General features: G+C 61.0%; 50 protein-coding genes and 1 pseudogene (1 of these 51 only partly in view). 32 read left to right on the plus strand and 19 right to left on the minus strand.

Translation table 11 applies throughout. From position 1 onward, the window contains the following. Nucleotides 1–280: 280 nt before the first annotated feature. A complete protein-coding gene (locus tag AC07XZ_RS14195; protein ID WP_011331978.1) occupies nt 281–760 on the plus strand; it encodes a glycine zipper domain-containing protein in 480 nt (159 codons plus the stop codon). A gap of 65 nt (nt 761–825) precedes the next feature. Here AC07XZ_RS14195 and AC07XZ_RS14200 read toward each other — a convergent pair whose 3' ends face one another. The 4 genes from AC07XZ_RS14200 to AC07XZ_RS14215 all read right to left on the minus strand — a co-directional run bounded on the left by AC07XZ_RS14200 (nt 826) and on the right by AC07XZ_RS14215 (nt 5,206). After that, nucleotides 826–1,257 carry an acyl-CoA thioesterase gene (locus AC07XZ_RS14200; protein WP_102687506.1) on the minus strand — a complete coding sequence of 144 codons (432 nt, stop codon included), beginning with the start codon at nt 1,255–1,257 and terminating at the stop codon, nt 826–828. Nucleotides 1,258–1,288: 31 nt separating this feature from the next. After that, nucleotides 1,289–2,512: a 3-hydroxyacyl-CoA dehydrogenase gene (locus AC07XZ_RS14205; protein ID WP_102687505.1), complete on the minus strand. Its 1,224-nt coding sequence runs from the start codon at nt 2,510–2,512 to the stop codon at nt 1,289–1,291. A 109-nt stretch (nt 2,513–2,621) separates the two neighbouring features. Further along, entirely contained in the window at nt 2,622–4,550 is a 1,929-nt protein-coding gene (locus tag AC07XZ_RS14210; protein WP_102687504.1) for a RecQ family ATP-dependent DNA helicase, read from the minus strand. Between the two features lie 152 nt (nt 4,551–4,702). Continuing rightward, nucleotides 4,703–5,206, minus strand: coding sequence for a polysaccharide deacetylase (locus AC07XZ_RS14215; RefSeq protein WP_102687503.1), 504 nt, complete (start codon nt 5,204–5,206; stop codon nt 4,703–4,705). Between the two features lie 304 nt (nt 5,207–5,510). Between AC07XZ_RS14215 and AC07XZ_RS14220 the strand changes: the two genes are divergently transcribed. The 5 genes from AC07XZ_RS14220 to AC07XZ_RS14240 all read left to right on the plus strand — a co-directional run bounded on the left by AC07XZ_RS14220 (nt 5,511) and on the right by AC07XZ_RS14240 (nt 8,542). Beyond that, complete coding sequence (locus AC07XZ_RS14220) at nt 5,511–5,792, plus strand: hypothetical protein (RefSeq protein WP_085746344.1); 282 nt, start codon at nt 5,511–5,513, stop codon at nt 5,790–5,792. Between the two features lie 102 nt (nt 5,793–5,894). Beyond that, nucleotides 5,895–7,022: a hypothetical protein gene (locus AC07XZ_RS14225; RefSeq protein WP_102687502.1), complete on the plus strand. Its 1,128-nt coding sequence runs from the start codon at nt 5,895–5,897 to the stop codon at nt 7,020–7,022. A 347-nt stretch (nt 7,023–7,369) separates the two neighbouring features. Beyond that, nucleotides 7,370–7,669, plus strand: a complete 300-nt coding sequence (locus AC07XZ_RS14230) for a hypothetical protein (protein ID WP_007952679.1) — start codon at nt 7,370–7,372, stop codon at nt 7,667–7,669. Between the two features lie 97 nt (nt 7,670–7,766). Further along, the gene (locus AC07XZ_RS14235) at nt 7,767–8,270 is read left to right on the plus strand and encodes a hypothetical protein (protein WP_347359961.1); all 504 of its coding nucleotides are present in this window, start codon (nt 7,767–7,769) and stop codon (nt 8,268–8,270) included. Continuing rightward, entirely contained in the window at nt 8,270–8,542 is a 273-nt protein-coding gene (locus AC07XZ_RS14240; protein WP_085608617.1) for a type II toxin-antitoxin system RelE/ParE family toxin, read from the plus strand. Before AC07XZ_RS14235 ends, AC07XZ_RS14240 begins: the two co-directional genes overlap by 1 nt. A gap of 173 nt (nt 8,543–8,715) precedes the next feature. Here AC07XZ_RS14240 and AC07XZ_RS14245 read toward each other — a convergent pair whose 3' ends face one another. Together AC07XZ_RS14245 and hslO are read right to left on the minus strand one after the other, a co-directional pair. Further along, nucleotides 8,716–10,257 (minus strand): phosphoenolpyruvate carboxykinase, encoded by a 1,542-nt coding sequence (locus AC07XZ_RS14245; RefSeq protein ID WP_007952682.1) that lies wholly within the window; start codon nt 10,255–10,257, stop codon nt 8,716–8,718. 181 nt (nt 10,258–10,438) lie between these two features. After that, nucleotides 10,439–11,341, minus strand: coding sequence for an Hsp33 family molecular chaperone HslO (hslO, locus tag AC07XZ_RS14250; RefSeq protein ID WP_102687501.1), 903 nt, complete (start codon nt 11,339–11,341; stop codon nt 10,439–10,441). A 104-nt stretch (nt 11,342–11,445) separates the two neighbouring features. Here hslO and AC07XZ_RS14255 point away from each other — a divergent pair, with 104 nt between their 5' ends. Further along, nucleotides 11,446–12,246: a phosphatase PAP2 family protein gene (locus AC07XZ_RS14255; protein ID WP_102687500.1), complete on the plus strand. Its 801-nt coding sequence runs from the start codon at nt 11,446–11,448 to the stop codon at nt 12,244–12,246. 67 nt (nt 12,247–12,313) lie between these two features. On the opposite strand, the gene AC07XZ_RS14260 is transcribed toward AC07XZ_RS14255, so the two are convergent. Further along, nucleotides 12,314–12,721, minus strand: a complete 408-nt coding sequence (locus tag AC07XZ_RS14260; RefSeq protein ID WP_007952687.1) for an RNA-binding S4 domain-containing protein — start codon at nt 12,719–12,721, stop codon at nt 12,314–12,316. Nucleotides 12,722–12,837: 116 nt separating this feature from the next. Between AC07XZ_RS14260 and rimA the strand changes: the two genes are divergently transcribed. The 3 genes from rimA to rimK are packed head-to-tail and all read left to right on the plus strand — an operon-like array spanning nt 12,838 to nt 15,015. After that, nucleotides 12,838–13,617 carry a S6 modification regulatory phosphodiesterase RimA gene (gene rimA / locus AC07XZ_RS14265; protein WP_102687499.1) on the plus strand — a complete coding sequence of 260 codons (780 nt, stop codon included), beginning with the start codon at nt 12,838–12,840 and terminating at the stop codon, nt 13,615–13,617. A gap of 16 nt (nt 13,618–13,633) precedes the next feature. Further along, nucleotides 13,634–14,113 (plus strand): retropepsin-like aspartic endopeptidase RimB, encoded by a 480-nt coding sequence (rimB, locus tag AC07XZ_RS14270; RefSeq protein ID WP_011331964.1) that lies wholly within the window; start codon nt 13,634–13,636, stop codon nt 14,111–14,113. Continuing rightward, nucleotides 14,110–15,015, plus strand: a complete 906-nt coding sequence (gene rimK / locus AC07XZ_RS14275) for a 30S ribosomal protein S6--L-glutamate ligase (RefSeq protein ID WP_007949201.1) — start codon at nt 14,110–14,112, stop codon at nt 15,013–15,015. Before rimB ends, rimK begins: the two co-directional genes overlap by 4 nt. Nucleotides 15,016–15,141: 126 nt before the next feature. On the opposite strand, the gene AC07XZ_RS14280 is transcribed toward rimK, so the two are convergent. Next, entirely contained in the window at nt 15,142–16,455 is a 1,314-nt protein-coding gene (locus tag AC07XZ_RS14280) for an ATP-binding protein (protein ID WP_007952691.1), read from the minus strand. 114 nt (nt 16,456–16,569) lie between these two features. Continuing rightward, the gene (gene ompR / locus AC07XZ_RS14285; protein ID WP_007952694.1) at nt 16,570–17,310 is read right to left on the minus strand and encodes an osmolarity response regulator transcription factor OmpR; all 741 of its coding nucleotides are present in this window, start codon (nt 17,308–17,310) and stop codon (nt 16,570–16,572) included. Between the two features lie 360 nt (nt 17,311–17,670). On the opposite strand from ompR, the gene AC07XZ_RS14290 reads away from it, so the two are divergent. From AC07XZ_RS14290 to tauD, 7 genes are all read left to right on the plus strand, one after another. After that, on the plus strand, nt 17,671–19,995 hold the full coding sequence (locus tag AC07XZ_RS14290) for a Tex family protein (RefSeq protein WP_102687498.1): 2,325 nt from the start codon (nt 17,671–17,673) through the stop codon (nt 19,993–19,995). Further along, on the plus strand, nt 19,995–20,378 hold the full coding sequence (locus AC07XZ_RS14295; RefSeq protein WP_102687497.1) for a PaaI family thioesterase: 384 nt from the start codon (nt 19,995–19,997) through the stop codon (nt 20,376–20,378). Before AC07XZ_RS14290 ends, AC07XZ_RS14295 begins: the two co-directional genes overlap by 1 nt. Nucleotides 20,379–20,592: 214 nt before the next feature. Then, nucleotides 20,593–22,176: a glutamate--cysteine ligase gene (gene gshA, locus AC07XZ_RS14300; RefSeq protein ID WP_102687496.1), complete on the plus strand. Its 1,584-nt coding sequence runs from the start codon at nt 20,593–20,595 to the stop codon at nt 22,174–22,176. Between the two features lie 346 nt (nt 22,177–22,522). Continuing rightward, entirely contained in the window at nt 22,523–23,500 is a 978-nt protein-coding gene (gene tauA, locus AC07XZ_RS14305) for a taurine ABC transporter substrate-binding protein (RefSeq protein WP_007952702.1), read from the plus strand. 16 nt (nt 23,501–23,516) lie between these two features. Continuing rightward, nucleotides 23,517–24,311, plus strand: coding sequence for a taurine ABC transporter ATP-binding subunit (tauB, locus tag AC07XZ_RS14310; RefSeq protein ID WP_011331959.1), 795 nt, complete (start codon nt 23,517–23,519; stop codon nt 24,309–24,311). Further along, nucleotides 24,308–25,147 (plus strand): taurine ABC transporter permease TauC, encoded by an 840-nt coding sequence (gene tauC, locus AC07XZ_RS14315; protein WP_102687495.1) that lies wholly within the window; start codon nt 24,308–24,310, stop codon nt 25,145–25,147. The genes tauB and tauC overlap by 4 nt, the downstream gene beginning before the upstream one ends. 57 nt (nt 25,148–25,204) lie before the next feature. Further along, nucleotides 25,205–26,047, plus strand: a complete 843-nt coding sequence (tauD, locus tag AC07XZ_RS14320; protein WP_074689444.1) for a taurine dioxygenase — start codon at nt 25,205–25,207, stop codon at nt 26,045–26,047. 232 nt (nt 26,048–26,279) lie between these two features. On the opposite strand, the gene mgrA is transcribed toward tauD, so the two are convergent. From mgrA to AC07XZ_RS14335, 3 genes are read right to left on the minus strand one after another with little or no spacing between them, the layout of a single operon-like run. Beyond that, complete coding sequence (gene mgrA, locus AC07XZ_RS14325) at nt 26,280–27,317, minus strand: L-glyceraldehyde 3-phosphate reductase (RefSeq protein ID WP_102687494.1); 1,038 nt, start codon at nt 27,315–27,317, stop codon at nt 26,280–26,282. Between the two features lie 39 nt (nt 27,318–27,356). Continuing rightward, entirely contained in the window at nt 27,357–28,676 is a 1,320-nt protein-coding gene (locus AC07XZ_RS14330) for an LLM class flavin-dependent oxidoreductase (RefSeq protein ID WP_102687493.1), read from the minus strand. Nucleotide 28,677: 1 nt separating this feature from the next. Beyond that, entirely contained in the window at nt 28,678–30,903 is a 2,226-nt protein-coding gene (locus AC07XZ_RS14335; RefSeq protein ID WP_102687492.1) for a TonB-dependent receptor, read from the minus strand. A gap of 206 nt (nt 30,904–31,109) precedes the next feature. On the opposite strand from AC07XZ_RS14335, the gene AC07XZ_RS14340 reads away from it, so the two are divergent. Together AC07XZ_RS14340 and AC07XZ_RS14345 are read left to right on the plus strand one after the other, a co-directional pair. Continuing rightward, on the plus strand, nt 31,110–32,147 hold the full coding sequence (locus AC07XZ_RS14340; RefSeq protein ID WP_102687491.1) for a LacI family DNA-binding transcriptional regulator: 1,038 nt from the start codon (nt 31,110–31,112) through the stop codon (nt 32,145–32,147). Nucleotides 32,148–32,260: 113 nt separating this feature from the next. Continuing rightward, the gene (locus tag AC07XZ_RS14345; protein WP_102687490.1) at nt 32,261–32,521 is read left to right on the plus strand and encodes a hypothetical protein; all 261 of its coding nucleotides are present in this window, start codon (nt 32,261–32,263) and stop codon (nt 32,519–32,521) included. Between the two features lie 24 nt (nt 32,522–32,545). Here AC07XZ_RS14345 and betT read toward each other — a convergent pair whose 3' ends face one another. Both betT and epsC read right to left on the minus strand, forming a co-directional pair. Beyond that, nucleotides 32,546–34,507, minus strand: coding sequence for a choline transporter BetT (betT, locus tag AC07XZ_RS14350; protein WP_162831787.1), 1,962 nt, complete (start codon nt 34,505–34,507; stop codon nt 32,546–32,548). A gap of 584 nt (nt 34,508–35,091) precedes the next feature. Beyond that, the gene (gene epsC / locus AC07XZ_RS14355) at nt 35,092–36,018 is read right to left on the minus strand and encodes a serine O-acetyltransferase EpsC (RefSeq protein ID WP_007952730.1); all 927 of its coding nucleotides are present in this window, start codon (nt 36,016–36,018) and stop codon (nt 35,092–35,094) included. Between the two features lie 190 nt (nt 36,019–36,208). Here epsC and AC07XZ_RS14360 point away from each other — a divergent pair, with 190 nt between their 5' ends. The 12 genes from AC07XZ_RS14360 to AC07XZ_RS14415 all read left to right on the plus strand — a co-directional run bounded on the left by AC07XZ_RS14360 (nt 36,209) and on the right by AC07XZ_RS14415 (nt 48,460). Then, nucleotides 36,209–37,213: a D-cysteine desulfhydrase gene (locus AC07XZ_RS14360; RefSeq protein WP_007952732.1), complete on the plus strand. Its 1,005-nt coding sequence runs from the start codon at nt 36,209–36,211 to the stop codon at nt 37,211–37,213. Between the two features lie 305 nt (nt 37,214–37,518). Next, nucleotides 37,519–38,319, plus strand: a complete 801-nt coding sequence (gene tcyJ / locus AC07XZ_RS14365) for a cystine ABC transporter substrate-binding protein (RefSeq protein WP_102687489.1) — start codon at nt 37,519–37,521, stop codon at nt 38,317–38,319. After that, nucleotides 38,319–38,984: a cystine ABC transporter permease gene (tcyL, locus tag AC07XZ_RS14370; RefSeq protein WP_007952735.1), complete on the plus strand. Its 666-nt coding sequence runs from the start codon at nt 38,319–38,321 to the stop codon at nt 38,982–38,984. The genes tcyJ and tcyL overlap by 1 nt, the downstream gene beginning before the upstream one ends. 4 nt (nt 38,985–38,988) lie before the next feature. Further along, nucleotides 38,989–39,738 (plus strand): L-cystine ABC transporter ATP-binding protein TcyN, encoded by a 750-nt coding sequence (gene tcyN / locus AC07XZ_RS14375; protein WP_064382730.1) that lies wholly within the window; start codon nt 38,989–38,991, stop codon nt 39,736–39,738. 456 nt (nt 39,739–40,194) lie between these two features. Continuing rightward, a complete protein-coding gene (locus AC07XZ_RS14380) occupies nt 40,195–40,959 on the plus strand; it encodes a hypothetical protein (RefSeq protein WP_102687488.1) in 765 nt (254 codons plus the stop codon). A gap of 266 nt (nt 40,960–41,225) precedes the next feature. Beyond that, complete coding sequence (locus AC07XZ_RS14385; protein ID WP_102687487.1) at nt 41,226–42,467, plus strand: SfnB family sulfur acquisition oxidoreductase; 1,242 nt, start codon at nt 41,226–41,228, stop codon at nt 42,465–42,467. A 38-nt stretch (nt 42,468–42,505) separates the two neighbouring features. After that, entirely contained in the window at nt 42,506–43,699 is a 1,194-nt protein-coding gene (locus tag AC07XZ_RS14390; RefSeq protein WP_102687486.1) for an SfnB family sulfur acquisition oxidoreductase, read from the plus strand. Continuing rightward, entirely contained in the window at nt 43,699–45,051 is a 1,353-nt protein-coding gene (locus AC07XZ_RS14395; protein ID WP_102687485.1) for an LLM class flavin-dependent oxidoreductase, read from the plus strand. Before AC07XZ_RS14390 ends, AC07XZ_RS14395 begins: the two co-directional genes overlap by 1 nt. A gap of 163 nt (nt 45,052–45,214) precedes the next feature. Next, complete coding sequence (locus AC07XZ_RS14400) at nt 45,215–46,024, plus strand: MetQ/NlpA family ABC transporter substrate-binding protein (RefSeq protein WP_102687484.1); 810 nt, start codon at nt 45,215–45,217, stop codon at nt 46,022–46,024. 2 nt (nt 46,025–46,026) lie between these two features. Continuing rightward, nucleotides 46,027–47,151, plus strand: coding sequence for a methionine ABC transporter ATP-binding protein (locus AC07XZ_RS14405; RefSeq protein ID WP_102687483.1), 1,125 nt, complete (start codon nt 46,027–46,029; stop codon nt 47,149–47,151). Next, a complete protein-coding gene (locus AC07XZ_RS14410; RefSeq protein ID WP_007952752.1) occupies nt 47,141–47,785 on the plus strand; it encodes a methionine ABC transporter permease in 645 nt (214 codons plus the stop codon). The genes AC07XZ_RS14405 and AC07XZ_RS14410 overlap by 11 nt, the downstream gene beginning before the upstream one ends. Before the next feature lie 48 nt (nt 47,786–47,833). After that, a complete protein-coding gene (locus AC07XZ_RS14415; protein WP_102687482.1) occupies nt 47,834–48,460 on the plus strand; it encodes a class I SAM-dependent methyltransferase in 627 nt (208 codons plus the stop codon). Nucleotides 48,461–48,463: 3 nt separating this feature from the next. Here AC07XZ_RS14415 and AC07XZ_RS14420 read toward each other — a convergent pair. From AC07XZ_RS14420 to AC07XZ_RS14435, 4 genes and pseudogenes are all read right to left on the minus strand, one after another. Next, a pseudogene (locus tag AC07XZ_RS14420) lies at nt 48,464–50,716 on the minus strand (glycoside hydrolase). Nucleotides 50,717–50,806: 90 nt separating this feature from the next. After that, nucleotides 50,807–53,872 carry an efflux RND transporter permease subunit gene (locus AC07XZ_RS14425; protein WP_102687481.1) on the minus strand — a complete coding sequence of 1,022 codons (3,066 nt, stop codon included), beginning with the start codon at nt 53,870–53,872 and terminating at the stop codon, nt 50,807–50,809. After that, entirely contained in the window at nt 53,869–54,933 is a 1,065-nt protein-coding gene (locus AC07XZ_RS14430) for an efflux RND transporter periplasmic adaptor subunit (RefSeq protein ID WP_085746321.1), read from the minus strand. Before AC07XZ_RS14430 ends, AC07XZ_RS14425 begins: the two co-directional genes overlap by 4 nt. Next, a complete protein-coding gene (locus tag AC07XZ_RS14435; protein ID WP_011331936.1) occupies nt 54,930–56,033 on the minus strand; it encodes an efflux RND transporter periplasmic adaptor subunit in 1,104 nt (367 codons plus the stop codon). The genes AC07XZ_RS14430 and AC07XZ_RS14435 overlap by 4 nt, the downstream gene beginning before the upstream one ends. 144 nt (nt 56,034–56,177) lie before the next feature. On the opposite strand from AC07XZ_RS14435, the gene AC07XZ_RS14440 reads away from it, so the two are divergent. After that, entirely contained in the window at nt 56,178–57,338 is a 1,161-nt protein-coding gene (locus AC07XZ_RS14440) for an AAA family ATPase (RefSeq protein WP_102687480.1), read from the plus strand. 245 nt (nt 57,339–57,583) lie between these two features. Here AC07XZ_RS14440 and AC07XZ_RS14445 read toward each other — a convergent pair whose 3' ends face one another. Continuing rightward, on the minus strand, nt 57,584–57,671 hold the 3' end of the coding sequence (locus AC07XZ_RS14445; protein ID WP_007952765.1) for a transporter substrate-binding domain-containing protein. Its footprint extends 791 nt past the window's final position; only the last 88 of its 879 coding nucleotides appear in the window; its start codon lies beyond the right edge, outside the window; it ends in the stop codon at nt 57,584–57,586.

Here is a 57,671-nt window from a genome sequence, read left to right on the forward strand (position 1 = left end):
CCCCCCCCGCTCGGCGGGGGCCCGCAGCCGTGGACGCTCCGCGTCCGAAAGTCAGACTCGATAGATCTCGCAGACACTTTTCAAACGCCCACAAAAAAGGCCGCTTTGTGATCAAAGCGGCCTGTCCGAAGTAGCTAAAGACCGGCGAAAATCGGTTAAGTTCCGCCCAAAAATCAGCAACTTGCAGAATTGTATACAGGTCGTGCTATTCGTCGGATTTTGATTGTCACGCCCATTCCAGAGCCTCAGGATCGCGCCGTCATCCCTTTGAGGCTCCTCTATGAAGTTCTCCTCGATTCTCTTGTTGTCCCTTGGCCTGGTCAGTGGCTTCGCTTCTGCCGGAGGCACCACCGAAGCAGGTGTGGGCGGCGCATTGGGCGGGGTTCTTGGCTCGGTCGTCGGTCAATCGCTAGGCGGCAGTACAGGTTCAACCATTGGCGCAGCCCTGGGCGGCGCGGGTGGTAGTGCGGTGGGCGCCGACAAGCGCAGCCGTGGCGAAGCAGCCATCGGCGGTGCGCTGGGCGCAGCCGGCGGCAACGTGGTCGGCCGCAGCATGGGCGGCACCACCGGCAGCCTGATCGGCGCAGCAGCCGGCGGCGGCGCGGGTGGCGCGCTGGGCAACTACATGGGCAACAAGAGCGATGACGATGATCGTCATTACGATCGTCGCCATGATGATCGTCGCTACTACCGTGACCGTCACCCAGGTCGTGGCCATGCCTATGGCCATCGCAAGCACCACCGCTACTATCGCGACTGAGGCCTGGCCTCGTTAGCTGATACCCCCAGATCGCAGCTCCCCCGGGCTGCGATTTTTTTTGTCCGTCACACCGTCAGGCGTTCCAGCGCTTCGCGCAATCGGGCCGGAATCGACACCGGCTGATTGGACGCCCGGTCGACGAATACATGCACGAAACGTCCGGCGGCACAGGCTTCCACCTCTCCTTCCTTGAACACCGCCAGTTCGTATTGCACCGAACTGTTGCCCAGCTTGCCGACCCGCAGACCAATCTCGATTCGATCCGGAAAAGCGATCGACGCGAAGTAGTCGCAGGACGAACTCACCACAAATCCCACCACCTCGCCGTCATGGATATCCAGCCCTCCGACCTGAATCAGGTACGTGTTCACCGCCGTGTCGAAGAAGCTGTAATAGGTGACGTTGTTGACGTGGCCGTAGGCGTCGTTGTCATGCCAGCGCGTGGTGATCGGCTGGAAGTGCGGGTAATCGCTGCGTTGCGGCATAGGGTTGGACATCAGTGTCGATTCCTGGAGTGATCTGCCCAGTCTAAAGGTAAAAACCTTTGCCTCGCGCCGCCAGCTCGCCGATCAATGGCGCCGGACGCCAGTGATCGCCCTGCCGGGTCTCCAGCGCCAGCAATCGCTTGTGAATGTCGGCCAGACCCTGATCATCCGCCCAGGCCATCGGCCCGCCCCGCTCCGCCGGGAAGCCGTAGCCATTCAGATAAACCTGATCGATGTCATGCGCCGACTCGGCAATCCCTTCCTGCAGGATCTTCGCGCCCTCATTGACCAACGCCAGCAGGCACCGCTCAAGGATCTCCTCCGAGCCGATATCCCGCCGATGAAATCCCAAGCCTTCGCTGACGCTCAACACCAGCGCATCGACCTCAGGATCATGCTCGGCCTGACGACTGCCCGGCTCGTAGTGGTAATAACCGTTGCCGGCCTTCTGACCGAAGCGACCCTGTTCGCACAAGCGGTTATCCACCTGAACCTCGGGCGCGTCCTGCCCCTTGCCGGCGAGCTCGCGGGCACGCCACTCGAGATCGATGCCGACCACGTCGTACATGCGAAACGGCCCCATGGCGAAACCGAAACTCTGCAACGCCGCATCGACCTGATGCGGATACGCCCCTTCGAGCAACATCTTGCGCGCTTCGAGCACATACGGATGGAGCATGCGGTTGCCGATAAAACCGTGGCAGTTACCCGACACCACACTGACCTTGCCCATGCGCTTGCCCAGCTCAAGCGCAGCCTCAAGCACAGCCGGTGATGTCTGCGCGCCACGGACTATTTCCAGCAACTTCATGATGTGCGCCGGGCTGAAGAAATGCAGGCCCAGCACTTGAGTCGGACGCCGTGTCGCGGCGGCAATGGCGTCGATGTCCAGCGCCGAGGTATTGCTCGCCAGCAGCGCTTCGGGCTTCAGCACGCCATCGAGCTCGCGGAAGATCTTCTGCTTGAGCTCAAGATTCTCGTACACCGCTTCGATCACCAGGTCGACATTGCGGATCGCCACATAGTCTGGCGCCGCACTGATACGGGCAATCCGCGCATCGGCCTCGGCCTGGTCGATCCGTCCCTGTCGCACGTTGTGCGCGTAGGTATCGGCCACGGTGGACAGCGCCTGCTCAAGCATCTGTGGATTGTTATCGACCCACTGCACTGACACGCCGGCGTTGGCCAGGCACATGACGATGCCGCGGCCCATGGTGCCGGCGCCGATCACGGCGGCCTGCTGAATAGCGAAGGATGTCTGGCTCATGTTGTTCTCTTGTTGGCGATCCGAAGACAGCCATCACCATAGTCAGCCACCGGGCATTTTTGAAGTTCATTGCCGTGATGATCGACATTCAGCAGATGGATTCGAGACCTCAAAGATGCGCCTGAGCCCAGGCCCGAACCTCGGCGTAGGGATATTCCTCCAGCGCCGCAAACCCTGGAATGGCCCGCGCCTTGAGCCTGGTAAACAACGGCACGCTGATTCCACACAGGAACAGGGTCAGCCGCTCCGCCGACGGAGCACTGCCGGCGTGCTGCTGATGCCTGTGGATAAAATCGCCACACAACGCCGCAAAATTTTTATCCACAAGCGCCGGCAGTTCCGGAGGGGCCGGCAGCCGGGCGACTTGTCCGTGACACACCGAGCAATGTCCGCACCGCTGCGGCGCATTGTGATCGCCAAAATATTCGGCCAGCCGATATCCGAGGCATCGCTCGGTGGCGAACAGCTCGAGCATGGCGTGGATTCGCGCCACTTCGGTTTGCTCATGACGGGTGAAATAGTCATGCAGTTCAGCGCTCAGGGCCTGGCTGTCGAAATCGCCGCGCAGGACGTTGTAGACCTCGGTCATCTGCTTGCTCTCAAGCTCGACCCAGCCCTTTTCCTGAAAGTAATCCAGCGCCTTCACCACCCGATTGCGCTCGGCGGAATACTGCTCGTACATCGCCTCGAAATTCACCGTGGCCCAGGTGCGCGCGCGGCTTGAGGTCTGGATGATCGCGGCGACGAAATCCTTTCGCTCGCCCTCGAAACGCTCAAGCAACGCCTCGGGCTCCAGCAAGTATTTGAATCGGTATTCGGCGTAGTACGCGTAGCGCGGGGCAATCAGTCCTCGCAGCTCAAGCTGCACCAGCAACGTCTTCAGAGGCAACGAACGAATGTTGCTCTGGTCCGCCAACGGCCCGAGCAGAAACTCCCATTGGCCTTCGGGCGCGGCGGCCTGCAACTCGTCGAGCACGTGACGAATGCCATCTTGCTCCGGCGTGTCTCCATACACGAAGTTTTCCAGCACGTTGAGGCTGTCGCGGTTGGCCAGCACCAGGCAGTCGGACGGCTGCCCGTCACGTCCGGCGCGACCGATTTCCTGGCTGTAGTTTTCGATGGATTTGGGCAGGTCGAAATGCACCACGTTGCGGATGTCGCTCTTGTCGATGCCCATGCCGAACGCAATGGTGGCGACGATGCAATTGGACTGCCCGCCCATGAAGCGCTTCTGGATCCCGTCCCGTTGTTCATGGGGCAAACCGGCGTGATAAGCCTCGGCCTGAATGCCATTGCGCTCAAGATGTTCGGCAATCTGCTCGGCGGTTTTCTGCAGGGTGACGTAGACGATGCTCGGCTGGCCCGCGCGCTCGCTCATCCACTCCACCAGCCGTCGACGCTTGTCCTGCCCACGTACCGGCTCGACCAGCAGATTGAGGTTGGGCCGATAGAAACCGGTGGTCACCACATCTTCTGCCGCGATGGCGAATTTCGCCTGCATATCGGCGATGACTTTCGGTGTCGCCGTGGCGGTCAGCAACAGGGTCTGCGGGATGTTGAACTGGCGCTGGTAGTCCGGCAGCTTGAGGTAGTCGGGACGGAAGTTGTGGCCCCATTCGGAAATGCAGTGCGCCTCATCCACCACCAGCAGCGAGATCGGCACCTGCTGCAAAAAATTGCGAAAGCGCTCGTTCTTCAAGCGCTCCACGGAAATCATCAGGATCTTCAGTTCGCCGGAACGGGCACGTGCCATCACATCATTGGCATCTTCGCGGCTCTGCGCCGAATCGATGCTGCCTGCCGAAATCCCGTGTCGTCGCAAAAACTCCAGCTGATCCTGCATCAGCGCCAGCAGCGGCGAGACCACCAGCGTCAGGTGTGGCAACAAGAGCGCCGGCACCTGGTAACAAAGGGACTTGCCGGAGCCGGTGGGGAAGATCGCCGCCGCCGAGCGCCCGGCGAGTACGGCGCTGATTGCGGTCTCCTGGCCGAGTCGAAACTGTGGATAACCGAAAACCTGTTCCAGGGTGTTGTGCATTCGCTGTCACTCCGTTGACCGCTGTGATGCCAACAGCCTAGCGGGCGATCGCAGCGCGTCGAGAAAAGGTCGGGGTCAAATCGATACGGGATGATACCCGACGACCTCCAGCCTTTGGCCAACGTCGTGACGGCGGGACTGTGACGGCGGGACTACGGCTGCAACACCGCCACTCGCAATTGCTCGTTCAATAGTTGCTCGTGCACGCCCTGGCTTTTGCTGGCCCACAGTGCATGGGCCGGGCTGATATCACCGGTGAATGCCGCCGCCAACTGACGCAGGTCGGCGACACTGCGCACCCGAGGACAGAACGCTTGCTCGTCGCAGTTCTGGCTGGCGTTGCGATAGGTGGTGAGCAAACGATCCCATAGGCCGTCACGCACCTGGCGGATCGACTTGAGCTGCACATGCGGCACGCCCAGACGTTGTTTCAGCCCGGACTCATCCAGGCCTTCGCTGGCCAGCAGTGCCTTGCCGAACATCAGCACTTCGGCGCGGGACGCCATGTCGATGCTGGCCTGGGTCGTGAGTGCGTCCGGCCATTCGGTGCGCTCCACTTGCGTGAGCAACAGTCCATTGCCCGCCTCGGAGGCCAACGCCAAACGACAACCACTGGCCCATAGCAAAACGATCGAGGCCATTCTTAGCCACTGCATACCCAATTCCCTTTAAGTCTGTGTCGGACGTCTGGAAACGCCCCACGGATTCTGGCGCGCACCATACAGATGTTTAACGGGAATCGCCCGACAAACACGTAGGAAATTTCGCCCATCAGGGTTTGGCTGTGAAAAAGCCGCAAAAACGCGTAGGGCAAATGCCCGAACCCCGGAAAAACCCCTACGAATTCTGTCCATTGTGGCTGTCTTGTCCCACTCGACGACGCCCTTCTATAGTGGCCGGCGCGACTGAAAACACTGTGTCGGCCCGCCGAAGCGACTTCGTAAAGGACACACCTCAATCATGAACATGTTCACACCGCTGAATACTCGTTTTCGCCCTCTCAAGACCTGCGACGGCGACAACCCGGTAATGGTCATCGACACCGCAGCATCACCGGGTGATTTGCTCAATGCCGCCGATCAACGCCTGCGTGCCGCCAGTGATCTGCTGGAAACTCTTTACTGTTTGTGTTTCAAACAAGCCGACGTGAAAGACATCCCCAACATCGTCAATGCGCTTTATTTGTTGACGCAGGACGGCTGTGACTTGCTGGAAGTTGCCAGACAACGAATAAATAGTTAAAGCCAGCTGACCAACTTACAAAGCTCGCAACAACCCATCACTTCCATTACAACAAAGATCGGAACTAGCCTGTTTGCTCTTACATCAACCAAGAGCAACAACATGACTACGCTGACTATTTTCTTTTGCGGTACAGGTTCGACAAAGTTTGATAACGCCCACGAAAACTATTGGGACGGTGAATTGGTCTCCACACTTGCCTCTCATCACGTCGGTCGCGAGTTCGCCGAATGGATCGTGGTCGATGGCCCCGGCACCAGCAACCTGCAAGCTGATGAACTGTTCACCCAATCCAAGGACTACGGCCTCAGCGGGACCTTGTTCGGCAAGGGTTGGGAGGAAAACGTCCTGCACGCGATGAACATCATCAAAGGCAAGTGCGACTGGCAGCGCGAAAAACTGACAGAGGCGGAATACAACCGCCTAAAAGCCGCCGGCATTCCGATTGAAGATGTAAAAGTCGAAGGTTCCTGGCTGTGGCGCAAATATAACTATGGCGATCGCAGCGTCACGCAACAGAAGTTACAGGAACAGATTATTAAAACCTTTCGCAAGGACGGTGTTATTCCAACAAAAGTCAATCTGGTGGGCTGGAGCCGCGGCGGTATCAGTTGCCATATGCTGGCCAATGCCATGTTCAACGACAGTGCACTGAAAAACATTCCAGTGAATATCTTTGCCATCGACCCGGTACCAGGTATTGGCAACTTTCAGGACCAACGGGTAAAGCTCAACAGCAACGTAAAAGAATATGTGGGTTTCTATGCGCGGGATGAGCGCTCCAAGGGCTTCAGTTGCGTCATCCCGCAAACCGCGACCGGCACCAAGACCAGCATCTTCCCCATGCCCGGCCGTCACGCCACCCTGGTCGGCAACGCCTCCGCCGACGGCAACAGTGGCCCAAAAGTGCTGGCCGAACCCGGCCTCATCGTCCGCCACTTTGCCGAGGTCTGCCTGAAACGCTGGGGCACCGCCCTCGACAAAAACCTAAACCTCACCGACGCCGACCTGCGCAACCATGCCGCCACCATCGTCAACGCGGCAGCGAAATACAAGGCCATGGAAAAGTGTTCCTACACCTGGTTCACCGAGCTGGATCAGGGCGAACGGTACGTTTCGCTGGGGAGCAAAGGCGTTACGTTTTCCACGGTGAAAGGCACGATCTACAGCCCGGCGACCGGGCTGACCACGAGTGTGCTGGATGTTGAGGGGTATCGGGCGATTCGTTGAAAACCGTGATTGATCTGTAGGAACGGCCTGCCGGAATCTGCATCCCGTTCCTACACGCAGCGGCGCCTTGTCTTCTATCGGCGCCAGTGGGCTGAAACCTATAGTTGTGACTGTCGCTGCCAATTCAGCGACTCGGGCTTGGTCACCCGAATGGATCATGCATTCGCGTCCGCTGTATGCTGCCGGCACTCAATTGCCAGCAGCGTTATGGTGGCTGTGTTTGGGACGCTTTCGAGCGTGCCGGGTATGTGCATGATCCTCACCGGTTGACCAACCCGAACACAGTCGCCTCCAGTCGCTTGGTCACGATGTGGTGGCTTCATTCGAAGCAATTGAGGATCTAAAAAATGAAATCATGGAACGAGCTCCACTCCGATCGCTACCGCCCACTCGACTCCAACCTCACCGACACCAAGCCCCTCGTCATCGACACCGAAGCCAACCCGCAAGACATCCTCGAATGCGCCGTCCAGCGCCTGCGCGCCTCAAGCGACCTGCTGCAAACCCTCTACTGCCTCTGCTTCAAACACGCCGACGTAGAAGACATCCCGCACATCACGCACGCGCTCTACCTTCTCACCAAAGACGGCTATGACCTGCTCCAGGTCGCCCAGCAACGAATGCTCAACTGGAAAGCGCCGGCCTGACGAATTCCTCGGCAGGCGTGTTCACAGCTAGAACTGTCTGCCCCTATCTCGAACACTGACGCTAACATCTCCGGCGCGAAACTTAAGGATCAGAATTTTGCAAACTATTATTGATTGCGTACGATGGGAGCCATTGTTCAACCAAGGGCTTGCCTTCATGACCACTGAAACCATTGATCACAGCACTCTCACGCGGCTGTTTGAGAACGGTTCGATCAGTAGCGCACATATCGTCGCCAAACCCGGTGGCTGGTCGATTCAGATTCAGCAAGGAAGCAAAGAATACTCATTGACCGCACAACGTAGTGGCCAAGTACGTCTGTTCAAGCGGCTTGAAACACTGGTGACCTACCTGCAAGGAGTGGGCATCAATCACTTCGATGTGGACGCCTCCAGTTACGACCCCCTACAGATAAAAACCTATGCTCGCCCTGATCGCGCCGAAGCGATGAAACAAGCTCATGAAGCAGCTGCGTATGAAGAATGGGTCAAGCAACAGGTACAAATCAGCATTGATGACCCAAGACCCAGCGTCAGCGATGAAGACGCTCGCAGGATATTTGCCGCCAAACGGGATGCCCTTCGTCAGCGAGCACGTTGATGAGGTTGGTCTGGCGCCAAGAAGCGCTGGATGACCGAGACAACATCATGGAGCGTATCAGCCAGGAAAATCCCGTTGCAGCGATTGAACTCGATGAGGCCTTCGAACTGAAAGGAGAAAGCGCTCGCCAGCACCCAGCCCTGTACCGAAAAGGTATCGCGGAAGGTACCCGCGAAATCGTCGTCACTCCAAACTACGTCATCATCTACGCAATCAAAGTTGATGTTGTGGAAGTACTACGAGTGCTGCATACCAGACGGCAATGGCCATGATGGCTGGAGAGAAAATGCTCAGGGGATTCGCGGCTCCTTAAGTAGCATTATTCTGGCTGTTTAACGCGGATTGTGCGGGAATAATGGCAGTTGATCTGACAATGAAATCCAACCCGTCACCCACAAAAAAGCCGCCCTCAAGGGGCGGCTTTTTCATTCACCAGAACTTAGTCTTACAACTTAGGCCCGGCAGCCTTGATCGCGTCGCTCACTTCGAACTTCTTGAAGTTCTCGATGAACAGACCGGCCAGTGCTTTGGCAGCTTCGTCGTACGCAGCCTTGTCAGCCCAGGTGTTGCGTGGGTTGAGCAGGTTGGTTTCGACGCCCGGTACGGCCAGTGGCACGTCCAGGTTGATGGTGTCCAGGTGCTCGGTGGCTGCACCGATCAGCGCGCCGCTCTGGATCGCTGCGATCACTGCACGAGTGGTCGGGATGTTGAAGCGTTTGCCGACGCCGTAGCCACCGCCGGTCCAGCCGGTGTTGACCAGGTAGACCTTGGAGCCGAAGCCGCGGATGCGCTTGATCAGCAGTTCAGCGTATTCGCCGGCCGGACGCGGGAAGAACGGTGCGCCGAAGCAGGTGGAGAAGGTCGACTTGATGCCGCTGCCCGAACCCATTTCAGTCGAGCCCACCAGTGCGGTGTAGCCGGACAGGAAGTGGTAGGCCGCTTGTTCTTCGTTGAGGATCGACACTGGCGGCAGGACGCCGGTCAGGTCGCAGGTCAGGAAGATCACAGCGTTTGGCTCGCCGCCCAGGTTCTTCTCGGAACGCTTGGCAACGTGCTCCAGCGGGTAGGCCGCGCGGCTGTTCTGGGTCAGGCTGACATCGGCGTAGTCGGCGTGCTTGGCGTCGTCGATCACGACGTTTTCCAGTACCGCGCCGTGCTTGATGGCTTTCCAGATGACCGGCTCGTTCTTCTCGGACAAGTCGATGCACTTGGCGTAGCAACCGCCTTCGATGTTGAAGACAACGCCTTCGCCCCAGCCGTGCTCGTCGTCACCGATCAGGTAACGGCTTTCGTCGGCGGACAGGGTCGTCTTGCCGGTGCCCGACAGACCGAAGAACAGGGTCACGTCGCCTTCTTCGCCGATGTTGGCAGCGCAGTGCATTGGCAGCACGTCAGCGGCCGGCAGCAGGAAGTTCTGCACGGAGAACATGGCTTTCTTCATTTCACCGGCGTAACGCATGCCGGCGATCAGCACTTTCTTCTGGGCGAAGTTGATGATCACGCAACCGTCGGAGTTGGTGCCGTCACGCTCAGGCACGCACTCGAAGTTGGCGACGTTCAGCACTTGCCACTCTTCGCGACCGGCCGGGTTGTACTGGGCCGGGTTGATGAACAGGCAACGACCGAACAGGTTCTGCCAGGCAGTCTGGGTGGTCATCTTCACGGCCAGGTAGTGATCTTCGGCCGCGCCTACATGCACGTGGGAAACGAAATGCTCTTGCGCGTTGTTGAATGCTTCAACACGAGCCCACAGCGCGTCGAACTTGTCGGCCGGGAACTTGCGGTTGATCGGGCCCCAGGCAATGGCAGCCTGGGTGGAAGGCTCTTCAACGATGAAACGGTCGACTGGCGAACGGCCGGTGCGGTGACCGGTGCGAACAACCAGAGCGCCGGTATCGGCAAGCTCGCCTTCACCGCGGTTCAGGGCTTCTTTTACCAGATCATCAACACTCAGATCGGTGTACACGGCGTTATTGGCTTGCGTCATGAGGTTCCCCGTCGGCCAGTGGCCGAGTGTGCTCCAAACGTTTTGTAGTAGAAAGTCGTGCACTACTACCGCGAAAAAAGTGGGCCGGATTATGCCAGAAAAGCCCAAAAAGAGTAGGGCCCTCCCGTCGTAACGGCGTAATTCCGTCGTTGAGCAGTGAATTTACCTGCGCTGAACCGTTTTAGTGCCGGGTATCTGACGGCGTCTCGACGCCCGCTCCAGCGAACAATTGAGCGATATCTGCCGCATCGAACAGGTAGCGCTGGTTGCAGAACTGGCAATCGATCTCGACTTTTCCACCTTGCTCGGCCACCAGCGCCTGCGCATCTTCCAGCCCCAGGCTGACCAGTGCATTGCCCGAACGCTCGCGGGAGCAGCTGCAGTGGAAGCGCAGTGTCTGCACATCGAACAGACGAACCTGCTCTTCATGGTAGAGGCGATGCAGAACCGTTTCGTTGTCCAGGCTCAACAGTTCATCAGCGGTCAGGGTGTTGCCCAGCGCGGTGATGTGCTGCCAGCTGGCGGCGCGCTCTTCTTCGTCTTTCAGGCGATCGGCCGGCAGTTGCTGCAGCAGCAGACCACGGGCACGACGGCCATCGGCGCACAGCTTGAAACGAGTGCCGACCTGTTGGGACATGACGAAATAGTTGGTGAAACAGTCGGACAGGGTTTCGCCGTCGAGGTCGACGATGCCCTGGTAACGCTGGCCGGCGATCGGGTCGACGGTCAAGGCCAGGACACCGTTCGGCATTAGATCACCGAGGGTCGCGTCGGCAGGAATCTGCTCGGCGTGATAACGCGCCAGGCCGCGGATTTCGCGCTCGCTGGAGCATTCGATCATCAGCAGCGGAATCGGGCCTTCGGAACGGGCCTGAAGAATCAGCAGGCCATCGAATTTCAGGGTGCCCACCAGCAACGACGCGGCAGCCATCAGTTCGCCCAGCAATTGCGCAACCGGCTCCGGGTACGGGTGCTTGGCGAGCACTTCGGCATAGCTGCGCTCCAGCGACACCAGTTCGCCGCGCGTGTCGCTGTCATCGAAGATGAAGCGTTGGGTGTAATCGGTATCGAGGAAATCGGTCATAGGTCTGGGTATCTGAATGTGATGACAAAATGGTTACAAAGAATGAAAATCCCGCGCTTCTGGCATCCTTTTTGATGCCGATGTTCAGCCACGGGAGGCATTTTATGAACAATCCGGGTTTGTTCCAATCAAGGTGGAACCTCGGCCGGCTGGTTCTGTGCAACATCGTGCCATTGGCACTACTGGCTTTCTGGTTATGGCCTACGGGCCAGATGCTGTGTGTGATTTTCGACGAGTGGCTGTTCCGCTCACTCAATGCACCGCTGGCCAGCAACCCCATATGGCTCCACATCTGGGCAATTGCAAGTCTGCGACCGTTCGACATCGTCGTCGGCCTGATTCTGCTGGCGCTGCTTATCAAGGGCGACTGGGTGTTCAGGGCGATTGACGTGCGTCGCGCCTTTTTCGGATTTTTTTCGATCCTGCTGCTGATGGTGGTGATCCGCGCGCTGTTTTCCAAGTTCGCCGATCACATGGGCTGGCAGCACAGCAGCCCGTCGATGGTGCTCGAAGGTGCCGTGCATATCAGCGATTACTTCCCGCATCTGGAGAAGACCTGGGAACTGAAGGATCGCTCTAGCCAGAGTTTCCCCGGTGACCATGCTTCGGTGCTGCTGATCTGGGCGCTGTTCATGGGCGTGTTCAGCCGTACGGCTGGTCAGTTTCTGGTGATCTGGGGTCTGGCACTGCTGTTCATGTTGCCGCGTCTGGTCGCCGGTGCTCATTGGGGCCAGGACGATTATATCGGCGGCATGCTGCTGGCGGTGTGGGCACTGGGCTGGGGTTACTACACGCCGTTTGCTTATCACGCGGCGAACTTCTGGTTGAAGGTCACGGCGCCGGTTTTCCGGCTGCTGGGCAAACTGCCGATGGTTTCGCGGATGAGTGTGGTGTCCGCGCAGTAATCAACGGTTACTGAAAAAAACGCAGCCGCCGGCGGGTCTTGAACCCAGGCCGGCAGGCTGCGTTTTTTTATTCGCCGCTACTGTTCCCACGAAATTTAAACAGATCCCGGCGCTGCTTCTTGCTCGGTTTGCCGTCGGTGGTCACGCCCAGGGCGCCCGCCTTGCGCATCGCCGCAGCCGCTTCACGTTTGGCAATACTCGCCTCGGTCTCGGCATACAGCGTCTGCGCCTCAGGTGCGCCGCGACGCACAATCGACAGGGCCTGAACCACAACGGTCTTCTCATCGAAGCCCGTGCGAATCTCGAACTCATCGCCAATGCGTGGCTCTTTGCCAGGCTTGCAGCGCTCTCCCCGACAATGCACCTTGCCGCTCTCGATGGCAGCCTTGGCCAAAGCGCGAGTCTTGAAAAAACGCGCGGCCCACAGCCACTTGTCGAGACGGACCTTGTCGTCCTCTTCCTGTTTTTGCGCCATATGAATTCCTCGTTCAGCCAGTAGTCGGAACTGTACTACCGATTCTGTCGGGCGCAAGAATCCGGCCCTCCAGATAAACTGTGATCTTCGCCGGTTCAACGGCATGGAGTGATCGAGTGACCAAATTTCCGTCTTCATTGACCTCGCCCAAATCCGGGTGCCTGGGCTGCCAGCAAAGCGAGCCGCTGGGCTTCGATTTTTCGTTCGCTTATCAGCCCATCGTGGATCTGCGTGACGAGTCGGTGTACGCCTACGAGGCACTGGTTCGTGGTGCGGCTGGTGAAGGCGCTTTAACCGTGTTGGATCAGGTTACAGAAGATAACCGCTACCGTTTCGACCAGCTCTGCCGGACTCGCGCCATCGAAGGCGCAGCCGGGCTTAATATGCAGACACACTTGTCGATCAACTTCATGCCCAACGCCGTCTATCGTCCAGAGTTATGCATTCGCAGCACCCTGGAGGCTGCCAGAAAACACAATTTCCCGATCGACCGGCTGATTTTCGAAACACTGGAAAGCGAGCACGTAGATAACTATCGCCATTTGACCAATATTCTGCGTGAATACCGCGAATTCGGCTTCAAGACGGCCATCGACGATTTCGGTGCCGGCTATTCGGGGCTCAATCTGCTGGCCGATTTCCAACCGGACCTGATCAAGCTCGATATGGCGCTGATCCGCGATATCGACCGTGACCGTGTTCGTCAGGCTATCGTTCGGGGGATTGTCACAATCTGTGCGGAGTTGGACGTTACAGTCATCGCCGAAGGCATAGAGAGTGCGGGTGAACGGGATTTCCTGGCGGACTGCGGAATATTTCTGATGCAGGGTTACTGGTTCGCCAGACCCGCATTCAAAGCGTTAGCCCAGGTGTCCCCTGAAGCGTGGACGCGTTAATCGTTGGTTTTTTCCATTGAAGACATTTGACCATTTGACCGTTATCGGTCTGCGCGAGTGGGTGGCGCTTCCGGATCTGGGAGTCGCCGGCCTTCGGGCAAAAATCGACACCGGCGCCAGCACCTCCAGCCTGCATGCCACCGACATCGAGCCGTTCGAACGTGACGGCGAGAAGTGGGTGCGCTTCACCGCGCACCTGGGCACTGTCGTGCAGTTACGCCATCGGCGATGCGAAGCGCCGCTGGTGGCACGCAAGACTATCAAGAGTTCGAACGGTCAGGCCCAGGTGCGCTACGTGATCAGCACCACCCTGGCCTTGGGTGACCGGGTCTGGCCAATCGAGTTCACCCTCGCCTGCCGCAAGTCCATGCGCTATCGCCTGTTGCTCGGTTCCAAAGCCCTGATCGACGGCCAGCTGGTGGTCAATCCGGGCATCAAATATGTACAAGACAAGCCGGTGTTCCCGGTATCTACCTCCTCCACAGGTGTTGCATGAAGATCGCTGTGCTGTCGCGGAACCCGCGTCTGTATTCCACCCGCCGTCTGGTCGAAGCCGGAACCGAACGCGGGCATGAAATGGTGGTGATCGACACCTTGCGCGCCTATATGAACATTGCCAGCCACAAACCTCAGATCCACTACCGTGGCAAACCGCTGGAGGGTTTCGACGCAGTGATCCCGCGGATCGGTGCGTCGGTGACGTTTTATGGCTGTGCGGTGTTGCGCCAGTTTGAAATGATGGGGGTGTTCCCGCTCAACGAATCGGTGGCCATCGCCCGCTCGCGGGACAAGCTGCGCTCGCTGCAATTGCTGTCGCGCCGGGGCATCGGTTTACCGGTGACCGGGTTCGCCCACTCGCCTGACGACATTCCCGACCTGATCGACATGGTCAACGGTGCGCCGCTGGTGATCAAGGTGCTGGAAGGCACCCAGGGGATCGGCGTGGTGTTGTGTGAAACCGCGACGGCGGCGGAGTCGGTGATCGAGGCGTTCATGGGCCTGAAGCAGAACATCATGGTGCAGGAATACATCAAGGAGGCCGGCGGCGCCGACATCCGCTGCTTCGTGGTCGGCGACAAGGTGATCGCGGCGATGAAGCGTCAGGCCAAGCCCGGCGAGTTCCGCTCCAACCTGCACCGGGGCGGCAGCGCCAGCCTGATCAAGATCACCCCGGAAGAACGCATGACCGCGCTGCGTGCGGCCAAGGTCATGGGCCTGGCGGTGGCGGGTGTGGATATCCTGCGCTCGAACCACGGGCCGCTGGTGATGGAAGTGAACTCGTCACCGGGGCTGGAAGGGATCGAAACCACCACGGGCAAGAACGTGGCGGGGATCATCATCGAGCATCTCGAGAAGAATGGCGGGCCGAACATGACCCGCACAAAAGGCAAGGGATAAAAAACAGCGGCGAGCTACAAGCTGCAAGTGGCGAGTAAAAGCCGCTGTAGCTTGTAGCTTGTAGCTTGTAGCTTGTAGCTTGTAGCTTGTAGCTTGTAGCTTGTAGCTTGTAGCTTGAGACTGCCGTTAAACGGCATCTCTTGGCAGCATCAATCCCAGCGGCAACCGGACCCGTGCTTCCAGCCCGCCACCGGAGCGGTTGCGCAGTTCGACATTGCCGCCGTGCATCGACGCAATCCGCTTGACGATCGCCAAGCCCAGCCCGGTGCCCTTCCCGCCCCGGGCACGATCGCCACGGGTGAACGGGTTGAAGATCGCCTCAAGTTCGGAAGGATCGATCCCCGCCCCACGGTCCATCACGCTCAGCACCACATACGGCGCACTGGTGTCACCGGACACATAGGCCGCGACGTCCACGCTGCCGCCGGCATGATTCAACGCGTTGCCGATCAGGTTGTTCAGCAAGCGCTTCATCGACACCCGACGCAGCGGGAACGGCTGAATCGGTTCCAGGCGCAGGCGCACTTTCTCTTCGGTCTGGTTATAGGGCGCCGCCACTTCACGCACCAGATCGCTGAGATCCACCTCCTCCACCGACTCGTCCCGACCATCACGAATGAAGGCGAGGAACTGGTCGAGGATCGCGTCCATGTCTTCGATGTCGCGCACCATGTCGTCGGTCAGGTCGGTGCGATCGCCCATCAACTCCAGTGACAGCCGCAAACGGGTCAGCGGCGTCCGCAGGTCATGGGATACCCCCGCCAGCATCAGCTCACGCTCGCGACCGGCCTGCTCGACGTCTTCGGCCATCTGGTTGAAGGCGCGATAAACCTCGGCCATTTCGCTGGGGGTGTCGCTGATAGGCAGGCGCACGCTGCGGCCCTGGCCGAGTTGCCGGGCAGCGTAGACCAGACGCTTCAGTGGCTGGTTGAGCTGGCTGACAAAAATCCACGCAGACGCCGTGGACAGCAGGCCGATCGCCAGGAACCAGCCGAGCACGTTCCAGATTTTCTGGCCACGCAACGGGTGTGGATACAGCGGGACTTTCAGCCAGCCATCCCCCAGGCTCGGCGCGCGAACCCACAAGGCCGGCGGCGAGTGCATGCGCAAGCGCACTTCGGTGTCGGCACCCAGTTCCGCCTGCATCTGCCGCTGGTAGATTTCGCTGTACGGCCAGTGCTGTTCGCCTTCCGGCACACCGGCACCGACCACGCGGATCAGGGTCGCGGCATCGGCGATTTTCGCGCGGTTCTCTTCGTCGGCGGCCCAGTAGGCACGCAACGTCAGGGCGACGCCGTGACTGTATTGGCGATCCACCAGCACGTCCTCGTTCATCAACAGATAAACCAGGGTCAATGCCTTGGAAAACAATACGACGATGAGCACCAGCCACAGGGTGCGGGAGAAAAAACTTTGGGGGAACCAGACGGGGGTTTTCATGGATAACCGCTACACACTTGCAGGAGCGAGCAATGCTCGCATATTGCGGATTGCGAGTCTGCGCTGACGGCGTTTCCGACCATTTCCCGCAGACCCGCTCCTACAAATCACCCATCACTTGGTGGAGTTGCCATCCGGCACGAACACGTAGCCGACACCCCAGACGGTCTGGATGTAGCGCGGCTTGGACGGATCGGGTTCGATCATCCGGCGCAGACGGGAAATCTGCACGTCGATGGAACGCTCAAGGGCATCCCACTCACGGCCACGGGCCAGGTTCATCAGCTTGTCGCGGGTCAGCGGCTGACGAGCGTTCATCACCAGGGCCTTGAGTACCGCAAACTCACCGGTGGTGAGCATGTGCACTTCGTCGCCGCGCTTGAGTTCGCGGGTAGCCAGGGACAGCACGTAATCGCCGAACGTGACGTTTTCTTCTTCACTGCCCGGCGCGCCCGGCACCGGCGCGGCCTGACGGCGCAGCACGGCTTTGACGCGAGCCATCAGCTCGTCCGGGTTGAAGGGCTTGGCCAGGTAATCGTCGGCGCCCAGTTCCAGGCCCTTGATACGGCTCAGTTCGTCGCCCTTGGCGGTAAGCATGATGATCGGAATCTGATTGTTCGCGCCCCGCAGGCGGCGGCAAGCGGTCAGGCCGTCTTCGCCCGGCAGCATCAGGTCGAGGACGACCAGGTTGAACACTTCACGCGACAGCAGACGATCCATCTGCTCGGTATTCGGTACGGCGCGGGCACGGTAGCCCTTGCTGACGAAAAAGCGTTCCAGCAGGCTGCTCAGCCCCGGATCGTCGTCAACGATGAGAATTTTTTCGCCTTCAGCAGTTTGTGCAGTGCTGCTCATTGGATGCTCCTTTTAGCTCGGCGCGCATTATGGCGTAGCTGCCGTTATACGCACCGTGTGCATTGTTAGCAGATTTTTCCTTCACTGCCAGAAAACCGGGGCTTGTGCCTACAGACTGCGTCGCCCCCGAATGACAGAACGCTGGTTATAATGCGCGGCCTTTTGTGTCAGGCAACGTCTGAATCGTTACCGCAGGTGGCCGTCCCTTATTTTCATGGGCGCCGCAGTAATTGTTCGATTTCACGGGTCAATGGGATGCCTTTTGACCCAGGCAGCGGCCAGCATCAAGCCGCCCCACCAGACTCCGGGCCTTTATTTACGCGCCTGCGAGACTGCTTTCACAATTTGTCAGGTGGTTTTATGGACAGCATCAACAGCCGCATCGCCGAGGAACTCGGCGTACGCCCACAACAGGTCGAAGCGGCCGTCGCGCTACTCGATGAAGGCTCTACCGTTCCCTTCATCGCCCGTTACCGGAAAGAAGTGACCGGCAGCCTCGATGACACCCAACTGCGTCATCTGGAAGAGCGTCTGCGCTACCTGCGAGAACTCGACGAACGGCGCATCAGCATTCTTTCCAGCATTCAGGAGCAGGGCAAACTCACCCCTGAGCTGGAGCGCGAAATCAAACTCGCCGACACCAAGACCCGCCTCGAAGACTTGTACCTGCCGTACAAGCAGAAGCGCCGCACCAAGGGCCAGATAGCCCTGGAAGCCGGCCTCGGCGAACTGGCCGACGGCCTGTTCAACGACCCGTCGCTGACCCCGGAAACCGAAGCCGCGCGCTTCGTCGACGCCGAAAAAGGCGTGGCCGATGCCAAGGCTGCACTGGAAGGCGCCAAGTACATCCTCATGGAGCGCTTCGCCGAAGACGCCAACCTGCTGGAAAAACTGCGCACCTACCTGAAGCAGGAAGCCACCCTCAGTGCCCGCGTGATCGCCGGCAAGGAAGAGGAAGGCGCGAAATTCCGCGATTACTTCGAACACGACGAACCGCTGAAAAGCATGCCGTCGCACCGCGCGCTGGCGATTTTCCGTGGCCGCAACGAAGGCATTCTCAGCTCCGCGCTGAAAGTCGGCGAAGAGCTGCCGGGCACCCTGCACCCGTGCGAAGGCATGATCGGCCAGCACGTCGGCATCCAGAACCAGAACCGTCCGGCCGACAAATGGCTGAGCGAAGTGGTGCGCTGGACCTGGAAGGTCAAGCTCTACACCCACCTGGAAACCGACTTGCTGGGCGAGCTGCGCGACGGCGCCGAAACCGAAGCGATCAACGTGTTCGCCCACAACCTGCACGACCTGCTGCTGGCCGCCCCGGCCGGTCCGCGCGCGACTCTGGGCCTCGACCCGGGCCTGCGTACCGGTTGCAAGGTTGCGGTGGTCGACTCCACCGGCAAGCTGCTGGATCACGCCACGGTTTACCCGCACGTGCCGCACAACAAATGGGATCAGACCATCGCGATTCTGGCCGCCCTGTGCGCCAAGCATTCGGTCGACCTGATTGCTATCGGCAACGGCACTGCCAGCCGTGAAACCGACAAGCTGGCGATCGAACTGATCAAAAAATACCCGGCGATGAAAATGACCAAGGTCATGGTCTCCGAAGCCGGCGCATCGGTGTATTCGGCATCGGAACTGGCAGCCAAGGAATTCCCGGATCTGGACGTGTCGATCCGTGGCGCGGTATCGATCGCCCGTCGTCTGCAGGATCCGCTGGCCGAACTGGTGAAAATCGATCCGAAATCCATCGGTGTCGGCCAGTACCAGCACGACGTGTCGCAGCTGAAACTGGCGCGCGGTCTGGACGCCGTGGTCGAGGACTGCGTGAACGCCGTGGGCGTGGACGTAAACACTGCCTCCGTGGCGCTGCTGGCGCGGATCTCCGGCCTCAACGCGACCCTGGCGCAAAACATCGTGGCCCACCGTGACGAACACGGCGCGTTCAAGACCCGCGCGGCCTTGAAGAAAGTCGCGCGTCTGGGCGAGAAAACCTTCGAACAGGCCGCCGGCTTCCTGCGTGTGATGAACGGCGACAACCCGCTGGATTCCTCGGCCGTTCACCCGGAAGCCTATCCGCTGGTACAACGCATCGCCGCTGAAACCGACCGCGACATTCGCTCGCTGATCGGTGACGCGGTGTTCCTCAAGCGTCTGGATCCGAAGAAATTCACCGACGAGACTTTCGGTCTGCCAACCGTCACCGACATTCTGCAGGAACTGGAAAAACCGGGCCGCGACCCGCGTCCGGAGTTCAAGACTGCCGAGTTCCAGGAAGGCGTCGAGGACCTGAAGGACCTGCAACTGGGGATGATCCTCGAAGGCGTGGTGACCAACGTGACCGCGTTCGGTGCGTTCGTCGACATCGGCGTGCATCAGGACGGTCTGGTGCACATTTCGGCGCTGTCGGAGAAGTTCATCAAGGATCCGCGCGAAGCGGTGAAGGCCGGTGACGTGGTGAAAGTGAAGGTCATGGAAGTCGACATCCCGCGCAAGCGCGTCGGCCTGTCGATGCGCATGAGCGACACCCCGGGCGAGAAGATCGACGGTGCCCGTGGCTCGCGTCCGGGCTCGGCGCCACGCCAGTCGCAGGGTTCGGCGCCACGCAAGGAAAGCACCCCGGCGGCTCCAGCCAATAACGCGATGGCGTCGTTGTTTGCCAACGCCAAGCAGTTGAAGAAACGCTGATGGATATGCCAGCCGGGCTCGTCGAGAGCGCGTTTTTCAAGCTGTTGGGCTGCCGCCTGCACAGCCTGGAAACCGGGGTGGCGCAAGTCGCCCTGGCGCTGGAACCCGAACTGCGCAATCGCGGCGGCAAGCTGCACGGCGGCGCGCTGTTCAGTCTGGTCGATATCGCCATGGGGCTGGCCTGCTCCAGCACCCACGGCTTTGACCAGCAGAGCGCGACCATCGAGTGCAAGATCAACTACATCCGCGCCGTCTCCGAAGGCGAGGTGATGTGCACGGCGCGGGTGATCCACCCGGGCCGGCGCACGCTGGTGGTCGAAGCCGACGTGATGCAGGGCGACAAACTGGTCGCAAAAGCGCAAGGCACGTTCGCTGTCCTGTAGATGTTGTTCATCATTTTGAGTTAATTTCGGCGCTGTGATCGCAGCGTCGGAGTTTTCCTCGCCCGCGTCTGCCAGATTCAGGGACTGAAGTTGGCGTTTCCAATGGGGCTTTCATGGCCCGAAAACCAGGCGAAAACGCCAGTTTCAACTTCACCCTTGTAGACCGTCCTGCCCACCCCCATATTGGGGCGACTGACGCGTGAAGGAATCCAAATTGAGCGAACTTCTCAACCGCCGCCTGGCTCTGCTCGGCGAGCGCGCTAACCTCTCTCTGCTTGAGCAGTGCCTTCACGGTATCGAACGTGAATGCCTGCGCGTGAACGGCGAAGGCCGCCTGGCCCAAACGCCGCACCCTGAAGCCCTGGGTTCCGCGCTGACCAACGAACAGATCACGACCGACTATTCCGAGTCGCTGCTGGAGTTCATCACGCCTGCCCTGCCAGACCCGGCCGATACCCTGGCGAGCCTGGACAAGATTCATCGCTTCGCCTACAGCAAGCTCGGCAACGAGTACCTGTGGAGTCCATCGATGCCGTGCCCGTTGCCGGCCGAGGAAGACATCCCGATCGCCTATTACGGCACCTCCAACATCGGTCAGCTCAAGTACGTCTACCGCAAGGGCCTGGCCCTGCGTTACGGCAAGACCATGCAGTGCATAGCCGGGATTCACTACAACTTCTCCCTGCCGGAAAAACTCTGGCCGTTGCTCAAGGAAGCCGAAGGCTTCGTCGGCACCGACCGGGATTTCCAGTCGTCGTCTTACATCGCGCTGATCCGTAACTTCCGCCGCTACAGTTGGCTGCTGATGTACCTGTTCGGTGCTTCGCCGGCGCTGGACGCGGGTTTCCTGCGCGGTCGTGCGCACCAGCTGGAACAGCTGGATCCGGACACCCTGTACCTGCCCTACGCCACCAGCCTGCGCATGAGCGACCTCGGTTACCAGAGCAACGCCCAGGCCGGTCTGACCCCTTGCTACAACGACCTGGCGAGCTACACCGACAGCCTGCGCAAAGCGGTGGCCACGCCGTACGCGCCGTACGTCGAAGTCGGCACGCACCAGGATGGCGAGTGGGTGCAACTGAACACCAACATCCTGCAGATCGAAAACGAGTACTACTCCAACATCCGCCCGAAACGCGTGACCTACACCGGCGAGCGGCCGATCCAGGCCTTGATGGCCCGTGGCATTCAGTACGTCGAAGTACGCTGCCTGGACATCAACCCGTTCCTGCCGATGGGCATCGACCTCACCGAGTCGCGCTTCCTCGACGCGTTCCTGCTGTACTGCGCGCTGAACGAAAGCCCGCTGCTGACCAACAACTCCTGCGGCAACGCCACCTCCAACTTCCTCAGCGTGGTCAAGGAAGGTCGCCGTCCGGGCCTGCAATTGCAGCGCGACGGCCAACCGGTGGAGCTGAAGGAATGGGCCGCCGAACTGCTGGAAAAAATCGCTCCGCTGGCGGCGCTGCTGGATCAAAGCCACGGCGGCGATGCCCACAGCAAGGCGCTCGATGCGCAACTGGCCAAGGTCAAGGATTCGTCCCTGACGCCTTCGGCTCAGGTGCTGGCGGCGATGGCCACGCACAAGGAAAGCTTCGCGCAATTCTCCCTGCGCCAGAGCCAGGCCCACGCCGAGTTCTTCCGCAGCGAACCGTTGGCGGCTGAGGAACAGGCGAAGTTTGAAGAACTGGCGCGTTCGTCGCTGGCGCAACAGGCTGACCTTGAGCAGAACGAGGTGGGCGATTTCGACGTGTTTGTCGGGTCGTATCAGGCGAGTATTTTGGCGATCAGCAACTGATTGATCGGCGTTGGATCGCAGCCCCCTCACCCTAGCCCTCTCCCGGTGGGAGAGGGGACTGACCGCAGTGTTTATCAGAGCTACGCCGACTTGAAATACCGAGCCGAACTCCGATTGTGAAAAGCCCTCGATCGGCTCCCTTTCCCCCTCGCCCCCTTGGGGGAGAGGGCTGGGGTGAGGGGGTAAGGATTTCAAGTCCGAACCGATAATCCGAAAAGCCCCCACTCTCCCACGCTTAGATTTTTCCGCTCATAAGCTCATTCTAAAAAGTTATTTATTTTTAGATTCTTAGATCATTTAGTCTCCTTTCACGCCGACGCTCGGTCGCCTGATATGGAGCTCTTCAATGAAACTGAATTTCCCGCTTCGCCTGCTGGCCGTGGCCTCTCTGGCTGCTGCGAGTTTCCTGGCTCAGGCCGCCGACCTCACCGTCGCCTACCAGACCACCGTTGACCCGGCGAAAGTCGCCCAGGCCGACGGCGCCTATGAGAAAGCCACCAAGGCCGACATCAACTGGCGCAAATTCGATAACGGTGCCGACATCATCGCCGCCATCGCCTCCGGCGACGTGCAGATCGGCTACCTCGGTTCCAGCCCGCTGACCGCTGCAATCACCCGCAAAGTCCCGGTGGAAACCTTCCTCATCGCCACCCAGATCGGCGCCGCCGAAGCACTGGTCGCCCGCGACGGCTCCGGCATCAAGACCCCGCAGGATCTGGTCGGCAAGAAAATCGCCGTGCCGTTTGTGTCCACCGGTCACTACAGCCTGCTCGCCGCGCTGAAGCACTGGAACATCGACCCATCAAAAGTCACCGTCCTCAACCTCGCCCCGCCAGCGATCATTGCTGCGTGGAAACGCGGTGACATCGACGCCACCTACGTTTGGGATCCGGCGCTGGGTGTGGCCAAGGAAAACGGCAAAGTGCTGATCACTTCCGGTGAACTGGCCAAGTTTGGCGCACCGACCTTCGACGCCTGGATCGTGCGCAAGGACTTCGCCGAGAAGCACCCGGAAATCGTCACCGCCTTCGCCAAGGTCACCCTCGACGCCTACGCCGACTACCGCAAGGATCCGAAAGCCTGGCTGGCCAATCAGAGCAACGTCGACAAGCTGGTGAAACTCTCCGGCGCCAAAGCCAGCGACATCCCATTGCTGCTGCAAGGCAACGTCTACCCGCTGGCAGCGGATCAAGTCAGCGACCTCGGCGCTCCGACCACCAAAGCCATCACTGACACCGCTGCGTTCCTCAAGGAGCAAGGCAAGGTCGAAGCGGTACTGCCGGACTACGCGCCGTACGTCAGCGCCAAGTACATCACCAATTGATCGGGAGTTAACTGCGATGGCCTTGCTACAGCTGGAGCGCATCAGCGCACAGTATCCCGGCAGCCCGGAACCGGTACTGTCCGACATTTCCCTGACCCTCGGCCCTCAGCAATTGCTGGTGGCCCTCGGCCCGTCCGGCAGTGGCAAGACTTCGCTGTTGAACCTGATTGCCGGTTTCGTCGAACCGAGCGCCGGCCGCATCACCCTCGACAACGTGCCGGTCAAAGGTCCGAGCGCCGAACGCGGCGTGGTGTTCCAGGACGACGCCCTGTTGCCCTGGCAGGACGTGCTGGCCAACGTCGCTTTCGGTCTGGAACTGGCCGGTGTGGCCAAGGACAAACGCGAACAGCGCGCTCGGGAAATGCTCGCACTGGTCGACCTTTCCGGTTTTGAACACCGTCGCATCTGGCAGCTTTCCGGCGGCCAGAAGCAACGCGTTGGCCTGGCCCGCGCCCTCGCCGCCGATCCGCGTGTGTTGCTGATGGACGAACCCTTCGGCGCCCTCGACGCCTTCACCCGCGAACAGATGCAGGAGCTGTTGCTGCAAGTCTGGCAACGCACCGCCAAACCGGTGTTCCTGATTACCCACGACATTGAAGAAGCGGTGTTCCTCGCCACTGACCTGATTCTGCTCGCGCCGAATCCGGGGCAGATCGTCGAGCGCCTGCACCTCGACTTCGGCCAGCGCTACGCCGCCGGCGAATCGGCGCGGGCGATCAAGTCCGATCCGCGCTTCATCGAAACCCGCGAACACGTGCTGGCCAAAGTGTTCTCGCAACGCAGCGCCGTTCAGCGGCAGGAGCGCGCATGAGCAGTTACGACGTTTCCGCCACCGCCGTGAAACCCGCCGCCACGTCAGTGGCGATTCCCGTGCGCCGCAGCCTCAGCACCCGCTGGATCAGCCTGCTGACCCTGTTCGCGTTGCTGGTGATCTGGTGGGCCGTGACCGCCACCGGCCTGATCGAACCGCTGTTCCTGCCGCCACCGTCCGCCGTGCTGCAAAAAGGCTGGTTGCTGGCGACCACGGGCTACATGGATTCGACGTTGTGGCAGCACCTGGGCGCCAGTCTGAGCCGCATCGGCCTGGGCCTCGGTTTTGCGATTCTGACCGCGGTGCCGGTGGGCATTGCCATCGGCGCCAACCGCATCGCCCGTGGTGTGCTCGATCCGCTGATCGAGTTCTACCGGCCGATTCCGCCGCTCGCCTATTTGCCGCTGATCGTGATCTGGTGCGGCATCGGCGAGTTGTCGAAAGTGCTGCTGATCTATCTGGCGATTTTTGCCCCGATCGCGATTGCCACCGCCACCGGCGTGCGCACCGTCGACCCGGCCAAATTGCGCGCCGCACAGTCGCTGGGCGCCACTCGCGCACAACTGATCCGCCATGTGATTTTGCCAAGCGCCCTGCCAGACATTCTGACCGGTGTGCGCATTGGTCTGGGTGTCGGCTGGTCGACGCTGGTCGCTGCCGAACTGATCGCGGCCACCAGCGGCCTGGGCTTCATGGTGCAGTCGGCGGCGCAGTTCCTGGTCACCGATGTGGTGGTGCTGGGGATTCTGGTCATCGCCCTGATCGCCTTCGCGATGGAGATGGGCCTGCGCGCCCTGCAACGCAAACTGGTGCCGTGGCACGGCCAGGCCCACTGATTTTTCAGCACTGACTACCCCGACAGTTTCGGGGCCCCGGAATTGAAGAGAACCACCATGAGCAGCCTGAACATCACCCCTTTAAGCTCGGCCCTCGGCGCACAGATCAGCGGCGTCGACATCAGCCAGCCGCTGAACCTGGAACAGCGCGACGCCATCGAGCAGGCACTGCTCAAATACCAGGTGCTGTTCTTCCGTAATCAACCGATCGAGCCGTCGCAGCAGGCGCGTTTCGCCGCTTACTTCGGCGATCTGCACATTCACCCGATCTACCCGAACGTGCCGGAACAGCCGGAAGTGCTGATCCTCGACACCGCCGTCACCGACGTGCGCGACAACGCGATCTGGCACACCGACGTGACCTTCCTGCCGACCCCGGCCATGGGCGCGGTGCTCAGCGCCAAGCTGCTGCCGGAATTCGGTGGCGACACATTGTGGGCCAGCGGGATTGCCGCGTATGAGGCGCTGTCGGCGCCGATGAAAGCGCTGCTTGAAGGGCTGACTGCGACTCACGATTTCACCCGATCCTTCCCGCTGGAGCGCTACGGCAACACGCCGGAAGCACTGGCGCAGTGGGAAGCCGCGAGGCGCAAAAATCCACCGCTGTCGCACCCGGTGATTCGCACGCATCCGGTGAGCGGACGGCGTTCGCTGTTCGTCAACGAAGGGTTCACGTCGAAGATCAATGAGCTGTCGGAAACCGAGAGCGAAGCGGTGTTGAAGTTCTTGTTTGCGCACGCGACGCGGCCGGAATTCACCATTCGCTGGCGCTGGCAGAAGGATGACATTGCATTCTGGGATAACCGCGTGACCCAGCATTACGCGGTGGATGACTACCGGCCGGCGCGGCGGGTGATGCAGCGGGCTACGGTGTTGGGGGATGTGCCGTTTTTTCGTTGAGCCTTTAACGCCAGAGCAAAATCAAGAGCCCCCTCACCCTAACCCTCTCCCGGAGGGAGAGGGGACTGACCGAGGTGTTTTGTCGCTATACACCGACCTGAAATATCGAATCGAACTCAGGTTTGAAAAGCACGGAGATTTGCTCCCTTTCCCCCTCGCCCCCCTGGGGGCGGTCCGACGTTTCGGGAGGGCTGGGGTGAGGGGGGATCTATCTGACCCACCCCAGTTTCGATCACTCCGCCGTCGAAGGCTTCTCCCAAAGATTGATCCCGCCCTCCTGAGCAAACCGGTCAATCTCCGCCAACTCTTCCGCACTGAAGCTCAGATTCTTCAACGCCCCGACGTTCTCGACAATCTGCTCCGGCCGGCTCGCGCCGATCAGCGCCGAAGTCACCCGAGGATCCCGAAGTGTCCACGCCAGCGCCAGTTGCGCCAGGCTCTGCCCACGACGTTTGGCGATTTCATTCAACGCCCGCACATGAGCAATGTTGGCCTCGGACAAGTGCGAAGACAGCAACGAGCCACCGCCCGGACGATTGACCCGCGCATCCGCCGGCACGCCGTTGAGGTACTTGTCGGTCAGCAGGCCTTGCGCCAGCGGGGTGAATGCAATCACGCCGGTGCCGAGTTCGTCGGTGGTGTCGAGCAGGTCCTTTTCCACCCAGCGGTTGAGCAGGTTGTACGCCGGTTGGTGAATCAACAGCGGCACTTTCCACTCTTTGAGCAACGCGGCGATTTCGCGGGTTTTCACCCCGGAGTACGACGAGATACCGATGTACAACGCCTTGCCCTGCTGCACCGCAGTGGCGAGGGCGCTGGCGGTTTCTTCCAGCGGGGTGTCCGGATCGAAGCGGTGCGAATAGAAGATATCCACATAGTCCAGGCCCAGGCGTTGCAGGCTCTGGTCGAGGCTCGCCAGCACGTATTTGCGCGAGCCGCCGCCCTGACCGTAAGGGCCGAGCCACATGTCCCAGCCGGCCTTGCTGGAGATGATCAGTTCGTCGCGATACTGCTTGAAGTCTTCGCGCAGCAGACGGCCGAAATTGGTCTCGGCGCTGCCGTAGGGCGGGCCGTAGTTGTTGGCCAGGTCGAAGTGGTTGATCCCCAGATCGAACGCCGTGCGCAGCAACGAGCGCTGGGTGTCGATCGGCGTGCTGTCGCCGAAGTTGTGCCACAGGCCCAGGGACAGCGCCGGCAGCACCAGACCGCTGCGTCCGACGCGGCGGTAAGGGATGGAGTTGTAGCGATTCTCGGCAGCGGTGTAAGTCATCGAATCCTCTCTTGTCGGTCTTGAATCGGGTGTCGATTGCTACGCAAATCTGTTGCCGGGCCGGGCAAGGCCAAGGTTCTGGCGCAAGGTCCGGCCCTCGTATTCGGTTCTGAACAGCCCACGCCGTTGCAGTTCCGGAACCACGCCATTGGCGAAGTCTTCGAGCCCGCCAGGCAGGTGCGGCACCAGCACGTTGAAACCGTCCGCCGCGCCCTGCTCGAACCATTCCTGCAAACGGTCGGCAATCTGCGACGGTGTGCCGACGATGCTGTAATGCCCGCGACCGCCGGCGATTCTGCGGCCCAGTTCGGCCAGGGTCAGATGCTCCCGGCCGGCCAGTTCGGTCAGCAGTTTCTGTCGGCTTTGCTGGCCGCTGTCAGTCAGCGGCAATTCCGGCAGCGGCCCGTCCAGCGGGTACTTCGACAGATCGAAGTTGCCCAGCATACGCCCAAGAAGGGCGACGCCAACCTCGGGTTCGACCAATTGCTGAAACGTTTCACATTTTTCCTGCGCTTGGGCTTCCGTCTGCCCGACCACGACGAATACGCCGGGCATGATTTTCAGCGAATCGGCACTGCGTCCGTACTTCGGCAAGCGTCCCTTGAGGTCGGCGTAAAACGCCTGAGCACTGGCCAGTGAAGTCTGCGCGGTGAACACCACTTCGGCCGTCTGCGCCGCCAGTTCACGTCCGGTTTCCGACGAGCCGGCCTGCAAGATCACCGGCTGACCCTGTGGCGAACGCGCGACATTCAGCGGGCCCTTGACCCGGAAGTGCTCGCCGACGTGATCCAGCACGTGCAGTTTTTCCGGGTCGTAATACGCGCCGCTGGCTTTGTCGCGGATGAAGGCGTCGTCCTGCCAACTGTCCCAGAGCCCGGTGACCACCTGATGAAATTCCCGGGCGCGGCTGTAGCGTTCGGCGTGACCGATGTGTTCGTCGCGGCCAAAATTCTGCGCTTCGGCGGCGTTGTCGGAGGTCACCAAGTTCCACCCCGCTCGCCCGCCGGACAGGTGATCGAGCGAAGCGAACTTGCGCGCCACGTGGTACGGCTCGTTGTAGCTGGTGGTGGCGGTGGCGATCAGGCCGATGTGCTCGGTCACTGCGCTCAACGCCGAGAGCAACGTCAGCGGTTCGAAGTGATCCGAACGGGCCATGCGGCTGGCGATGTCCTGGGTCGGGGCGGCGACGCTGTCGGCGACGAACAAGGTGTCGAATTTCGCCGCCTCGGCAATCTGCGCCAGGCGTTTGTAATGGGCGAAATCCAGCCCGGCGTTGGCCGGCACTTCCGGGTGACGCCACGCGGCAACGTGGTGCCCGGTGGCCATGAGGAACGCGCCGAGTTTCAGCTGTCTGCTCATCTCAGAAGTCCTTGCGCAGTTGCACGCCGAAGTAGCGCTCGTCGTCGCGAGGCACGGCGCGGTAGATGTAGTTGCCACCGCTGGCGAGCAATGGCGAATACGACTTGTCGGTCAGGTTCTTGCCCAGCAACGCCACGCGCCAGCCGTTGGTGTAATCGGCCAGGGCCACGCTGGCGTTCCAGAGGCCGTAGGCGCCCTGCTTGGTGTCGGCGTTCTGGCTGATGTCGTACTGCACTTCGCTCTGCCAGCTGTAATCGGTGCCGAGTTCGATATCCAGGCCGTTATCCAGCGGGATCGTGTAGTCGGCGCGCACGTAGCTTTTCCAGTCCGGGCTGAACGGCAGCGGTTTGCCGTTGACGTTGCACGACGCCGCCGCGCCCGCCGGGCAGGCGAACTCGTCGATACGAGCGCGGGTGTAGGCCAGCGCGCCGGAGAACTTCAGTTGCTGGGTCGCCTGCAGGGCGAAATCAAGTTCCACGCCCTCGGTGCTGACGCTGCCGGCGTTGATCAGGCGCGTTACGACTTGCCCGGCGACGGTGTCGAAAAAGTTCGCCTGGTAGTTGTCGTAGTCGCTGTGGAAAACCGCGAGGTTGGTGGTCAGGCGATTGTTCCAGGACGAAGCCTTGATCCCCGCCTCCCAGGTGTTGGAGGTTTCCGGTTTCAGCGCTTCGGTGTCGCGCGGCTGCATGTTGAAGAACACGTTGTAGGCCGGGCCTTTGTAGCCGCGCGAGTAGGTCAGGTAGGTGGTGACGGAATCGCTCAGGTCGTACTGCAAACCGAGCCGACCGGACCAGCCGTCCTCATCCACCGAGCCGGAACTGCGGGTCGCCGGTTGAATGCCGCTGACAGTTGTGGCGGAAGTGGAAACACGACGGTGATCGTATTCCAGATCGTCGTGGGTATAGCGCAAGCCGGCGATGCCACGCAAATCCGAGGTGAAGTTCAGCGTGCTCTCGCCGAACACTGCGTAGCTGTCGCTGGTGGTGCTGTAATCGGCGACGCCGCGATCAGTGCGCGTGGTGGTGGTCAGCGTGCGCTGATAGGTTTCCTCGTCCTTGCCGTGCATGTAGAACAGGCCCCCGACGTATTCGAGGAACTCGCCTTTCGGCGACGCCAGACGCAGCTCCTGCGAGTACTGGTCGAACGCCAGATCGCCCTTGTCCGCTGTGCCGGGGAACGCGGCCGTTACCGTACCGAGGCGGTCGCCGTCCTGATACTGAGTGTTGTCCCAGCCACGCCACGCGGTGATCGAGGTCAGGGTGTAATTCCCCAGTTGCCAGTCGAGCTGGCCGGACAGGCCCTTGTTGGTGTCCTCGACGTGGGAGCGGGTGTCGGTGTTGATGTCGCGATTGTGGCTGGTGGCACTCACCGGACTCAGCGCATTGGCGAAGGCCGGGGTCAGTGCCTTGGTCACGACGCCGTTCGGGCCGTCATCGTGGGACTGCATGTAGTCGGCAATCAGGGTGAAGGTGATGTCGTCGTTCGGAGTGAATTCCAGTTTGCCGCGCACGCCGCGATGGTTGTAGCCGTTGACCTCCTGACCGTTGTGCTGGTTGTCGACGTTGCCGTCGTAGCTGCCGAACAAGGTGCTGATCGAGCCCTTGAGCGTGTCCGGAATCAGGCTGCCGCCGATGCCGAAACGGGTGCGGCTTTCGTTGCCGCTGTAGTACGACTGATCGATGTAGCCGTGGGTCTCGGCGGTCGGCGCCTTGCTGGTGATGTTCAGCACACCGGCCGAGGCGTTCTTGCCGAACAGCGTGCCTTGCGGGCCGCGCAGGACTTCGACGCGTTCCAGGTCCAGCAGATCGAGAGTGGATTGGCCGGGGCGCGCATAAACCACGCCATCAATCACCGTGGCCACCGTCGGTTCGACGCCCGGCGAGGTGGAAATCGTCCCCACGCCGCGCACGAACAACGAGGTGTCCTTGTTCGATGCGCCAGTGCGGAAATTCAGCGACGGCACCTGCTGGACGATGCTCGCCACGCTGTTGCGGTTGTCGCGTTCCAGCTGCTCGCCGTCGATCACCGACACCGCCACCGGCACCTTTTGCAGCGACTCTTCGCGGCGGGTGGCGGTGACCGTGACGGACTTGAGTGTCGGCTCCTGATCGGTGCTGTCCGCGGCGAACGCGGCGGGCAGCGGCAGCGCAGCCAGCCCGGTGAGTAGCCAGCCCGCAGCGCGGATCGATTGCGCCAGTTTATGTGTCGCCCCAGGAATGTTGTGCATGTTTGCCCGCTCGAAAAGTTGCCCTGAACCGCTGCCGTTCTGCGACGACAGCGCCTGTCTCGGTGTCTTGGGCATTCGCTCGAGCGAGTAGCAGACAACGCGCTTTGTTAGCGCTAACATCGCCAGTATTGGCAAGCCGGACATAGACCGTCCAATACTGAAAAATTACTTTTATATGCGTTTTGGTTTTTAAGAAGGATCGAGCCTTGAGCGAAGAAAAGCCCCGCAAACGCCGTGGCGCCGGTCGCGTGACCCTCAACGCGGTGGCGCGCCAGGCCGGTGTTTCGGCGATCACCGTGTCGCGCTACTTCAACCAGCCGGAACAGGTCTCGCCCGAACGCCGCGAACGGATCGCGGCGGTGGTCGCCGAGCTGGGATACGTGCCGAATCTGGTGGCCGGCGGGCTCGCCTCGGCGCGGGGGAAAATCGTCGGCATGGTGATCCCGAACATCTCCGGGCCGATCTTCGCCAACACCATTCAGGGCTTCAGCGACACCCTCAGCCGTCACGGCTATCAGCTACTTCTGGCCTCGAGTTACTTCAGCGCCGAGCAGGAAGAAAACGCGGTGCGGGCATTCCTCGGCTGGTCGCCGGCAGCGTTGGTGGTCACCAGTCACTTCCATAGCGCGGGCACGGAAAAGATGCTCGCCGAGGCAGATATCCCGGTGATCGAAACCTGGGATTACCAACCGGAGCGTGAGCCGATGCAGATCGGCTTTTCTCACTTCGAAGTAGGTGTCAGCGCCGCTCGTTATCTGCACGACAAAGGCTATCGACGCATCGCCTTCGTGCAGAACAGCGCACCCGGCGACTTCAGCGCACTGGAACGCCGCGACGGTTACGCCGCGACAGTGCGCAAGCTAGGACTTGAGCCCTGGGTATTCGCACCCGACGCCGATCGCGCCCCGTTCGAGGCCGGCAAGCAAGCGATGGAAGCACTGATGAAAGCCTCCCCACGCCCGGACGCGATCATCTTCGCCAACGACAACCTCGCCGCTGGCGGCCTGCTCGCCGGACAACGCGCCGGCCTCAACATCCCCGAAGACTGCGCCGTCCTCGGCTTTGGCGACTACCCGTTCGCCGAGATGCTGCTGCCGAGCCTGAGCACGATCAAACCGCCCGCGCTGGAGATCGGCGTACTGGCGGCGACGCGGGTGCTGGAAAGTCTGGGCGTGCTGCCGAGTGATGAGGTGCAGCGGTTGAATCTGCTGCAATGCACGGTCATTGAGCGGGAAAGTACCTGACGAATATGGCGTGGGCGGGTTTGGCTATGCTCTAAATGAAACCGAGGTGGCGCCTTCGCGGGCTTGCCCGCGAAAGCGTCCGATCAAACACCGCACATCCCGCAGGCACATCCATGCACACCGCAATCATCATCTTCTTCGGCCTGATCCTGCTGGCGCTGATGTTTTACATCGGCGAGCGCATCGGCTTCAGTCGGCAGACGCTGGCCTATGTGTTCGCGGCGTTGTGGCTGGCGTTGACGGTGATCAATGGTGCGGTCGGCGTGGTGCACGCCGGGCAGCCGCTGGGGACGGAGATTGCGATCGGCAGCGCCGTTTATGGCGTGCCGCTGGCGGCGATGGTGTTGTTCATGGTGCTGAGCGCCGAGACCTGAAAGCGTCCCGGCGCCCTGCTCCGATCAACGCACCAGATGCAGGAACTGCATGTGCCGTTCGTACTGGTCGAGGATGTCGTTGATGATCTGCTCTTTCGTGTAACCAACCAGATCGTAGTCCTGACTGCCCTCGCTCAAGTGCACTTCGGCGCGGTAGTAGCGGCGATTGTTGAGCTGCTTGGAGCCCATGCCGCCACGGGCGAACGACGGCGTGAAGTAGCCGCGCATCTGCACCTGGTAGATGAACGGGTGCTGTTCACCGTGACCGATTTCCAGGCTGACGCTGTCGTGAGCCGGATCCGGTTGGGTGACCACGTTCAGGCCTTTCTCGGCGAACACGGCCGTCACTTCTTCGATGGCCGGTTTCACGGTGGTGTCCATGAAACGGTACACCTCGTCGCGCGACGGGAAGTGCACAGCCTGGCTCAAACGCTGACGCCAGCCGCCCTTGCCACGCCGTGAACCGGACACCGGCGCCAGCGAATGCAGTTGCGCGATCTGCTTCTGCGACTCCAGATAGAACGCCTTGTGCAGGCCCCACATCATCAGCAGCAGAATCAGCGAGAACGGCAGCGAGGTCAGCACCACCGCCGACTTCAACGCATCGATGCTGCCGGAGAACAGCAGCGCACTGGTCACCAGCGCGGTCATCGCGCCCCAGAACACCCGCAGCCATTTCGGCCCGTCTTCATCCGGGTTGCCGCCCTTGGCCGACAGGGTCGAGAGCACCACGGTGCCGGAGTCGGCGGAGGTGACGAAGAACACGAAGCTGATGAACACCGTCACCGCGATGACGGTCTTGCTCCACGGGTAGGTTTCCAGCAGCAGGTAAAGAGTCATCGACGGGTTGTCGAGGGCCGACATGCCCAACGCCGACATACCGTGATTGAGCACCTGGTCGATGGCGCTGTTGCCGAAGATCGACATCCACGCCAGGGTGAAACCGAGCGGAATCAGCAACACGCCGAAGACGAATTCGCGGATGGTCCGACCACGGGAAATCCGTGCGATGAACAGGCCCACGAACGGCGACCACGCGATCCACCAGGCCCAGTAGAACACCGTCCAGCCGCCGAGCCAGTCGCTCGGCTTGTCGTAGGCGTAGAGGTCGAAACTCTTCATCGGCAACGCGCCGAGGTAGTCGCCCAGGTTCTGGATCAGGGTGTTGAGCAAATGCTGGGTAGGGCCGGCGAACAACACGAACAGCAGCAGCGCACAGGCCAGCAGCATGTTGATGTCGGACATGACCCGCACGCCTTTATCCACACCCGAGACGGCGACGATGATCGCCGCGCCCATCATCAGCGTGATCAGGCCGACCTGAATCCACTGGGTGTGGGCGATGCCGAACAGATAGTCCAGACCGGAGTTGAGATGGAGCACGCCGAAGCCCATGTCCGCACCGAGGCCGAACACCGTGGCGATGATGCCGAAGCCGTCCACGGCGTAGCCGATGGGGCCGTTGATGCGCTTGCCGATCAGCGGGTACAGCGCCGAGCGCAGCGCCAGCGGCAGGTTATGCCGGTATGCGAAATACGCCAGCGCCATGCCGACAAAGGCGAACACGCCCCAGCCGTGCAGGCCCCAGTGCAGAAACAGAATCTGCATCGCCTGACGCGCCGCCTCCGCGGTGCCGGCCTCGCCTTGCGGCGGCTGAAGCATGTGGGTCAGCGGTTCGGACACGCAGAAGAAAAACAGCGTGATGCTGATCCCGGCGGCGAACAGCATGCCGGCCCAGGACAGGTAACTGAATTCGGGTTCGTCGTGGTCGGCACCGAGTTTGATCTTGCCGTAGCCCGATAACGCGGTGACCACCACGAAGACCAGATACAGGGTCATCGCGAGCATGTAGTACCAGCCGACCGTATTGGCCGCCCAGTTTTGCGCTTCGAGAAGCCAGGCGCCGGCCTGTTCCGGCATGGCGATGACCGTCAGGCCAAACAGCAGGATCACCGTCGCGGCGAACCAGAACACCGGCGGATTCATGCGCACCAGACCGCTGGCGGGGGTGGACGATGCACTCATGAACGGTGCACCTCAAGGGGTTGGAAAATGGCTGAAATGATCGGACTCAGCAAAGGCAAGCCTCCTGTTGTGAGCGGGCAGCGAACCGCCGGTTTAACTTGAATGAACGTTCAAGTTAAACATGGATAGTACGCTCAGGACTAATCGCAGGGCTCAGCGGTACCTTTCGTACGCTAGCTCAAGGTTGGGTATGACGGGGGTTTGGGCGGATTCGTTCAGTGGAAAAATCAAAGTCAAAAGCGCCCTCACCCTAACCCTCTCCCGGGGGGAGAGGGGACTGATTGGGGGATGCTTGAGAGTTTCGCCGACCTGATCTTGCTGTACCGAATCCATAATCGACTGGTTTTTTCAGATCGATGTATAGGCCCCCTCACCTCAGGGAGAGGGACTGATTAGGGGATATTCAAGAAATACGCCGACGTGAAAGTGCTTCGCTGAATCCATAATCGACTCGGTGTTTCAGGTCGATGTACAGCGCCAGACACCTCGGTCGGCTCCCTCTCCCCCGGGGAGAGGGCTGGGGTGAGGGGTAGCCCTTTAGTGCCTCACTTCTGCGTCCCGTCATCATGCTGCAGGTTGGCCTGAGTCAGGTTGCACCCGGCCGGCACGCTGCGAGTCAGCCACACGTTGCCGCCGATGGTGGAGCCTTTGCCGATGGTGATCCGTCCGAGGATCGTCGCCCCGGCGTAAATCACCACGTCGTCCTCGACGATCGGATGGCGTGGATGGCCTTTCTGCAACTGGCCGTCCTCGTCCGCCGGGAAGCGTTTGGCGCCGAGGGTTACCGCCTGATAAATCCTGACGCGCTCGCCGATGATCGCGGTCTCGCCGATCACCACGCCGGTCCCGTGGTCGATGAAGAAACTGCGGCCGATCTGCGCGCCCGGGTGAATATCGATGCCGGTCGCCGAGTGGGCGATTTCCGAACTGATCCGCGCCAGCAACGGCAGGCCCGCGCGATACAAATGGTGAGCCAGACGATGGTGAATCACCGCCAGAATCCCCGGATAGCACAGCAGCACTTCATCGACGCTGCGCGCCGCCGGATCGCCGTGGTAGGCGGCCAGCACATCAGTGTCGAGCAGGCTGCGCAAGCCCGGCAACGCGAGGGCGAAATCCTGGATGATCCTGATCGCCTGCGCCTCGACTTCAGTGTCGGCCTGAGCACTGTGACGGGCGACGTAACGCAGTTCGAGTCGTGCCTGGGCCAGCAATGCATTCAGCGCGACGTCGAGGGTATGGCCGACGTAGAAATCCTCGCTCTCCTCACGCAGATCCACCGGCCCCAGCCGCATCGGAAACAGTGCGCCGCACAGGGCTTCCAGAATCTGCGCCATCGCATCACGGGACGGCAACTCGCGTCCGCCCTGCTCTCCGGAAGCACGGCCATTTTGTGCCCGCCACTGATCCCGCGCAGTACGCAGCTGGCTGACGATGGTCTGCAATTGCCAATGGCTGGAACGCTCGCTCACGGTAAAGACTCCTCACGGGCGGCCGGACTGTCTGGCCGCGTCAACGGCGACTACTTTACGGCAAGCCCACGGGCGCGAATTAAGAACCGATAGTGCTGGCTTAAGCACATTTGGCTATAAGCGATTGGCGGTTGCCCCGGTAAATCGGCGTGCCTATAGTCCTGACATCTCCTTGCATCAGTACGGAACCATGTCCACACAACCGATCAAACAACAGCTGGACCGCTTTAACCGCCTTGACCTGCTCGGCCAACCGACCCCACTGGAAAAACTCGAGCGCCTGTCCACCTGGCTCGGCCGCGATGTCTACATCAAGCGCGATGACCTGACGCCTCTGGCCATGGGCGGTAACAAGTTGCGCAAGCTCGAATACCTCGCCGCCGATGCCCTCGCCCAAGGCGCGGACACCTTGATCACCGCCGGCGCACTGCAATCGAACCACGTTCGCCAGACCGCAGCGCTGGCCGCGAAACTGGGTCTGGGCTGCGTGGCCCTGCTGGAAAACCCGCTGGGCACCGACGACAGCAACTACACCGGCAACGGCAATCGCCTGCTGCTGGACCTGTTCGACACCAAGGTCGAGCTGGTCGACAACCTCGACAACGCCGACGAACAACTGGCCGCCCTCGCCGTGCGCCTGCGCAGCAACGGCAAGAAGCCGTACCTGGTGCCGATCGGTGGCTCCAACGCCCTCGGCGCGCTGGGTTACGTGCGCGCCGGTTTGGAGCTGGCAGAGCAGATCAAGGACACCGGTCTGCAATTTTCCGCCGTGGTCCTGGCCTCGGGCAGCGCCGGTACTCACAGCGGTCTGGCGTTGGCGTTGAGTGAAGCCCTGCCACAACTGCCGGTGATCGGCGTGACCGTCTCGCGCAGCGAAGAAGACCAGCGCCCGAAAGTCCAGGGCCTGGCCGAACGCACCGCCGACCTGCTGGGCGTGGCGCTGCCGGACAGTTTCAAGGTCGAGTTGTGGGACGAATACTTCGGCCCGCGCTACGGCGAGCCGAACGCCGGGACACTGGCGGCGGTGAAACTGCTGGCCAGCCAGGACGCCGTGCTGCTCGATCCGGTCTACACCGGCAAGGCCATGGCCGGGTTGCTCGACGGCATCGGCCGCGGGCGTTTCGACGACGGCCCGATCATCTTCCTGCACACCGGCGGCGCCCCGGCGTTGTTCGCGTACAAGGACTTTCTCTGATGCACTCGTTCCCACGCTCTGCGTGGGAATGCAGCCCGGGACGCTCCGCGTCCCTTGCCGCCGTTGAAGCGATCCCACGCAGCGTGTGGGATCAACCGAAATACGAAAAACACATATTCCACACAAGAATAACAAATGGAAAATTCATTATTTTCCATTCTAAAAAAACCGTCATATAGTCTCGCCGCAGGCGAATTTCGCGAGAGACGCATAAGCTGCTTTAAGGCAGGATAGCGCTGTCGTCCAATTCCCGGATTCGCCAACTTTCCTTAAGCGTCTTCCATAAGAAAACACAGGGGCTTGTCATGATTCTTTCCGCACTACGTCGAAATCTGCTGGTAGGTTCGCTGGGCCTGGCACTGAGCGCCGGTCTGCTGGGGCAGGCGGTTGCCGGTGAGCAACTGCAACAGATCAAGGACAAGGGCGTTATCAACGTCGGCCTGGAAGGCACTTACCCACCGTTCAGCTTCGTCGATGCCGACGGCAAACTGTCGGGTTTCGAAGTCGAGCTGTCCGAAGCCCTGGCCAAGAAGCTGGGCGTGAAGGCCAAGATTCAGCCGACCAAATGGGACGGCATCCTCGCGGCCCTCGAATCCAAGCGTCTGGACGTGGTGGTCAACCAAGTGACCATCTCCGAAGAGCGCAAGAAGAAGTATGACTTCTCCGAGCCGTACACCGTTTCCGGGATTCAGGCGCTGGTGCTGAAAGACAAGGCCGCTGCGCTGAACATCAAGTCCGCCGCTGACCTGTCCGGCAAGAAAGTCGGCGTAGGCCTGGGCACCAACTACGAACAATGGGTCCGCGCCAACGTGCCGGGTGCCGACGTGCGCACCTACGACGATGATCCGACCAAGTTCGCCGACCTGAACAACGGCCGTACCGACGCGATTCTGATCGACCGTCTGGCAGCACTGGAATACGCCAAGAAAGCGCCGAAAACCGTCGCTGCCGGTGAAGCCTTCTCGCGTCAGGAAGCCGGTGTTGCCCTGCGCAAAGGCGAGCCTGAACTGCTGGCCGCCGTGAACAAGGCCCTCGACGAACTGCGTGCCGACGGCACTCTTGAGAAGCTGTCCACGAAATACTTCAACGCTGACGTCACCCAATAATGGAAGAAGCTTTCCAACTCGCACTGGACTCCGCGCCCTTCCTGTTGAAGGGCGCGTACTACACGGTAATCCTTAGCCTCGGCGGCATGTTCTTCGGCCTGCTGCTGGGCTTTGGCCTGGCGTTGATGCGCCTGTCGCGTTTCAAGTCGGTCAGCTGGCTGGCCCGCATCTACGTGTCGTTCTTTCGCGGCACGCCGTTGCTGGTGCAACTGTTCGTGATCTATTACGGCTTGCCGCAATTGGGCATGGAACTCGACCCGCTGCCGGCGGCACTGATCGGCTTCTCGCTGAACATGGCCGCCTACGCCTGTGAAATCCTGCGGTCCGCGATCGGTTCGATCGAACGCGGCCAGTGGGAAGCCGCTGCGAGCATCGGCATGACCCGCGCGCAGACCCTGCGCCGGGCCATCCTGCCGCAGGCGATGCGCACGGCCTTGCCGCCGCTGGGCAACAGCTTCATTTCGCTGGTCAAGGACACCGCACTGGCCGCCACCATCCAGGTGCCGGAGTTGTTCCGTCAGGCACAACTGATTACCGCCCGGACTTTCGAAGTCTTCACCATGTATCTTGCCGCCGCGTTGATCTACTGGATTCTGGCCACGGTGCTGTCGCACTTCCAGAACAAGTTGGAAGAGCGGGTTAATCGGCACGACCAGGAGTCCTGACCCCATGATTGTCGTGGAAAAACTGACAAAGCAGTTCAAGGGTCAAGTCGTGCTCAACGGCATTGATCTGGAGGTGAAGGAAGGCGAGGTCGTGGCAATCATCGGCCCCAGCGGCTCGGGCAAGACCACGTTCCTGCGGTGCCTGAACTTCCTCGAGGAACCCACCAGCGGCCGGATCAAGGTCGGCGAGATCGAGATCGATACCAGCCGCCCGCTGAACCAGCAGCAGAGCCTGGTGCGCAACCTGCGCCAGCATGTGGGCTTCGTGTTCCAGAACTTCAACCTGTTCCCGCACCGCACCGCTCTGGAAAACGTCATCGAAGGCCCGATCGTGGTCAAGAAGACGCCCCGCGATGCAGCCATTGCCCTGGGCAAGAAGCTGCTGGCCAAGGTCGGCCTGGCGGGCAAGGAAGACGCCTACCCACGGCGCCTGTCCGGTGGCCAGCAACAGCGCGTGGCGATTGCCCGGGCGCTGGCGATGGAGCCGGAAGTGATCCTGTTCGACGAGCCGACCTCGGCCCTCGATCCGGAACTGGTGGGTGAAGTGCTGGCGACCATCCGCGGCCTCGCCGAGGAGAAACGCACCATGGTGATCGTCACCCACGAAATGGCGTTCGCCCGTGACGTGGCCAACCGCGTGGTGTTTTTCGATAAAGGCGTGATCGTCGAACAAGGTGAAGCGAAAGCGTTGTTTGCCAATCCGAAAGAAGAACGCACTCGACAGTTCCTCAGCAAGTTCAGAAACAACGGCTGATCCGTTAACTTTCCCGAATACAAACTTCCATGGATGGAAGTTTCGCTTACACCCTCCCCATTAAAAAATTAATCAAGTGACTGCATTACATATATATGTCCTGCAACAGTCTCGCCGCGATTAAAATTCGCCCCCTGCAAATTTCCAGCTGTACAAGCCGACCGGCGACAGAACAATAAAATCCGGCAAAAGCTGTGGCCTGATTCGCTATGCAGAATAGGTAGAGTGCCTTATGCGCGTAGGAAGCTTCTGATAAATCCGTAATTCTTCAATTAACTAATCCTCTCCGTTGACATGCCATTCGGCGAACTTTTATCTAGTCACTCATCGCGCCCCACAACATTACCTAGACCCGATAACGAATGGCCGAACGACCCTGTTTTTATTACCGGGCAATTCACGCCATTTGAACTTTCAGAAACGGATTTCGCTGCAAGGCTTCAAGGAGAGGACTTCATGACCCGCACTTCGCACATCCCCGAACTGGCCGCGCCGAGCCTGGCGCCCTCGCAAACCAACGGCATCAACCTCGCGGCAGCGGCCCATCTGCTGGTCGATGTGCCGCCCTACCCGGACATGGACACCGGCGATCTGATCGAGCTGTTCTGGAACAACTGCTACGTCGCCTCTCACCTGCTGACAGCGCAGGACGTCGCGGCCCCGGTCAGCCTGCGAGTGCCGGAAAGCTTTATCGCCAGCGGCTCGTCACGCATCCACTACCGGGTCATGCGGGTGGGTCACGGACCATCACTGTCGGCAGCGGCGCGGGTCACGGTGAAACTCGACTGCCCCGGCGGGCAGCCTCCAGCGCTATGCGGTGATGAAAACCAGCAACTCGCCCCCGTGGCGCTGCCCGACACCATTCGCCGCCAGGGGGTCAACGCGAACCAGATCAGACGCGGCGTGCCTTTGACCATTGAGCCGTATCTGAACATGGCCGAAGGCGATGCCATCACCTTGCGCTGGGGCGATGTACGGATGGATCTGGCACGCATCACCCCGGCCGATATCGGCAAGCCGGTTCAGGTCTGGGTGCCGCCGGCAATCATCACCGAGGCCGGCGAGGACCTGCGGCTGGACGTGACCTATTGCATCCTCGACCGGGTCGGCAACAACTCGCGCTGGGCACCGCCGCGAACGCTGAAGATCGGTTGCGTGAATCCCTACCTCAAGGTGCCGCTCAAGGAAACGCTGAAGGCAGCAGAGTCGCGAAAAAAATGACACACCTCGCTCGGCGAGAGGCGTCCTCCCTCGCCGCCGCGAACTTAACCAGACGGACCACGCCCCCTTCTATACATATTCCTAAAAGTTAGTTTATTTAAATTTTATACGCGCTTAGGGTATATGAACCGGACCACCGGACATTCTTTCGTTCGCCGCACCTTTGCGGCGTTTTTCATGAGATGTGAGGTAGGTAGCATGGTCCGGAACACAATCACCCCAGTGCAGATCGCCAGGGCATTGCGTGCAGCCAAGGAGCGGCACTGATGTCCAGTCTGGCAGACGCAAACGTCCAGAGTGACCTGGACATCGCCCCGCTGTTGTTGCCCGCACAAGTGCTGCGCAACGATGCTCAAGCCATCAAGGCCGCCCATGAGCTGGCGCAGGTCGCCCGCGTGCAGGCCGCCAGACGTGATCGCCATCGCAAGCTGCCATGGTCGGAAATCGAACAGTTCACCCGCAGTGGCCTCGGCAGCATTGCCATCCCGCGCGAGTACGGCGGCCCGCAGGTTTCCTTCGTCACCCTGGCCGAGGTGTTCGCGATCATTTCCGCGGCCGACCCGGCGCTGGGACAAATCCCGCAGAACCAGTTCGGCATCATCAACCTGATCCTCGGCAGCGCCACCGAGCAGCAGAAAAAGCATCTGCTGCAGAGCGTGCTCGAAGGCTGGCGCATCGGTAACGCCGGACCTGAACGCGGCACCAAGGACACCCTGGAACTGAAGGCGCGCATCACCGCCGACGGCGATGACTACGTGATCAATGGCCAGAAGTTCTACTCCACCGGCGCCCTGTTCGCCCACTGGGTGGCGGTCAAGGCGCTCAACGATGACGGCAAGCAAGTCCTGGCCTTCGTCCGGCGCGGCACGCCGGGATTGCGCATCGTCGATGACTGGTCCGGTTTCGGCCAGCGCACCACCGCCAGCGGCACGATCCTGTTGAACAACGTGCGGGTCGATGCCGGCCTGGTGGTGGACAACTGGAAAATCAACGAAAAGCCCAACACCCAGGGCGCGGTGTCGCAGCTGATTCAAGCGGCGATCGACGCCGGGATCGCCCGTGGCGCCATCGATGACGCCATCGAATTCGTCAAGACTCGCGCCCGGCCGTGGATCGACGCCAACGTCGAACGGGCCAGCGATGACCTCTACGTGATCGCCGACATCGGCAAACTGAAAATCGAACTGCACGCTGCCGAAGCGCTGTTGCGCAAGGCCGGGCAGGTGCTGGATCAGGTGCACGCCGCGCCACTGACCGCCGAATCCGCCGCCCGCGCGTCGATTGCCGTGGCCGAAGCCAAGGTGCTGACCACCGAGATCTCGCTGCTGGCCAGCGAAAAGCTCTTCGAACTGGCCGGCAGCCGCGCCACCCTCGCCGAATTCAACCTCGACCGTCACTGGCGCAACGCCCGGGTGCACACCTTGCACGACCCGGTGCGCTGGAAGTACCACGCGGTCGGCGCCTATCGCCTCAACGGCAAGTTGCCGGCTCGCCATTCCTGGATCTGACGACCCGAACACTTTTGACCAGATCTCTGGAGAAACACATGACTCTTTCCCATCCCGTCGCGCTCATCACCAGCGACGAGCAAGCCCTGATTGTCGCCAGCGACCTGGCCGAAGACTTCCAGCGCGACAGCAACCTGCGCGACCGCGAACGCCGCCTGCCGCTGCCGGAACTCGACGTGTTTTCCCGCTCCGGCCTGTGGGGCATCAGCGTGCCCAAGGAATACGGCGGCGCCGGCGTGTCCAACGTGACCCTGGCCAAAGTCATCGCCCTGATTGCTCGGGCCGACGGCTCGCTGGGGCAGATTCCACAGAACCATTTCTATGCCCTTGAAGTGCTTCGGGTGAACGGCAGCCACGAGCAGAAACAACGCCTGTACGCCGAAGTCCTCGCCGGCCAGCGCTTCGGCAATGCCCTGGCAGAACTGGGCACCAGGACCGCCCATGACCGTGTCACCAGCCTCAAGCGCGACGGCAGCGGTTATCGCATCAACGGCCGCAAGTTTTATGCGACCGGTGCCATTTACGCCCAACGCATTCCAACGTCGGTAGTCGATGAAAACGGCGTGCAGCAACTGGCCTTCGTCCCGCGCGACAGCAAAGGCCTGACCGTGATCGACGACTGGAGCGGCTTCGGCCAGCGCACCACCGGCAGCGGTTCGGTGGTGTTCGAAGACGTGTATGTCGCCGCCGAAGATGTCATTCCGTTCCAGAGCGCTTTCGAACGTCCGACCCCGGTAGGCCCGTTGGCGCAGATCCTTCACGCCGCCATCGACACCGGCATCGCCCGCGCCGCCTACGAAGATGCGCTGCACTTCGTGCGCAGCAAGACCAGGCCATGGATCGATTCGGGCAATGACAAGGCCACCGAAGACCCACTGACTCTCAAGAGCTTCGGCCACTTGAGCATCCGCCTGCACGCCACCGAAGCGCTGCTCGAACGTGCCGGCGAATTCCTCGACGCTGCCCAGGCCGAGACCAACGCCGAGACGGTTGCAGCGGCCTCGATTGCCGTCGCCGAAGCACGGGCGATCAGCACCGAAATCTCTCTGGCCGCCGGCAGCACCCTGTTCGAACTGGCCGGCAGCCAGGCCACCCTGATCGAGCACGGCCTTGACCGCCACTGGCGCAACGCCCGGGTGCACACCCTGCATGACCCGGTGCGCTGGAAGTATCACGCGATCGGCAATTACTACCTCAACGATGAAAACCCTCCGCTGCGAGGGACCATCTGATGAGCAAGAAAAAGATCCTGCTCAATGCGTTCAACATGAACTGCATCGGCCACATCAACCACGGGTTGTGGACCCATCCACGGGACACCTCGACCCAATACAAGACTATTGAATACTGGACCGAGCTGGCGAAGTTGCTGGAGCGCGGGCTGTTCGACGGGCTGTTCATCGCTGACATCGTCGGCGTGTACGACGTCTATCAGAACTCGGTGGACGTCACCCTGAAAGAGTCGATCCAGCTGCCGGTCAACGATCCGCTGTTGCTGGTATCGGCGATGTCCGCGGTGACCAAAAACCTCGGTTTCGGCCTGACCGCCAACCTCACCTACGAGCCGCCGTATCTGTTCGCCCGACGCATGTCGACGCTCGATCATCTGAGCCGTGGACGGGTGGGCTGGAACATCGTCACCGGTTACCTGGACAGCGCCGCCAAGGCCATGGGCCTGAGCGAACAGGTCGAGCACGACCGGCGTTACGACCAGGCCGACGAGTACCTCGAAGTGCTCTACAAACTCTGGGAAGGCAGCTGGGAAAACGGTGCGGTGCTCAACGATCCACAGCAGCGGATCTACGCGCAGCCGGACAAGGTGCACAAGGTCGAACACAAGGGCGAGTTCTATCAGGTCGAGGGTTATCACCTGTGCGAACCGTCGCCGCAGCGTACGCCGGTGCTGTTCCAGGCCGGCAGTTCGGAGCGCGGTCTGCTGTTCGCCGGGCGACATGCCGAGTGCGTGTTCATCAGCGGCCAGAACAAGCCGTCGACCAAGGTGCAGGTGGACAAGGTCCGCGCCAGCGCTGTCGAAGCGGGTCGCAATCCCGAGGACATCAAGGTGTTCATGGGCCTCAACGTGATCGTCGGCGAGACCGAGGAAGCGGCCTGGGCCAAGCATGCCGAATACCTGAGCTACGCGAGCGCCGAAGCGGGCGTGGCGCATTTTTCGGCCTCCACCGGGATCGATTTTTCCCAGTACGAAATCGACGAGCCGATCCAGTACGTGAAGAGCAACGCGATCCAGTCCGCCACCAAGAACTTGCAGAACAACGACTGGACCCGCCGCAAATTACTCGACCAGCACGCCCTCGGCGGGCGCTACATCACCGTGGTCGGTTCGCCGCAGCAAGTGGCGGATGAACTGGAATCGTGGATCGCCGAAACCGGCCTCGACGGCTTCAACCTGACCCGCATCGTCACCCCGGAAAGCTATGTGGATTTCATCGATCTGGTGATTCCGGAGCTGCAACGACGCGGCTCGTACAAGACCGCATACGACAGCGGCAGCCTGCGGGAAAAACTGTTTCATGGCGAAGCGCATCTGCCGCAGCAACACAGCGGCGCCCACTACCGACACTAACCCTTGCACTGATCGTTCCCACGTCGAGGCGTCGAACCGTCCGCGTGGGAATGCAGCCTGGGACGCTCTGCGTCCCGACAGCGGACGCAGAGCGTCCATTGAGGCGCGCTCCCACGCGGAGCGTGGGAGCGATCAGGCTAAATTAACTGACTGGAAAACCACCATGACCAAGAAAATCCTGTCCCACCCAGTCAAAGCACTGGCCCTGGCCTTCGGCCTGTTCAGCTCGGCGGTGTTCGCCGCCGATGCTCCGTTGAAAATCGGCACCACCGCCGCCTTCGCGATTCCGCTGGAAGCGGCCGTCGAAGAGGCCTCCAAACAAGGCCTGAAAGTCGAGCTGGTGGAATTCACCGACTGGATCGCGCCGAACGTCAGCCTCGCCGCCGGTGACATCGACGTGAACTACTTCCAGCACATCCCGTTCCTGGAAAATGCCAAGGCCGCCTCCGGTTTCGACCTGGTGCCATTCGCCCCGGGGATCATCAACAACGTCGGCCTGTACTCGAAGAAATACAAAAGCTTCGACGAGCTGCCGGAAGGCGCCAGCGTCGCCATTGCCAACGACCCGATCAACAGCGGACGCGGTCTGCAACTGCTGGCCAAGGCCGGTCTGATCACCCTGAAACCGGGCGTCGGCTACAAGGCCACCGAAGACGACATCGTCGCCAATCCGAAGAAGATCAAGATCCTGCAAGTCGAAGCCGTGCAACTGGTGCGCGCCTACGATGACGCCGATCTGGTCCAGGGCTATCCGGCCTACATCCGTCTGGCGAAGACCTTCGATGCGGGCTCCGCGTTGCTGTTCGACGGCCTCGACCACAAGGAATACGTGATCCAGTTCGTGATCCAGCCCAAAAGCAAAACCGACCCGCGCCTGATCAAGTTCGTCGACATTTACCAACATTCGCCAGCCGTACGCGCTGCGCTGGATAAGGCTCACGGCAAGCTGTACCAGGCCGGTTGGGAAAGCTGAGGATGACCGCGGCCATCCAACGGCGACTGGATCTTCCAGAGCCACCCGCGCTGGCACAGCGCACCGAACTGCATCCGGAACTGAATCGTGCTCATGTGCGTTTCGTCGGGCTCGGTAAGACCTACGACGGCAAACAAGGCCCGGTCGCCGCCCTGCAAGGCATCGACCTGGCGATCCAGCGCGGTGAAGTGTTCGGCATCATCGGCCGCAGCGGCGCCGGCAAGTCGTCGCTGATCCGCACCATCAACCGCCTCGAACAACCGACCTCGGGCCGGGTGCTGATCGATCAGGTGGACATCGGCGAGTACGACGAGGATCGCCTGGTCGCCCTGCGTCGGCGGATCGGCATGATCTTCCAGCACTTCAACCTGATGTCGGCGAAAACGGTGTGGCAGAACGTCGAACTGCCACTGAAAGTTGCCGGCGTCCCGAAAGAGCAACGGGAGAAAAAGGTTCGCGAACTGCTGGAACTGGTGGGCCTGCAAGCCAAGCACAAGGCGTATCCGGCGCAGCTTTCCGGTGGCCAGAAACAACGTGTCGGCATCGCCCGCGCGCTGGTGCATGACCCGGACATTCTGCTGTGTGACGAAGCCACTTCGGCCCTCGATCCGGAAACCACTCAGTCGATCCTCGGCCTGCTGCGCGAGATCAACAAACGCCTTGGCCTGACCATCGTGCTGATCACTCACGAGATGGCGGTGATCCGGGAAATCTGCGACCGCGTCGTCGTGCTCGAACATGGCCGCATCGTCGAGCAAGGCCCGGTCTGGGAAGTGTTCGGCAACCCACAGCACGAGGTTAGCCAGACGCTGCTCGCACCGTTGCAACACGCCTTGCCCGAAGAATTGCAAAGCCGTTTGCAGGCACAGCCTTCGTCGGCGGACGCGGCCGTGGTGCTGCGTTTGCAGTTCACCGGTAGCCAGCAGGATGAGCCGGATCTGGCCGCACTGTTCGCCGCGCTCGGTGGCCGGGTGAAATTGCTCCAGGGCGGCGTGGAACGGATTCAGGGCCATGCACTCGGGCAACTGTTGCTGGCAGTGGCGGGCTCAAAGCTGAACGCCGAGGAATTGCGTCAGCGTGCCAACCAGTGGGCACAACGCACGGAGGTGCTGGGTTATGTGGTTTGATCGCTTGCTGCAGGGTTTTATCGACACGTTTCTGATGGTCGGCGTGTCGTCGCTGATCGCGCTGCTGGCGGGTATTCCGATGGCAGTGATTCTGGTCACCAGCGACAAGGGCGGGATCTACGAAGCACCGGTGCTCAATCGCGCGTTGGGTGCATTCGTGAACCTGTTTCGTTCGATCCCGTTCCTGATTCTGATGGTCGCCCTGATTCCGTTCACCCGTTTGATCGTCGGCACCACCTACGGCGTGTGGGCAGCCGTCGTGCCCTTGACCATCGCGGCCACGCCGTTCTTTGCGCGGATCGCCGAAGTGAGCCTGCGTGAAGTCGACTACGGCCTGATCGAAGCCGCGCAGGCCATGGGCTGCCGGCGCTGGCACATCGTCTGGCATGTGCTGTTGCCCGAGGCGCTGCCGGGGATCGTCGGCGGTTTCACCATCACCCTGGTGACGATGATCAACTCCTCGGCCATGGCCGGAGCGATTGGCGCCGGCGGTCTGGGCGACATCGCCTATCGCTATGGCTATCAGCGCTTCGACAGCCAGATCATGCTGACCGTGATCGTGTTGCTGGTGGCACTCGTGGCGCTGATTCAACTGGGCGGCGATCGCCTGGCGCGGGGGTTGAACAAGCGCTGAATGGCATGGCGTATAGTCGGCAAAATCCTTTGCCGGCGCAGTTCGACCATGAAGCAGACCCCCACCGATCTGGAACAGATCACCTCTACCACCCTCGGCCACTACAACTCGGTGGCCGAGGACTTTCGTGAAGGCACCCGCGATCACGATGTCAGCCAGAACATCGACGCCCTGTTGCGGCACATCCAGGCTGAGGCGCCGTTTTCCATCCTCGATTTCGGCTGCGGGCCGGGGCGCGATTTGCAGACATTCACCCGGATGGGACACGTCGCCGTCGGCCTCGACGGCGCGGAGAAATTCGCGCAGATGGCGCGAGAAGACAGTGGCTGTGAAGTGTGGTGCCAGGACTTTCTGAAACTGGATCTGCCGGCAGAACGCTTCGACGGGATCTTCGCCAATGCGGTGCTGTTTCATGTGCCGTTGCAGGAATTGCCCCGGGTCTTGAAACAGCTGCACGAGACATTGAAACCGGGCGGCGTGCTGTTCAGTTCCAATCCGCGCGGGGATAACCGTGAGGGCTGGAACGGGCTGCGTTATGGCTCGTATCACGACCTGCAAGCGTGGCGCGGATTGTTGACCGCTGCCGGGTTCGTCGAGCTGGAGCACTACTACCGGCCGGCGGGGCTGCCGCGTGAGCAGCAGCCCTGGCTGGCGAGTGTCTGGCGCAAGACCTGAGACTCAGGGCCCCGTCTCAACCTGAAAGTAAGCTGGCGCTTGCTCGGGCGAGCGCACAGTGATGCTCCGTGCGGGCAATGTCAGCCCCTGCACCTCACGCGCCTGCACATCAAAATTGGCCAGCAATCGCGTGCCGTCTTCAAAGGATGTCTGCTGAACCAGCCGGTCCGCGCTCAACCATTCGAAACCGGTGAGCGCCTGAGTTGCCAGACGCTCATGCAAAGGCCGGAAGAACGCATCCTGACGGGCAATCTGCGGCAATCGCTGCGCAAGCGTATCGACACTGAGGTGATACAGCGGCGCAACGTTGTAGAGAAGCTGAGCGAGCTCGTTGTCCGCCCGAACGTTGGTCAATTTCAGGCTATCGAACAGCCAATGGTGGGACGTGATCACCGAGCCATGAAAAACCGCTTGGTACAGCGGCAAACGGCTGGCCGGATCAAAGTGAATACGCCGCAACGACTCTTTGATCGGCACAGGTTTGAAGAAAACCTCTGGCTGCTCCGGCGGATACTACTTGCCTGCAAAATACCTGGACTTGGTGTTCTTGCTCATTTCGACGTCACCCCAACCGATCACTGGTGTCTGCATGCCATGGGCGAACAGCACGCCTTGCGCGGTCGTTGCGTTGCCATCTTCTGAACCGGTGGGCAGTTTCAATACTTCATTGATCCAGCGTGATGCGCCGATGTTGCCTTCGGCATTTTGTGCCTGGGTCATCGTTGCTCCGGGACGGTAGCTGTCGAACAGCATGCCGGTGGCATAGGCATCGAGAAACCAGCTGTTGAAACCGGCGGCGTCGCGAATCGCTTCGACGCGCTGCTCAAGCAGCGGTCGCACGCAACGGGGGTCGGTGTAATGCCCAGATTGCTGGAAACCGCTTTTCAACGTTCCGTCGCCCTTCACGATTGCGCACTCAAGATTCGCCTTGTCCCCCAGATGTGCCGTGGTCCAGTCAGGGTTCTCGCTGCGGCTCAGCGCCGTCTCATAGGAATCGTACGGCGCGATCAGATAACCCGCCGCCACGCCGGCCTTGATCGTCTCGGGGTGCCAGAGGCCACCCTCCCAGCCTTCACCCAGTCCCAACCACAAACGGGACAGCCCGGCGTTCTGTAATTGCTTGATCGTATCCAGTGACAAGGTGCTGCCCCAGCGTTCGGGTTCGGGCATCAGCGCCTCACCGAGGTCGGCTGCCACTTGTGCGCGTACATCAGCGTAACCTCTGACCAGAGCCTGCATGTCCGGTACGGCCCGGGCCTGCCAGGTCTTGCGCGCCAGGGTATTCAGGGCGTGGTTGAGACCGCGCAACAGCACTTTTTTCTGATAACCGTTCAACTCCCCGCCAATGGCAAGGATCTGCAACGCCTCACGATCCATTCCCGCTTTCAGCCCACTGGCCAGCGAGCCACCACCGCGCAAGGTGTCAAGCAGCACGGGCCAACTGCGCACATCTTTGGCCCCCAGCAGATCGTTGCCCCAAAGGTACAGATGATTGGCACCCAGCAGCCGCTTCGCCTGAGGCGTTTTCTCGAATTTGCTGCTCAGAGTTTCATAGCGACCGTTATCGATCAGCCATTGCCGGTAGCGTTTGGCACCAGCCAACAGGTCGTCCGCCCCGAGGAACAGCGTGAACGTCAATGGTGCGGACGGATCGAGTGAGGTGAAGCGATGCCGGGCGGAAAGTGCCAAAGCCTCGCTTTGGGCACTGAACAACAGCCGATTGTTGAAGGGATTGGTCATCAGCCAATGCAGGCTGAATCCGTCATGCTCAACACCCCAGAGCGGCAGGCTCAGATCCTGAGTGGTATTGAATTCGCCCTGACTCAAAAGGAATTCCTGCCACACCGGATCGCCACGCGGCACATAGTGCCCCTCGGCCAGGGGCCAGATCAGTCCCTTGCCCATCACGCTGGCGGGCTGACGAAGAAATTCCAGTTCCGCGGGTTCACGCGCGGTGATCGAGAAGGACAGATCATGTTGATCCAGGCTCGCGCTGAGGATCCAGGCCCCGTCATCCCATTGCCAATCGATGCGATCACTACGCCTGATCAAGTGGCTGACCTTATGTGCGGCAACGCCCGCCGAGACCTGCACCGTCGCATCGTTTGCAGGCGTGACACGGACAGCCAGCGTTGCCGGATCGAGTTGCACGTGCCACAACGAGTTTTCCAATAATGTGTCGGCCCAGGACAGGGACGACAGGCATAAACCGGCAATCAGCAATAGCGCGCGCAGCCAGCAGGTAACGGTAAGCATCAGACGTCCCTTCTCCTAAAGGAGGAGGGACGTTAACCGAATACGCCGACGCTGTAAGTCAGGCCCTTCGCAAATATGTAACAGGCGTACTCACTGTGCCGATGGCGAAGCGTCCTTCTTCGGCTCGCGAATCTTGTACCAGGCCACGTACAGCGCTGGCAGAAACAGCAGCGTCAGCAGGGTCGCAATCACGATCCCGCCGATCATCGCGTAGGCCATCGGCCCCCAGAACACTTCCCGGGCGATCGGGATCATGCCCATGCTCGCCGCCGCGGCGGTGAGCAGGATCGGGCGACGTCGGTGCTCGGTGGCTTCCACCACCGCATCCCACGGCGCGTAGCCTTTGCGCTCGAACTCGTCGATCTGGGTCACGAGGATCACCGAGTTGCGGATGATGATGCCGATCAGCGCCAGGATCCCGAGGATTGCCACGAAGCCCATCGGCGTACCGGTCGGCACCAGCGCCAGCACCACGCCGATCAGCCCAAGCGGCGCGACACTGGCCACCAGGAACAGCTTCTGCACGCTGTGCAGCTGGATCATCAGGAAAGTCGCCATCAAAAACAGCATCAACGGCAGCACTTTCGCAATCGGCCCTTGGGCCTTGCCACTCTCCTCGACCGTACCGCCGGTGGCGACCTTGTAGCCAACGGGCAGTTTTTCGGCGAACGCGTCGATGGACGGCTTCAACAGTTTCACCAGATCGGTCGGCTGAATCTCGTCACGCACCGACGCCTTGATGGTGATGGTCGGAAGGCGATCACGACGCCACACCAGCGGCTGCTCCAGCTCATAACGAACCGTGGCGAAGGCCAGCAGCGGAATCGACGTGCCGTTGGGCGTGACGATCTGCAGGTTCTGCAGGGTTTCTGGCGTACCGCGTTCCGAACTCACCGCGCGACCGACCACATTGATCAGGTAGATGTCGTCGTTGACCTGGGTCAGCGGCGCGCCACTGACGATGCTGTTCATCAGGTTCGCCACGTCCTCGGACGACAGCCCGAGCTGGCGCGCCTTGTCCTGGGCGATGTCGATTCGCAGGACCTTGCCCGGCTCGTTCCAGTCGTAAATGATCTCGCCGATGTGCTCGTTCCTGTCCAGTTCAGTCGCCAGGTCGATGGCGTGTTTGCGCACCTGGTCGATGTCCTTGCCGCTGATCCGGTACTGGATCGGACGCCCCACCGGCGGGCCCATTTCCAGCGCCTGCACGTAACTGCCGATGCCGACGAAGTCCTTGTGCAGCCGTTCGCGCAGGCGCTGGCTCAGGGCCTCGCGGGCTTCGAAGTCTTTGCTGACGATCACCAGTTGCGCGTAGTACGGGTTCTGCAATTGCTGGTCGAGTGGCAGGTAGAAACGGATCGCACCCTGACCGATGTAGGTGCTCCAGCGCACGATGTCCGCGTCGCCCTTGAGCGTGGCCTCGAGCTTGTCGACGGCCTTGCGGGTCTCGTCGATCGAGGCGTTTTGCGGCAGGTTGAGGTCGACCAGGATTTCCGGTCGATCCGAGGACGGGAAGAACTGATTCTGCACAAAACGCATGCAGAACACCGCCAGCACAAACAACAGCACGGTGATGCCGATGGCCCACCAGCGATTGCGCATGCACCACAGCAAACCGCCGTTGAATGCGCGGCCAACGCGCCCCGGTTCGGCTTCATGGGCTTTCACGTTGGTACTGAGAATGTGCACGCCGATCACCGGGGCGAAGAACACCGCCACAATCCAGGACACGATCATCGCCACGGCAATCACCGCGAACAGCGTGTAGGTGTACTCGCCGGCAGAACTGGCGTTGAGCCCGATGGGGACGAAACCGGCGACCGTCACCAGCGTACCGGTGAGCATCGGGAACGCGGTCGAGGTGTAGGCGAACGTCGCGGCCTCCTCCTTGCTCTCGCCCATTTCCAGGCGCGTGACCATCATTTCCACGGTGATCATCGCATCGTCCACCAACAGGCCGAGGGCAATGATCAGAGCACCGAGGGAAATCCGCTGCATGGTGATGCCGCTGTACTCCATGAACACGAACACCATCGCCAGCACCAGCGGGATCGAGCACGCCACCACCAGCCCGGCGCGCACGCCGAGGCTGATGAAGCTGACCACCAGCACGATCACCACCGCTTCGAACAAGGCACTGGTGAAGCCGCCGACGGCCTCCTCCACCACCACGGCCTGATCGGACACTGTGTGCACACCCACGCCAACCGGCAGATCCGCCGTCAGTTCATCGATGCGTTTATGCAGGGCCTTGCCAAACTCTTGGACGTTGCCGCCCTTCTGCATGGCAATCGCCAGCCCAATCGCCGGTTTGCCGTCGAAACGGAATTCCGGCGTCGCCGGATCAGTGTAACCACGAGTGATGTCGGCGATATCCGCCAGACGATAGAAGCGGTCGTTGAGCTTGAGATTGACCTCGGCCAGGTCTTTCTCCGAAGCGAACTGCCCCGAAGTCCGCACGGAAATCCGCTCAGGCCCCGCCTCGATGACACCGGCCGGGGTCACGGCGTTCTGCGATTGCAGGCTCTGCACCACCTGGCGCTGATCGATGCCCAGCGCCGCCAGTTTGCGGGTGGAGAAGTTCAGGTAAATCACTTCGTCCTGCTGGCCGATCATTTCGATCTTGCCCAGCCCCGGCACATTGCGGATCTCCGCCCGCGCCTGTTCCACGTAATCGCGCAACTGGCGCATGGTCAGGCCGTCGGCGGTGAAGGCGTAGACCGAGCCGAAAACATCACCGAATTCGTCGTTGAATCCCGGCCCCTGAATGCCTTGAGGAAACTGCCCGCGAATATCGTCGATCTTCTTGCGCACCTGGTACCAGATTTCCGGAATGTCCTTGGCGCTGGTGGTGTCGCGCAGGTACACGTATACCGTCGATTCGCCGGGGCGCGTGTAGCTTTTCACGTAGTCGAGGGAATCGAGTTCTTCGAGCTTTTTCTCGATGCGGTCGGTGACCTGCTTGAGGGTTTCTTCCTGGGTCGCGCCCGGCCATTTGGTCTGGATCACCATGGTCTTGATGGTGAACGACGGGTCTTCCTCGCGCCCCAGATTGAAGTAGGAGAACACCCCCATGAGCAATGCGACGAACATCAGATACCAGACGAAAGACTGATGCTTGAGGGCCCATTCGGAGAGATTGAAAGAGCCTTTCATTGACTGTCCTCGTCAAGTTTCACGGATTGTCCGGGTTTGAGACTGTTGACGCCGGCGCTGACCACACGCTCGCCGTTCTTCACGCCCCCCGCAAGTACAACGCTGCTATCGGTGCGGCTGATCACGCTGACGTCGCGCGGGTTGACGGTTTTGCTCTGGGTGTCGATGACCCAGATCCGCGCTTTTCCGTCGACCTCCTGCAACGCGGTGACGGGCAATTCGATACGCGGCTTGATCGCCGAGCTGAGGGTGACGCTGATCGCGGTGCCGAGGCGAAAGCCGTCGGGCGTATTGGCCAGGGTCAACCGTGCGCGGCGGGTGCGCGTCGCACTTTGTGCCTGGGGTTCGATCTCGCGCAGGGTGGCCGTGGAGTTGATGCTCGGGTCGAGCTGCCCGGCCACCAGAAACACCACGTCAGGAGGTATCTCATCGACCAGGGTGTCCGGCAGATCGATCACCGCTTCCTTGATGTCCGGTTGCGCCAGGGTCACCACTTGCTGGCCCGCCGTCACCACCTGCCCGGCCTCGGCGTTCCACGCGGTGACCACTGCCTTGTGGTCGGAGCGTAGCTGGGTGTAATCGAGTTGATCCTTGCTCTGGTTGACCGCCGCGCGCGCCTGATCCAGCGAAGCCTGGGTGGTTTTCAGGTCCGTCATGGCAATGTCCAGTTGCGCCTGCGCGCCGACACCACGGTCGAACAGCGCTTGCTGACGGCGGGCATTGGCCTGGGCGTTGATCAGCTGTGCCTGAACCCTGGCCAGGTCGCCCTGGGCCGAACGCAACTGGTTCTGCTGGTCGGTCGGATCGAGGGTAGCGAGCAGCGTGCCCTTCTGCACCTCGGTACCGACGTCGACGTTACGGCTGGCAATGCGCCCGCCGACACGAAAACCGGTGTTGCTTTCATAGCGTGCCTGAATGCTGCCGGCGAAACGCCCGAGGTTTTCCTCGCTCATCGCTTCGACCTTGACCGACAACACCGGCCGTACCGGCTCCGGCGGTGGCTCGCTTTTCGAGCAGGCGGCGAGCAACACGCCAATGGATAACAGCCCCAGACGCTTCATGGCTGTGCTCCCGGTTGCAGATCCTTGTAGGTGTTTTCGGCAATTTCGACCTTCATGCCCGGATGCAGCAACTGCCCACCCGCGACAATGACTTTTTCCCCGCCCTTGAGGCCCTCGCTGATGATGACCTTGCCGATCAGATAGCGGCTGACGGTGACGTTGTGCAACTGCGCTTCGCCTTTGTCGTCGACCATCCACACGGCCGGATCGCTGACGTTCTTGGTCAGCGCCGACCATGGCAATTCAACGGCCGACTTGCCGGTGCCCTTGGCCGTGGCGCTCACCACCGAGCCCAGTTGCATCCCTTGCGGCAGGCTGTCGAGGCTGACTTTGACCTGCACCGTGCCGGACTGCGCGGACACCGCCGGGGTGATTTCGCGCACGGTGCCGGTGGTCTTGATGGCGGGGTTGTCGAGCAGGCTGACGACAATCGAACGCTCCGCCGGCCGTTCGGCCAGCAGGGATTCATAAACGTTGAACACGGCGTCGCGGTCGCCGTCACGGGCCAGGCTGAATATCGGCGCCGTGGCCTGAACCACCTGACCGACTTCGGCCTGACGCTCAGTGATGACGCCCGGCGCATCGGCGATCAGCGCGGTATAGCTCAATTGATCCTTGGCGTTGGCCAACTGCGCCTGCGCTGCGCTCAAGGCACTCTGGCTGCTGCGCAAGGCGGCCTGCGCGGAATCGTATTCGCTCTGGCTGGTGTAGCCCTTGGGCAACAGTTTCTGCTGGCGGACGAACGCCGCGGCGCTCTGTTTGACCCGCGCCTGCTCGGCCACTACCTGAGCCTGGGCGGAATCGACGTTGGTCTGCAAATCCTTCGGATCGAGCTTGGCCAGCACTTGTTTGGCCGAGACACGATCACCGACATCGACCATGCGCTGGATGATCTTGCCGCCGACCCGGAACGACAGTTCGGTCTGCACCCGTGCCTGAACATCGCCGGTGAGGGTCACGGCGGCGGCGTAATTGGCGGGGTTCACCTCCTGCACGAAGACCCGGGGCAGGTATTCCGCAGGGGCCTTTTTCTCGCCGCAGGCGCTCAATAAAGCGAACAGACTCAGCATGACCGCTGTTTTCAATCCGGGACTCGCCATGCAGACTCCTTCCTGTGTACGAACGTGCAAGTGACGATACGACTGTGAGCTTAGAACAGGGTTCAACCTTCGTCCGGGCGATATATGCATTTCTGTGCAGCGAGTATCCTGATCCGGATTTCGGGGCACCCAAGAAGGATTTTCATGCTCAAGACCCTCGCGGTGGCCAATTACCGCTCGATCAATAAATTGGTGATTCCGCTGGGCCGTCTGAACCTGATCACCGGCCCCAACGGCAGCGGCAAGTCCAACCTTTATCGGGCGCTGCGGCTGCTGGCGGAAACCGCTCAGGGCGGCGTGGTCAATGCGCTGGCCCGTGAGGGTGGTCTCGACTCGACCTTCTGGGCCGGACCGGAAACCATCAGCCGGCGCATGCGCAACGGCGAGGTGCCGATCCAGTCCACCGTGCGCCAAGGTGTGAAACGCCTGCGCCTGGGCTTTGCCGGGGAGGACTTCAGCTATTCGATCGCCCTGGGATTACCGGAGCCAAGCCTCTCGTACTTTTCCCTCGACCCGGAAATCAAAAAAGAATGCATCTGGGCCGGACCGCTCTATCGTCCGGCCAGTCTGCTGGTGGATCGCGACGGGCCGATGATCCGAGCCCGTGAAGGTCGTGGCTGGGATGTTCTGGCGCAATACACGCCGAACTTCGACAGCCTGTTCGATCAGGTCGGCAGCCTGCGTACCTCGCCGGAAGTGTTCCAGATGCGCGAGTTCATCCGCCGCTGGCGCTTCTACGATCACTTTCGCAGCGACGCCGACGCCCCGGTGCGCCAGCCGCAACTGGGCACGCGCACGCCGGTGCTGCATCACGATGGCCGCGATCTGGCGGCTGCGTTGCAGACCATCCGCGAGATCGGCGATCCCGAGGCGTTGCAGGCGGCGATCAGCGATGCGTTTCCCGGCGCACGGCTGAACATTGCGCCGCTGGCAGGCGGACGCTTCGCTATCGAGTTCTTTCAGGAAGGATTGCTGCGGCCGTTGTCGGCGGCGGAACTGTCGGATGGCACGTTGCGCTATCTGCTGCTGGTCGCCGCGCTCCTGACGCCACGCCCGCCGTCGCTGATGGTGCTGAACGAACCGGAAACCAGCCTGCATCCGGATCTGCTGCCGGCGCTGGCGCGCTTGATTATCCGGGTGTCGGAGCAGTGTCAGGTGTGGGTGGTGTCCCATGCCCGGCGATTGATTTCGGCGTTGCAGGAAGACCCGGAATGCAATTGCATCGTGCTGGAAAAAACCCTCGGCCAGACGGGGATCGTCGGGCAGAGTGTTCTGGATGAGCCGGCGTGGAATTGGCCTGATTAGGTGTGTCAGTTGGAGAGCCCCTCACCCTAACCCTCTCCCGGAGGGAGAGGGAACCGATTGGGGAAAGCTCAAGAGTTACGCCGACCTGAAAGTGCTTCTGTGAATCCATAATCGACTCGGTGTCTCAGGTCGATGTAACTCTCAAAACACCTCGGTCGGCTCCCTCTCCCTCCGGGCGGTCCGACGTTTCGGGAGGGCTGGGGTGAGGGGTTGCTCTGCATCCTCACCGCCGACCTGTCAGGCAATCAGCCCTGCCACTTCCCGCCTTCGACAATCACGCTCTCTGGCTTGGTGTCATCGCTCAGCTCTTTGCGCACGTATTGGTCATACAGC

The organism is Pseudomonas sp. GW458-11-26-14-LB4 (genome assembly GCF_059423925.1).

What these genes read in the sequence shown, in the direction of transcription:
- AC07XZ_RS14195 (WP_011331978.1), top strand. Translation starts at nt 281, where the DNA reads ATGAAGTTCTCCTCGATTCTCTTGTTGTCCCTTGGCCTGGTCAGTGGC.
- AC07XZ_RS14200 (WP_102687506.1), bottom strand. Translation starts at nt 1,257, where the DNA reads ATGTCCAACCCTATGCCGCAACGCAGCGATTACCCGCACTTCCAGCCG.
- AC07XZ_RS14205 (WP_102687505.1), bottom strand. Translation starts at nt 2,512, where the DNA reads ATGAGCCAGACATCCTTCGCTATTCAGCAGGCCGCCGTGATCGGCGCC.
- AC07XZ_RS14210 (WP_102687504.1), bottom strand. Translation starts at nt 4,550, where the DNA reads ATGCACAACACCCTGGAACAGGTTTTCGGTTATCCACAGTTTCGACTC.
- AC07XZ_RS14215 (WP_102687503.1), bottom strand. Translation starts at nt 5,206, where the DNA reads ATGCAGTGGCTAAGAATGGCCTCGATCGTTTTGCTATGGGCCAGTGGT.
- AC07XZ_RS14220 (WP_085746344.1), top strand. Translation starts at nt 5,511, where the DNA reads ATGAACATGTTCACACCGCTGAATACTCGTTTTCGCCCTCTCAAGACC.
- AC07XZ_RS14225 (WP_102687502.1), top strand. Translation starts at nt 5,895, where the DNA reads ATGACTACGCTGACTATTTTCTTTTGCGGTACAGGTTCGACAAAGTTT.
- AC07XZ_RS14230 (WP_007952679.1), top strand. Translation starts at nt 7,370, where the DNA reads ATGAAATCATGGAACGAGCTCCACTCCGATCGCTACCGCCCACTCGAC.
- AC07XZ_RS14240 (WP_085608617.1), top strand. Translation starts at nt 8,270, where the DNA reads ATGAGGTTGGTCTGGCGCCAAGAAGCGCTGGATGACCGAGACAACATC.
- AC07XZ_RS14245 (WP_007952682.1), bottom strand. Translation starts at nt 10,257, where the DNA reads ATGACGCAAGCCAATAACGCCGTGTACACCGATCTGAGTGTTGATGAT.
- hslO (WP_102687501.1), bottom strand. Translation starts at nt 11,341, where the DNA reads ATGACCGATTTCCTCGATACCGATTACACCCAACGCTTCATCTTCGAT.
- AC07XZ_RS14255 (WP_102687500.1), top strand. Translation starts at nt 11,446, where the DNA reads ATGAACAATCCGGGTTTGTTCCAATCAAGGTGGAACCTCGGCCGGCTG.
- AC07XZ_RS14260 (WP_007952687.1), bottom strand. Translation starts at nt 12,721, where the DNA reads ATGGCGCAAAAACAGGAAGAGGACGACAAGGTCCGTCTCGACAAGTGG.
- rimK (WP_007949201.1), top strand. Translation starts at nt 14,110, where the DNA reads ATGAAGATCGCTGTGCTGTCGCGGAACCCGCGTCTGTATTCCACCCGC.
- AC07XZ_RS14280 (WP_007952691.1), bottom strand. Translation starts at nt 16,455, where the DNA reads ATGAAAACCCCCGTCTGGTTCCCCCAAAGTTTTTTCTCCCGCACCCTG.
- ompR (WP_007952694.1), bottom strand. Translation starts at nt 17,310, where the DNA reads ATGAGCAGCACTGCACAAACTGCTGAAGGCGAAAAAATTCTCATCGTT.
- AC07XZ_RS14290 (WP_102687498.1), top strand. Translation starts at nt 17,671, where the DNA reads ATGGACAGCATCAACAGCCGCATCGCCGAGGAACTCGGCGTACGCCCA.
- AC07XZ_RS14295 (WP_102687497.1), top strand. Translation starts at nt 19,995, where the DNA reads ATGGATATGCCAGCCGGGCTCGTCGAGAGCGCGTTTTTCAAGCTGTTG.
- tauA (WP_007952702.1), top strand. Translation starts at nt 22,523, where the DNA reads ATGAAACTGAATTTCCCGCTTCGCCTGCTGGCCGTGGCCTCTCTGGCT.
- tauB (WP_011331959.1), top strand. Translation starts at nt 23,517, where the DNA reads ATGGCCTTGCTACAGCTGGAGCGCATCAGCGCACAGTATCCCGGCAGC.
- tauC (WP_102687495.1), top strand. Translation starts at nt 24,308, where the DNA reads ATGAGCAGTTACGACGTTTCCGCCACCGCCGTGAAACCCGCCGCCACG.
- tauD (WP_074689444.1), top strand. Translation starts at nt 25,205, where the DNA reads ATGAGCAGCCTGAACATCACCCCTTTAAGCTCGGCCCTCGGCGCACAG.
- mgrA (WP_102687494.1), bottom strand. Translation starts at nt 27,317, where the DNA reads ATGACTTACACCGCTGCCGAGAATCGCTACAACTCCATCCCTTACCGC.
- AC07XZ_RS14330 (WP_102687493.1), bottom strand. Translation starts at nt 28,676, where the DNA reads ATGAGCAGACAGCTGAAACTCGGCGCGTTCCTCATGGCCACCGGGCAC.
- AC07XZ_RS14335 (WP_102687492.1), bottom strand. Translation starts at nt 30,903, where the DNA reads ATGCACAACATTCCTGGGGCGACACATAAACTGGCGCAATCGATCCGC.
- AC07XZ_RS14345 (WP_102687490.1), top strand. Translation starts at nt 32,261, where the DNA reads ATGCACACCGCAATCATCATCTTCTTCGGCCTGATCCTGCTGGCGCTG.
- betT (WP_162831787.1), bottom strand. Translation starts at nt 34,507, where the DNA reads ATGAATCCGCCGGTGTTCTGGTTCGCCGCGACGGTGATCCTGCTGTTT.
- AC07XZ_RS14360 (WP_007952732.1), top strand. Translation starts at nt 36,209, where the DNA reads ATGTCCACACAACCGATCAAACAACAGCTGGACCGCTTTAACCGCCTT.
- tcyJ (WP_102687489.1), top strand. Translation starts at nt 37,519, where the DNA reads ATGATTCTTTCCGCACTACGTCGAAATCTGCTGGTAGGTTCGCTGGGC.
- tcyL (WP_007952735.1), top strand. Translation starts at nt 38,319, where the DNA reads ATGGAAGAAGCTTTCCAACTCGCACTGGACTCCGCGCCCTTCCTGTTG.
- tcyN (WP_064382730.1), top strand. Translation starts at nt 38,989, where the DNA reads ATGATTGTCGTGGAAAAACTGACAAAGCAGTTCAAGGGTCAAGTCGTG.
- AC07XZ_RS14380 (WP_102687488.1), top strand. Translation starts at nt 40,195, where the DNA reads ATGACCCGCACTTCGCACATCCCCGAACTGGCCGCGCCGAGCCTGGCG.
- AC07XZ_RS14385 (WP_102687487.1), top strand. Translation starts at nt 41,226, where the DNA reads ATGTCCAGTCTGGCAGACGCAAACGTCCAGAGTGACCTGGACATCGCC.
- AC07XZ_RS14390 (WP_102687486.1), top strand. Translation starts at nt 42,506, where the DNA reads ATGACTCTTTCCCATCCCGTCGCGCTCATCACCAGCGACGAGCAAGCC.
- AC07XZ_RS14395 (WP_102687485.1), top strand. Translation starts at nt 43,699, where the DNA reads ATGAGCAAGAAAAAGATCCTGCTCAATGCGTTCAACATGAACTGCATC.
- AC07XZ_RS14400 (WP_102687484.1), top strand. Translation starts at nt 45,215, where the DNA reads ATGACCAAGAAAATCCTGTCCCACCCAGTCAAAGCACTGGCCCTGGCC.
- AC07XZ_RS14405 (WP_102687483.1), top strand. Translation starts at nt 46,027, where the DNA reads ATGACCGCGGCCATCCAACGGCGACTGGATCTTCCAGAGCCACCCGCG.
- AC07XZ_RS14410 (WP_007952752.1), top strand. Translation starts at nt 47,141, where the DNA reads ATGTGGTTTGATCGCTTGCTGCAGGGTTTTATCGACACGTTTCTGATG.
- AC07XZ_RS14415 (WP_102687482.1), top strand. Translation starts at nt 47,834, where the DNA reads ATGAAGCAGACCCCCACCGATCTGGAACAGATCACCTCTACCACCCTC.
- AC07XZ_RS14425 (WP_102687481.1), bottom strand. Translation starts at nt 53,872, where the DNA reads ATGAAAGGCTCTTTCAATCTCTCCGAATGGGCCCTCAAGCATCAGTCT.
- AC07XZ_RS14430 (WP_085746321.1), bottom strand. Translation starts at nt 54,933, where the DNA reads ATGAAGCGTCTGGGGCTGTTATCCATTGGCGTGTTGCTCGCCGCCTGC.
- AC07XZ_RS14435 (WP_011331936.1), bottom strand. Translation starts at nt 56,033, where the DNA reads ATGGCGAGTCCCGGATTGAAAACAGCGGTCATGCTGAGTCTGTTCGCT.
- AC07XZ_RS14440 (WP_102687480.1), top strand. Translation starts at nt 56,178, where the DNA reads ATGCTCAAGACCCTCGCGGTGGCCAATTACCGCTCGATCAATAAATTG.